The following is a 57,671-nucleotide window of genomic DNA, read 5'->3' on the forward strand; positions in this document are numbered from 1 at the left end:
AACGAGACTTTGCCATAGTCCTGCCTCAATCGCTTCTTCCAGTAGTAAAATTGGTGGAGTTTGAGACCGTGATTTTGGCAATAGGCTTTTTGTGTGAGACCGCTCTGGCGGCATTGGGCGAGGTGATGCTCCCAAAACCGGCGTTTGTCTTTGGGATCGGACAGGTCTTGGCTTGGTGCGGAAAAACGATCTTCTCGGCTCTTCGTCGGATAAATGGCTTCTTGTGACATGGAATCTCCTTTCAAAAGATGGAAATTCTTATGCCACATCCCGATTAACCCGTGAAGATGCGGTTGTTTAGACGGTTACGTTGCTGAAAGCGCTGCCAGCTCAGGAAAAAAATGGTTCCTGCATACATAAAAAAGAGCAGATACAGGCCCGACCCTATCACTCCTGCCAGCCTTAACGGAGGGTATTTGAAGGACGCATAGGTGATTTCAAAACGTTGCTCTCCACCGAATGGCGCTACCATTAAAAGTAAAGGAAGACTTAAAATAAATCCCCAAAACACCATAGGCCATTGGCTGATAAATCCTTCACCAAGAATAGGATATACCCATCCTCCCAATTTAAACAGCAAGCTGCTGAAACATATGCTTATTGCTGTACCGATGAGAGCCAGCAGAACAATGTCCATCCATCGAACAAAAGTTGGCGAGTCGAAATGGACCTTTATCCGGACGAGTAGACCTTTTATCCAGGCTGGCCAAACCTTTATCTGATCGAACACACCTTTTTTCCAGGCGGGCACAATTGACTCCTGACTCAATGAGGTTAAAAATAGCTATGAATTATGTTTTGTTTATCATAAAATTATGTATTTTAAAATGAAAATCATTGTCTATCCAGGGGGGTATATGGTGAAGGCCTTGTTCACAATCATAGCTTTTGTCCTAATGCACAATTCGTTCACGGCATTTTGGGTGGAATAGTTCAACCCAATATCTCTTTATTGACATTGCATGGCCCGACCATTACTATGTTAAAAACATATGATATTTCATTGATTTATGATCAGGAATCTCGAGGAAATGTCATGCGCTATCGCCGCGTGAAAATGGATGGCGGGACCTATTTTTTTACGCTTGTCACATACCAGCGCGCTCCGCTCTTCTCCTCGTTAGAAAACTGCGGCCTATTACGCGAGGCGTTCCGGCAGGTGATGGAAAAGCATCCTTTTTCCATAGACGCTTTTGTCCTTCTTCCGGATCATCTGCACTGTATTTGGACTCTTCCGGGCGGAGACCGGAACTATTCCATGCGCTGGAGGATGATCAAATCCCAATTTACAAGGGAATGTAAAAAACAAAAGGTCTTGTCGCAATCCAACGCCGCCAGGGCTCGGAAGCAGGAGCAAACCGTCTGGCAGCGAAGATTTTGGGAGCACACCATTCGAGACGCCCATGATTATAGGAAGCACGTTGAATACATTCATTTCAATCCGGTAAAGCACGGGCATGCGGAGCGACCGGCGGAATGGAAGTATTCAAGTTTTCATCGTTTTGTGCGTCAAGGGATATACCCAGAGTCTTGGGGAAGGCATCCGAAAGACTATGCCTTTGAAGAAGATATTCTTGAATGAGTGTCAACCGGGTTTGGTTTTGTTGGGTTTCGCAGGGAGGGATTGCCCATAACCGGCGCTTTCATCCGTACAATAATACAGGCGAAACTCACTCTGTTCTATGCTCTACCCAACCTACGTATCGTTATTGCTTCAATCCCAATAACTTTAGCATATATTCAATGTTTTATAAGTAGAGGTGTAGGTTGGGTAGAGCGTTGGAAAGCGCTTCCAAAAGTATGCGCGCGGGAGGTGTCAAAGAAGTCGGTCAAAATTGATTTTCTTTTCGCAAAACCCAACATCAGGAGCCCGCTTATCAAGGAGGGGAAAATAAAATCCGGGGAAGTTTCTCCATTTTAAAACAAGCATGCCGCCGGATTAATATAAAACCGGCGGCATGCCAGACTAATCCGCATTATTGTTCATCCCTCTTCGCCAGGGTCCAGGGCAAATTGAAATAATCATGCCGGACCTGGGCGGATTTGGTTTCGGCCCATTTGTCCACGCCCAGGCGTTTGATCAGGCACAGGTTGAAAACCTTGAAATTGTGGGGCAGCTCCGTGGACATATCCGCGTAGGGATGGAGATAGTCGCACGGAAAATCGTCGCAGTCCCCGCAGAATTCAAGCCCTTTCTCTTTGACGCATTCGTAGGACGCGCATCGGTGGCCCTCTCCGAACGCTTTCCGGTGCACGGGGATCTTTCCGTCGTGGGCCCGGCATCCCATACAAAGCAGGTCATCTATGGTCATGTTGTATTGTTCGGAAATTTTCTTCACTTCCTCCATGGCCGCGTCGTCTTCGTGGGCGAGGAAGTAGATGCAGTTAAAGCAATCCAGTCCGCAGGGGGCTGTCATAAAGGCGTAATCCATGGCGCTTTCTCCTTGGTTGGGGTGAAAGTTGCATACTGCGCCGTTTTTTAGATCAGGAGGGGAGGTGCGGGCATCCCCCAATTGGGGGAGCGGGGCTTTTTTTTAATGCGGCGGCCGATTTTTTTTATCAGCCGCCGTCTGAGTAATTCATTGCTTGAACTTTGCGCAAATCTCTTCCATGCGTTTTTTGTTCACCCCAAAATCCGAGTACCCCGTTCTGGAGGCGGAGCGGAAGTGAATCTGCCTGGCTTCTTCATCCACCAGGATTTCCACGTCGTCCTTGAACTTGAAAATTTTGGAGGAAAACACGGCGTGGATGTATTTGTCCGTTTGGGCGACGATTTCCGTCCTGGGCATGGCGCTTATAATCGCCGCCAGCTTTTCGATGGCCTGGGCGCCATCGCCCGAAAAATCAAGAGGGTCCATATAATGCTTGGCGTCGTCAGGCGCCGCTTTGGTGGAAACGCAATTGGGCGAATTAGGGCACGGATTGATATCAGGGTCTCCGGCCGACGCTCCGCCGGGACCGGCCAGCATGAGCATCCCGGCCAGGGGTATGATCCATGCGTCAAATTTCATGGTGGGCCTCCTTTAAATGCAAGATTAAGTGTGGACGGTCTATTATTAAATAATGGCGCCGAAACGGATTGTGTCAAATTTTTGAAGCCAAATTTCGAACAAAAAAAACGATCGCACGTTCTTTTATCCAAAAGCCGAACCCTAGAGGAATTCATTTTTTTGAATGGAATTTTATTTTCTGAATACTCCGGGAAGCCGCGCCCTTTCAGGGCTTCCGCCTTCTTACAATCTTGCCGCCGTTTTCAACGGGTTGCGCGGACGTGAAACAATGATCGTGAACAATTTCACTAGTCGTTGACAGAAGGGTATAGTCCATATTAAAGGGACGTATGGCAAAAAAGGTTCAAAAGAAAAAAGTCGCCTCTTACACCAAAGGCAAGGCGACCCGGAGCAAGATTATCGCCGCGGCAAGAAGGGTGTTCGCAAGCCGGCCCTACACCTCCGCCAGCATCCGGGCCATTGCCAAAGAGGGGGGATTCAACCATCCGCTGATTCATCATTACTTCCCTTCCAAGGCGGACCTGTTCATGACGGTCTCCAAGGAGCTTTATGATGAATACATGGAGCTTAGCTCCACCTGGATGGAAGGCGTCTGGGACATGGGCATGGACGAGAGCCTCCGGACCTCCGTGGAGCGGATTGTGGAGGACGTGTTCGACCACCCGGACGCTTTGCGCACGGTCATGCAGAACATGGCCCACGGCCTGAAGGTCGCGGACCTTCCCGGCCTGGATTTTTTCCCGGAGTTCTGGGCGGGCATTCAGGAGGTTTTCCGCAACGGGTTGTCGCCCTACGCCTGCCGGCGGGACATCGCCATGTGGATTTTGGGTTTTCATATGGTGATTTTCAACTGCGTGGGAGCGCCTCATTATCATGCCAAGGTCCTGGGCATGTCGCCCAAAAGCCCCGAATACAGGCAATGGGTCAAAGACGCTTTGATGTTCCTTTTTTACCCCTCCCTGAAAAAGCTGGTTTTTTCCCAGCCCGGGGACGAGCAGCCCATGACCTGGCCGCTTAACCCGCCCCGTCAAGGCAGCCGGGCATACGGCTCGTTGCACGCCCAGCCGATTGAAAGCCTGAAAAAGGGAGAGCAGACCCGGATAAAAATCCTGGAGGCCGCCCGCAAGGTGTTCACCGCCCATCCCTACAATACGGCGAGCATCCGCATGATCGGCAAGGAAGGCGGCTTTGACTTCACCCTGATTCACCATTATTTTCCGTCCAAGGCCGAGCTGTTCGAAGCCCTGGCCGCCCAGACCATGGAGGACCTGCTGCCCCAGGCCTATGTGTGGATGGAAGACCTTGCCCCCCTGAAGGTGGAGGACGGGCTGTCCATCTTCGCTGACCGTGCCATGGATTATTGCTTCCGGAATCCCGCAGCCCTCCACGGCCTCATGCAGAATATCGCCCAGCTGGATCAGTTGGAGGAGATTCCCGGCTTTGAACGCTTCGCCCAACTCAACTTGGCCACCCAGGAGGCTTTTCGTGAATCCACCGGCATCCGCCGGGCCACGGACAAGGAAATCCAGATGTTCTCCTTTGGCGTGTATCTGATTTTATACAATTGCCTGGGCGTCTCCCATTTCCCCACCCAGATCATGGGCCAGAACATGGAGGATCAGGAATACAGACAGTGGGTCAAGGATTTCATGATGATCATCCTCCTGCCGGTCCTGGAACGCATGATCAAGCCAAGAGCCCAAAAAGCAAGCTGAAAAAATTCCCAGAAATCAAATGCCTATTCTGCAATAGGAGAATTCGAATTTTTACAGCCTTTTGCTTCTATAGCCTTGCGAACGGCTTCCTTTTCCCCTCTGACGTTTGCTAGTTCAGAGGCCTCAACCCCATCTCCCTCTCCAACCCCCCACCAAAATGCTTGAACTTTGCTACTTTTAATCCGTTGTTCCTGAGCCGTAACCAATTGATTTTCTCGTCTGGCTAAAGAGGCCTCTTCTGCAGCCAGTTCTTCACACGAAAAATCTTTGTAATTAAGTCCAGATGTATAGGAACCGGTAATTTGTGAAGGCGGGGTTGGCATATTGAGGCATCCTATAAGAGAACCCGATAAGGCTATTCCTATAGCAAGGCAACGAATTTTGTTGTTCATACTCTGCCTCCTTGGATTGTGGACCATTAGCATGTGAACACATTTCATATCTGAAAGTGTTTTTTGTTTGATAGTAATTGTATCAGATAACATGAAACTCATGCAATATTGGTTGGTATCCAATCATTATTTTCACAGATTGACCTGACTGACCGCTTCCTCTATCCTTAAATGCGTGTATCTCCACAACTTCATCCAAGGAGCCGGGCATGCCTGACGACTACACTCTCCAAATCAAAGCCAAGGCCGCGCAACTGGGCGCCGATCTGGCCGGAATCGCCGATCTCGCCCCATTCAAGGACGAAAAGACCTATCCGGCCTCATTGCTGGCGCCTTTTACCCGCGCCCTTTCCATGGCCGTCCAGATACCGTCCATGGTTTTCGAAACTATCCACAAAAAGCCCAGCGACTTGTACAATCACGTGTACAAGACGGCCAACATGATGTTGGATCAGATCGCCCTAAAGGCGGCGGGCTCCCTGGAACAGGACGGATACCGGAGCCTGCCCATTCCCGCTTCCCAGATTATTGACGTGAAGGATTATCGCGGCGCCCTGAGCCATAAGGCGATTGCGCGCATGGCGGGCTTGGGGTGGCAGGGAAAGAGCCTGCTTTTGGTGACTCCCAAATTCGGCCCCAGAGTCAGATTGGTAACCGTGCTGACCAACGCCCCCCTGGAACCGGACGGCCCTGTTGCAAACCGATGCGGAAAATGCACCAACTGTAAGGACGCCTGCCCTGCGGGCGCCATCAAAGGGGTGCAAATTAAGGACCGGTATGCAGACCGGAATCAAGCCCTGGATTTTCAAAAATGCGTGGATAAAACCGCCGAGTTCGCCCGCATGGACAACATTGGCGCCAGGATTTGCGGATTCTGCATCAAGGCCTGCCCCTTCGGCCGAAAAAATCCCAAAAACCTGCCCTGGCTGCAGTAGCGGCCGGCGGCCATGCATCATACTGGTTGCATACGCGTCGCAACGGGGATGACGGAGAACGCCGGCGGCCTGTATAGGGTGGCCCAGGCAAGGCTTTTTTTGCCTGGGTTCGAGGAACAAAAGGTGCGCCCGGGAAAGAATGCAGAAAGAGGGTATGGTCGGCGGACGAATGGATTTGGTTGAATCCGTGCTTTTGTCTGGTTGTGGGTAGGGCTTTCGTCCGCAGGGAGCGATGGTTTCTATCACCCCCAAAGGCCGCTCCTGCTGCGCTGGCGCGCCCAGGCAGGATACTGCTCTGCCTGGGCCATCCATTATCGTCGCCGGAGGCGTAGGTCGACATCCCGCAAGGGCGATCCATTTTTCAGGATCGTCCGCAAGCGGAGACCCACGATCCTTTTTGCCTATCCGCTTACAGGACCTTTATTTCCCCTCAAACTTGGGCTCGCGCTTTTCCTTAAAAGCCTTGGGGCCTTCCTGGGCGTCCTTGCTCATGAACACGGGCAGGGCCAGCTCCAATTCCCTCTGCAGGCCTTCGGACAACGGCTTGCCGCGGTTTTCTATGACGGATTTCTTGATGGCTTCCACGGCCAGGGGGCCGTTCTTGCAGATGATACCGGCGTACCGTTCCGCCTCCTCCATCACTTTTTCCCGGGGAACGATCTTGTTGATAAAGCCAAGACGCAAGGCTTCCTCCGCCTCCATCAACTCTCCGGTCAGCAGGATTTCCATGGCCCGGGCGTAAGGCAGCTGCCTGGGCAGGCGGATGCTCGACCCTCCGGCCGGAAAAATGGCCCATTTGACTTCCTGCAGCCCGAACTTGACCCCTTCAGCGGCGATGCGGATGTCCGTGGCGTACAGGGCCTCCATGCCGCCTGCGATGGCGTGGCCGTTGATGGCGGCGATGACCGGCTTGTACAAGGGATATTCCCGCAGGATGGCTTTGTTCACGATCATGGGATCGCTCTGGCAGGCTTTTTCCGCGTCCGTTTCGGCCGGCTTGGCGCCCGTGAACAAGGGGATCAGCTTGCCCAGGTCCGCGCCCGAGCAAAACACCTTGTCCCCGGTCCCGGTCAGAATGGCGCAGCGCATTTCCTTGTCTTCGGCGTAATCCTTCCATGCGTCGATCAATTGCAGGATGGTTTCCGGGTCCATGGCGTTTCGGGCCTCGGGCCGGTTAAAAGTCAGGTACGCGATATTGTTTCTTTTTTCGTAGATCAAACCCATGGAATTCCTCCTTGTTGATTGGATAAAGGCCGTGAAGAGGGGGAGCTAATTTGAATATTAATATAAAATATTCATTTTTGCAAGGGGGAATCCGTCAGAAGGGGGAATCCCGTAACAATCCCAAATCGGTCCAGCCGCGCAGGCGGTAATACTCCGTGAGCATCTCCCGGAAAAAGTCCCGGGAGAGGACCTGGCCGGATTCAAGAGCCCGGGAGAAAAAGGCCTTGGGCAGGGTTTCGTGAATCGCGGGGTCCATGCCTTCCCGGAGGTTGAAGCGGCGGACGATGTTTGCGATGTTTTGGGCGATTTGCTGCAGGTTGGTTTTTTCCGGACTCAGGCCGCAGGTCATGGAGACGATGTCGCCCAGGGCGTCCCAGGGGTAAAGATCCCGGTAGAACCGGCACAGGATCAGGGCGTCAAACAGGGTGAGCCTGTCTTCAAAGTCGACGTACAACTCTACCTTGCCCTCCAATTCATCCGGTCGGGACATGCCGGAGAGCTCGGCCTTGTAAAAGGTGGACCGCAAATGGCAAGCGCCTCTTGGCGAAGTGGCGTAAGCCAACCCCATGCCTTTGAGCACGCGGGGATCGTACCCGGCGGGCTCCAGGCCTTTGACGTGGACGGCCTGGTCCTCCATGCCCCATTCCTTGGCGGCGTGAACGATTCCCTTGGCCAGGAAGTCGCCCGCTCCCTCACGCCGTGCAATTTTCCGCAGAAGGTCGGCCGCGCCCTGGGCGTCGCCGTAGCGGACGGGCAGTTTGGCGCGGCCTTGCTCCACGGCTTCCATGGTGAAGGCGCACAGGTTGCCGCTGGTGATGGTGTCCATGCCAAGGGAGTCGCACAAATGGTTCAAAAATGCGATTTCCTCAATGGAGTCGATGGCGCACAAGCCGCCGAAGGCGTAAATGGTTTCGTATTCCGGGCCTTCTACGGTCAGACCTTTATGGGGGCCGTCCAGCAAGGTTCCGCGCCGGCCGCAGGCCATGAAGCATTTGGCGCAGGCCGCGGGAGTCACCCGGCATTTTTCGTGCAAGGCTTCGGCGGAAATTTTCTCCCAGTTTTCAAAATAACCTTGCTTCCAGTATCGGGTGGGAAAGGCGCCGGCCTTGTTCAAGACCTGCACCATCATGGGCGTGCCTTTGGATTTATAGGCCTGGACCGAGGGGTTTTCCTTGGATTCCGCCGCGTAATCCCTGGAGAAATCCCGAAGCCGGGCCGGGTCCGCCATGGGCCTCTTGGCGCCGCCCCAAAAGACCATGGCCTTGACTTTCTTGGACCCCATGACCGCTCCGGGGCCTGTCCGGCCAGCGCTGCGCCACTTGTCGTTTTCAATGACCGCAAACGAAACCAGGTTTTCTCCGGCCGGGCCGATGGCGAGAGCGCCTTTTTTTCCGGCCTTGCCCGCGGCGATTTCAAGGGCTTTTTCCTCCGTTGAGATGGCGTCCAGGCCCCAGAGGTTCGAAGCATCGTGAAAATGTACGCCGCCCGGCTCGATTTCCAAAACCGTGGGCGCCGCGCACTGGCCTTGCAGAATGACGGCGTCGTATCCGGCGGCGTCCATGGCCTCGGGAGCGCGGCCGCCGGCATAGGATTCGCTGTAAAATCCGGTCTGGGGGCTTTTGGTGAAGACTCCGTACCGGCATCCTCCCCAGATCAGGGAGCCGGTCGCGGGTCCGCATGTGAAAATCAGGTTGTTTTCCGGCCCAAGCGGGTCGCAATGAGGCGGGTTATGCTCGTATAAGAGGTAAGAGCCCAGGCCCTTGCCGCCCAGGCAGGCGGCCAGGACGTCAGGATCGGGCTTTTCAATCCGGAAAGATCGGCTTTTCAGATCGATAAACAGAATTTTTCCGTGAAAACCGAACATGGCTACATCAGCACTTCTCCGGTGCGCTCGGTGTGGTAGCCTCCCAGGGCGTCCACCCGCTTTTTAAACGCATCGGAGCGAATGGTTTCCAGAAGAATGGTGATTTTTTCAGATTCAAAAATGCCTTCGGGAATGATCAAATCGTACTGCTCGGTGATAACCGGCACAAAATCCAGCTCCAGGGCTTTGGCGGCGGCGTAAATGCCCATGCCGGCGTCGGCCACTTGGTTCTGAACGGCGGCGGCCACGGCCATGTGGGTGAACTCGTCGTCTCCGTAGCCGTTAATGCTGGAGGGTTGGACGCCTAATTTGCTCAAGTAGTGGTCCAGAAGCACCCTTGTGCCGGAACCGGCTTGCCGGTTGATAAACCGCACCCCGTCCCGGCCGAGGTCTTCCACGGATTGGATGTTCTTGGGATTGCCTTTGGCCACCATCAGGCCTTGCTCCCGCATGACCAGGTGCACCAGCTTGACCGGAATGCCCGCCAGATAGGTTTTAATGTAGCTGATGTTGTATTCCCCGGTTTCCGTGTCCAACAGGTGGGAGCCTGCTATGTGGCACATGCCTTTTTTCATGGCCATGAGGCCGCCCATGCTTCCCACATGGCTGGAGGACAGGGACAAATACCCGCCCCGGCTGCGCAGGGCGTCGGCCAGGAGATCCAGGGTGTTGTCATGGCTGCCCACGGCCACCAGGGTGTTGTCTATGGTCCGGTTGAACCGGAGAAGTTCGGCCTCCACCGGCTGTCCGGGATGCAGGCCCTCGTTTTCGTTGGGGATGCGGATGATGCCGTCCGCCTCGGTAAAGCTGGTGATGGACCCGGCGCCCCGGGGCAGGGGGGTGGCGGCCACTCTGTCGCCCACGCGGCCCAGCTTCACCCGAACCATTTCCTCCAGGCCCAGCTTGGACGGAATCTTCCGGGTGGGCTCCACCATGATTTTTTTGCGTAAAGGTTCAGGCTGGCCGAGCATATGGCACAGCATGGGGCGGATGAACTCGTCGAACACCACAATGGCGGAAACCGGATACCCAGGCACTCCGACCACGGGCACGTTGTTGACGTCGCCCAGAACCACGGGCTTGCCCGGCATGATGGTCACGCCGTGAACCAGCACGTCGCCCAGGTTGTCCACAATATTGGCCGTATGGTCTTCGGACCCGGCCGAGGAACCCGCCAGCACCAGGACCATGTCGTAATCCTCGGTGGCGCCCCGCTCCACGGCCTGTCGAATGACGAAAAAGTCGTCGTCCAGGCTGGTGTTTCTAACCCACTTTCCTCCGGCCTGCTCGATCAGCTTGCCGATCACCCAGGAGTTGGTTTCCAGAACCCGGCCGGGCTGCAACTCTTCGGGATAGATTTTGCGCCAGTCAACCAACTCCGTGCCCGTGGGAATAACCAGCACCTTGGGCTGCTTTTTGACCTTGACTTCAAACACCCCGCCCGTGAGCAAAGCGCCCAGACAGGTGGGCGTCACCAGATGATTGGTGGGAAAAAGCATTTCCGTGGCTACAATATCCTCACCCACCTTGCGGACGTAATTCCAGGGAACGGCCGCCGCTTCGATGCGCACCGTGTCATCGTCGATAACCTGGACCTGCTCGATCATGATGACCGCATTGGTCTGGGGCGGAAGCTGATGGCCCGTGTTCACGTAAAAGGCCTGCTCCCCGACCTTGAGATCCATGGGATTGGTCTCGCTGGCGCCGAATGTGTCCTGGGCCAGAACCGCTATGCCGTCCATGGCCGCCAAATGCGCGTTGGGCGTGGAAATGCGGGCGAAGGCCGGCTCCGCCAAAACTCTCCCCACGGCGTCTACGGAGGAGATCGTCTCATGCGCCAGTTCGACTTTTTCTGCAAAATGGCTTAACCAGATGTTGCGAGCTTCTTCACGGGTTTTCATGTTCAGGTAAACATGGCGTTTGTTCATGAGCGCCTCCGGCCTTTGGGGCCAAAAAAATGATAGTGATTAAAAAGCCTTAATCTTATTTGTCGAACAGGTCCACGCGAACCATGGATCCCGGGTCCAGCCCTTCTTCGTTCAAATCCACCTGGATGAATCCGTCGGCCTCCACCATAGTGCGGATGACTCCGGATTTTCCGAAGATGGGCTCGGCGGTCAGTTCGCCGTCCTTCTCAACCAGGCGAACCCGCACATAATCGGTCCTGCCTTGCACGGACGGCACGTTCCGGGCGAGTTTGGCCAGAACGGACCTAACTCCGTCCTCGCCTTCATATCCGGCGATATGATGAATGAAAGGACGCACCATGGCGTGAAAAACCACCATGGCCGAGGTCACGTGCCCCGGCAGGCCCCAAACCTGTTTGTCTCCGACTTTCGCCAGAATAGTGGGTTTGCCCGGGCTGATGGACACCCCGTGCACCAGAATATCCGACTTTTCAAAACCTTCGATCACTTCGATGGTATGATCCCTGGCGCCCACGCTGCTGCCGCCCGAAACCAGCAGCATATCGCACTCGTTCAGGGCCTTTTCGCAGGCCTGACGCAAGGCCTGGGGGTCGTCCCCCACAATGCCGTAAGACCGGTATTCGGCCCCGGCCTGATGGCACAAGCCCCCCAGGGCGTAAGTGTTCATGTCGCGAATTTGCCCCGGCCCGGGCTCTTGATCCGCGGAAACCACCTCGTCTCCCGTGGAGACGATTCCCACCACAGGCTTTTTGTATACGGACAGGATCGGCTCCCCGACGGAGGCCGCAACAGCCAGGTCCTGGGGTCTCAAACGAACGCCTTTTTTCAGGACGACTTCGTCCTTTTTCACATCGTCGCCCACGTCCAGCACATTGCCCAGGGGGGCCACGCTTTTGTATACCTCGATGGTTTTGTCATCCAGAATTTCCGTGTGCTCCACCATAACCACGGAGTCCGTCCCTGCAGGGAGCATCCCTCCCGTGGGCATGAGAGCCGCCTGGCCCGGGCCCACGGAAAATTCCGGGGTCGTTCCCATTTCCACCCGGCCCGCCACTTCCAGCATGGCGGGAATGCCTTCCGAAGCCCCGAATGTGGAGGAGGCGGCCACCGCGTATCCGTCCATGGTGGAACGGGCGAAAGCCGGGACGTTATCCTTGCTGACAATGTCTTCGGCCAGAATTCTGCCGCAGGCTTGAAAGACTTCCACCTCTTCCGTCCCGGCCGGGGGGAAACTCCCCGCCATGTCCAGGACCTTCCGGATGGAAATTACCTGAAAAAACTCTTTCATAAGTGATTTGGGTCATCCTGTCTTAAGCGGATTAGCCGGGCATTAAACTCCAATGGCCGGAAATTCGCCTATTTTTTGTAATACCTTCGGGCCTCGGGCAAGATCTGTTTTATCTTGGCGATACGCGTGGCGTCCGAAGGGTGCGTGCTTAAAAACTCCAGGTTGTTGCTGTTTTTGCTGGAAGCGGACATGCGCTGCCAAAAGCCCACGGCCTGCGCGGGATCGTATCCGGCCATGGCCATGAAAATCAAGCCAAGGCGGTCCGCTTCGGACTCGTGCAGCCGGGAGTAGGGCAGGATCACGCCCACCTGGGATCCCAAGCCGTAGGCCTGCAGCCACAAAGCCCGGGTTTGAGCGGGTCTGTCATGCAGGGCAAGGTCCAGGGCCATGCCGCCCATCTGGGCCATGAGGGACTGGCTCATGCGCTCGGCGCCGTGATTCGCCACAACATGGGCGATTTCATGCCCCATGACCACGGCCAGCCCGGTTTCATTCTGCGCCACATCCAGGATGCCCTCATAAACCACCACCTTGCCGCCGGGCATGGCCCAGGCGTTCACCTGATCATCGGCGATGAGATTGAATTCCCACTGGAACCCGTTCAGCTGGCTGCTCATGTTCGCCGCCGCAAAATATCTTTCCACGGCCCTTTGGATCCGATAGCCGACCCTTTGGACCATTTCGGTTTTTTGCCTGTCCGTGCTGACTTTGTGTTCTTTCAAAAACGCATCGTACTGGGAATAGCTCATGGACTGCATTTGAGCCGGCGACACAAGGGAAAGCTGGGACCTGCCCGTAATGGGAACCGTGGAGCAGGCGGCCAAGGCCAAACTAAGGCAAAGGAGCAGGAAGTAGATCACCGATTTTTTCAGAGCTGGCATGAAATTTCTCCTTATTTTGCATTGATGCACAAATTATGCAAAAATCATATCACTGTAACCCGTTAGCATCAAATAATTTTAGGGGTGCAATTGACAAGCCGGAGCTGATCTGCAATTGAGAATTCTTGTCACAATTTAAGCCTTATGTCCACACATAGCAAACACGGAGTCCGACCATGAGAAATTTCGACTATCACAATCCCACCAAAGTGGTTTTCGGCAAAGGAACCATCAGCCGCTTGAAAAACCTGGTTCCGCCCCGGGGAAAGATCATGCTGGTCACCGGCGGAGAATCCATCCGCAAAAACGGGGTGCACGATCAGGTGATGGACGCGTTGAAAAAACGCGAGGTGGTGGAATTTTCGGGAATCTCCCCCAATCCGGAGTACGACGTCCTGATGCAAGCCGTGGACATGGTTAAAAAGGAAGAGCCTTCCTTTTTGCTGGCAGTGGGCGGAGGCTCCATCATGGACGGAACCAAGTTCATCGCCGCGGCCAGCAAATACACCGCCGGCGATCCCTGGGAGATTTGCTCCAAGCTGGCCAAGGTGACGGACGCACTGCCGCTGGGCGTGGTCGTGACCCTGCCCGCCACCGGCTCCGAAACCAATAATATCGGCGTGGTTTCCCGCAAGACCGAAGAAAAAAAGATCGTGTTTCACGCGGACAAGCTCTTTCCCAAATTTGCGGTCATGGACCCGGAGGTCACTTTTTCCCTGCCGGACAAGCAGGTGCGCAACGGCGTGGTGGACGCTTTCATCCACGTTTTGGAGCAATACCTCACCTATCCGGTCCAGGCCCCGCTCCAGGACAGGCAGGCCGAGGCCGTGCTCCTGACTCTTCTGGAAGTAGGCCCCAAAACCCTGGCCCAAAAGCAGGATTACAACGCCCGCGCCGGTTTTATGTGGTGCGCCAACCAAGCGTTGAACGGGCTCTTGAAGTGCGGCGTGCCCACGGATTTCGCCACGCATCGGATCGGGCACGAGTTGACCGTGCATTACGGCCTGGCCCATGGAGAGGCCATTGCGGTGGTCTTGTGCTGGCTTTTGCGGCATCAAAGGCAGAACAAGCAGGAAAAGCTCCTCCAATACGCCCGGAGAATATGGATGATAGAGGATAAGGACGAGGAATTGGCCGTAAACCGGGCTATTGCAGAAACCGAATGCTTTTTCAACGAAATGGGCATGCCCACCCGACTAACGGATTATGACATCGACCCCGCCGAGGCTGCGGAAACGGTCCGCAAAGGCCTGGAAAGGGATCAGGCGAAGCTGGGGGAGCGCGGGTTGATCGGTCCCGTTGAAGCTGCGGACATCGTGCGGGCCAGTGTTTGACTTTCATATTGATTTTGTTCAAAATTTCGCCGCCGACCGAAAAGGGTGGCTTTGTTCCGTCTGGTGATGGTATTCTAATAGGGAAATTAATCTAAAATCAGGAGGGAGATCCATTATGAATTGTATACGGGTTCTTGCGGCTTTGTTGCTGATTGGCGCGGCGGCCGGCTGTTCCGGGAACGATGATGAAAAAACGCCTCCTCCCGCCCCGGCGAAAGAGGTGAAAGCAGCACAGGACATGAAAACAGGCGCCATGAACAAGGCGAACTCCATTTCAAAAAGTTTTGGAGAGCACCAGCAAGCGCAAAAAGACAATATGGATATAATTCTTGAAGATTAGCCGGGTTCCGGAAGGCTTCGATCTTTTGCAAAATCGGTTCAATGCCTTCGTTTCTCATAAATATAAGGAGTTTTCAGGCTGTTAAGCCGAACTAAGCATGATAATAGTAAACGACCGAGTAAGCCTTAACGAAGAGGAGATTGACTACGAGTTCGTCAGGTCTTCAGGCCCCGGCGGACAAAACGTGAACAAGGTCAGCACCGCCGTCCAGTTGCGGTTTGACGTCGCCAACAGCCCGTCCCTTCCCGAGGACGTCAGGGCCAGGTTGGAAAAGATTGCATATAACAGGATTTCGGCGTCAGGCGTCTTGTTGATTGACTCCCGGGGAACCAGGAGCCAGCTGAAAAACAAGGAAGAAGCCCTGGAAAGGCTGGTCCGGCTCATTGATCTGGCCTGCCGCAAACCCAAGGTCCGGAAGAAAACCAGGCCGACCCTGGCCTCCAGGCAGCGCCGGCTGGACTCGAAAAAGAAGAGGTCCCGCAAAAAGCAGTTCCGGGGAAAGGTATCTTCCTGGGATTGATCCTTAATATTAACAGGAGTGTGTTGGAATGAAACGTTACATCATTATTCTGGTTCTCGCCGCATTGGCGGGCCTGGCCGCCTGTTCCGATCAGAAGTCCGCCGAGCAGGCCCCCCCGGCGCCCTTGGCGATTGACTTTGTTCACAATTATAAACAAGGGATGGCCATGGCCAAGGAACAGGGCAAGCCCATCATGCTTGTGTTCGAGGCGGATTGGTGCGGCGCATGCCAGGAGTTGAAAAAAAACGTGTTCGCGGACAAAAGCGTGGGCGAGGCATCCAAAAGGCTCGTCAATATTTCCGTTAACGTGGACAAGGACAAGGAAAGCCCCGGCGAGTATAAGGTGCGCTACATCCCCGCCGTTTTTTTTCTTAACCCGTCAGGCTCCAGCGCCATGCCCTATCAGGGGCCCCAGACTCCCGAGCATTTCATCAAAATGATGAACGCCTTCGGAGACCGCTTTTCCTCCTGACGGATTTTTATCCCATAACCCCTTTCCAACCTTCATGATTTCGCCAAGGGCTTTCCCCCAAACCGGGAAAGCCCTTTTTCATTCTCCAGGCTTGCAAGGTTTATTTCTACAAAACTTAAAAACGCGCTGGTTCCCCCAAGCTCTTTTCCGCCGCCGCTCTTTATTCGTGACAAATAAATGATAATGATTATTTTTACCTTGTACGACGGAGCAACATATAAGAAAACTCAGGCAGCCAAACAAAAAAAAGGAGCGGCCCATGAATACTTTAATGACCATCATATTAGCAGGGGCGATGCTCCTGGCGTTCGGCCCCGGCCCTACAGCGGCTAAGGGGCGCCTCCAAAAGGCCGCTTTCGCCGGGGGATGCTTTTGGTGCATGGAGAAGCCTTTCGAGCAAATAGAGGGCGTGGAAGCCGTCATCTCCGGCTACACCGGCGGAGACGTGACAAACCCCACGTATGAACAGGTGTCATCCGGAGTCACCGGGCATCTGGAGTCCGTGGAGATCCTTTTCGACCCGGACAAGGTGAGCTACGAGCAGTTGCTGGAGGTGTTCTGGCGGCAGGTCAACCCTACGGACGGAGGGGGCCAGTTTGTGGATCGGGGCCAACAATACGGCACGGCTATATTCTACCATTCGGAAGAACAGCGCCTTGCCGCGGAAAGATCCAGGAAAGCCCTGGATGAGTCCGGCCGCTACGACAAGCCTGTGATCACCCCAATCCGGGAGGCGGGCGTGTTTTACCCGGCCGAGGATTACCATCAGGACTATTTTAAAAAGAACCCCTTTCGCTACAAGATTTACCGTTCCAACTCAGGCCGGGACAAGTACCTGGAAAAGGTTTGGGATAAGGATGCAGCTCCCCCTGAAAACAAAACCTCCGGCAAGTATTCCAAACCCGGAGACGGCGTTTTGAAAAAGCGCCTGACTCCCCTGCAATACAAGGTCACCCAAAAGGAAGGCACCGAGCCGCCCTTTAAAAATGAATACTGGGACAACAAAAAGCCGGGAATTTACGTGGACATAGTATCCGGCGAGCCTTTGTTCAGCTCCGCGGAAAAATACGATTCGGGAACGGGCTGGCCCAGCTATTACAAGCCCCTGGAGCCGGATAATATTGTGGAGGTGGAAGACAAAAGCCTGTTCATGACCCGCACGGAGGTGCGGTCCAAACACGGGGACTCCCATTTGGGCCACGTGTTCGATGACGGCCCTCCGCCCACCGGACTGCGTTATTGCATCAACTCGGCGGCTTTGCGCTTCATCCCCGTCACGGACCTGAAAAAAGAGGGGTACGGAGAATACCTCAAGCATTTCGGAATTTCGGAGGAATAGAACTTCCTCGTTTTTTCAGCTCCTTACGCCTCCTTTTGACGCCCGGCTCCCCTAAGGGGCCGGGCGGAACCAAAAGGACCCGCAGCAGCCTCTGGGACAATTTGTCTCAACATTTCCGCCATATCTCCGCCTTTTTGAAGGGAAAAGCAATCTTGCTACTTGTTTTTCCCTTTTCTTTTGGATAAAATCCTGAAAAACTAAATGGAAGATCATGAGCCGCCGGTGAACGCCTGATAAATCGCAGGGAAAAAATCGGGAAGCATGGCGGCCAAAACATTATTTCCACCGTTTTTCAGGTCATTCGGCTCTAAGGCTGATTGGCGCCAGGAGGTAGGCAGTGAAAAATCTGAAGGGACAGTTGGTACTGATCACCGGAGCGGGAAGAGGAATCGGCCGGAAAATGGCCCACAGTTTCGCCAGGGAGGGCAGCCGCCTGGCCCTGTTGGCCACCACCAGGGAGGGGATAGAAAGAACCGCGGCCGAGGCCAGGGAGATGGGCGCCGAGGCCAAGGCCTACACCGTGGACGTGGCGGATCGGGATCAGGTTTACGAATTGGCGGAAACCGTGAAAAAGGAAATGGGAAAAGTGGACGTCCTGGTGAATAACGCGGGGGTCGTCTCGGGCAAGCCCTTCCTGGATTGCGAAGACGAGCAGTTGGAAAGAACCTTGTCCGTGAATGTCCTGGGGCATTTCTGGACCGTCAAAGCCTTTCTGCCCGACATGATAGAAGCCGACCACGGACACATCGTCACCATGTCCTCCTCGGCGGGCTGGATCGGCGTGAACTCCCTGGTGGATTACAGCGCCTCCAAGTTCGCCAACGTGGGCTTTGACGAGGCCATTCGCCTGGAATTGCGTAAAAACGGCGTCAAGGGCGTGGGAACCACCTGCGTATGCCCCTTTTTCACGGATACCGGCATGTTTGACGGCGTAAAAACCCGGTACAGCTTCCTGCTGCCCATCCTCAAGGAGGACGAGGTGGCCCAACGGGTCGTAACAGCCGTGAAAAAAGGCAAGACCATGCTTAAAATGCCTCCTTTCACCCATACCATTCCTCTTTTGCGCGTTCTCCCCACCGCCGTGATCGATTTTCTGGCGGTTCATCTGGGAGTCACCAGCTCCATGGACGAGTTTCGAGGCCGGGTCCATTAAGGTCCGGCGGACTAGAATACAAAAAGCCCGTTTCGCAAGAAAAAGCGAAACGGGCTTTTTGTCTTTATAGGCCGGCGCCATGTCCGGCATTTCCCAGCGTTTCTGTCGGAAAACCTGGAGCCTCCCGCCCGTCACTCCTGAACATTTCTATCAGGAATCCAGCATCGTAATTTTTTCTTTTTTTAACCACGGAACACACGGAAAACACGGATGGAATATTTCCGCAATATCCGTGCTTTCCATGCTTTGATGACTTCCAGCCCTGCGGATCAAATATAGCCGTCAATGAATAATGAGCAATGTAGCTCCAGGGCTTGCCCTGCTTTTTTAGGCGTCCCAGGCAGCGTTGTTAGCTGTTTATTCGGGGGTGGTTATGGGATGTCTGGGTCGTCCTGCAGTTCATAAACAAATGGCGCTTGATGCCCAATAAAGAAATTTTTTGCAGAAAATCGCCCAATAACAGCTTTAGGTACTGATTAAATTTTACGCTATTTCAGGTAGATAATGAGTTATTGAGTTAATGAGAGACGTCCCCAAAAACACGGAAAACAGGGAATGGAATATTTCCGCGCCTTCCGTGCTTTCCGTGATTTGATGTCTTTCATCCCTATGGATCAAATTTAGCCGTCCATGAATAATAAACAATGTAGCTCCAGGGCTTGCCCTGCTTTTTTAGGCGTCCCAGGCAGCGTTGTTAGCTGTTTATTCGGGGGGTGGTTATGGGATGTCTGGGTCGTCCTGCAGTTCATAAACAAATAGCGCTTGATGCCCAATAAAGAAATTTTTTGCAGAAAATCGCCCAATAACAGCTTTGGGTACTGATTAAATTTTACGCTATTTCAGGTAGATAATGAGTTATTGAGTTAATGAGAGATGTCCCCAAAAACACGGAAAACAGGGAATGGAATATTTCCGCGCCTTCCGTGCTTTCCGTGATTTGATGTCTTTCATCCCTATGGATCAAATTTAGCCGTCCATGAATAATAAACAATGTAGCTCCAGGGCTTGCCCTGCTTTTTTAGGCGTCCCAGGCAGCGTTGTTAGCTGTTTATTCGGGGGGTGGTTATGGGATGTCTGGGTCGTCCTGCAGTTCATAAACAAATAGCGCTTGATGCCCAATAAAGAAATTTTTTGCAGAAAATCGCCCAATAACAGCTTTGGGTAATGATTAAATTTTACGCTATTTCAGGTAGATAATGAGTTATTGAGTTAATGAGAGATGTCCCCTGAAATCAGAGACGTCCCCTAAAATCGTCCGTCCCCTGAAATCGTCCCCTGAAATGCGCCCGTCATTCCCGAATGTCTCTGCCGGGAATCCAGCGTCTCAATTTCTTTTAACCACGGAACCCACGGAATGGAATGTCATTCCAATTTTTTCAAATTTTATTCAAACTTAGCCTTCCACTCTGCGCGTTTTTCCTTGGACCATTGGGTGCAATAGGCCGGCTTGAAGCTCATGACAAGCTGCATGCAGGTGTCTCCGCAGGAGGGGCTGCATGGGATGATTTCGTCCTCCCTGTCTTCCCGGACCTTTTTCAGCCAGTCGGGATCCGCCCACAAGGGCCTGGCAAGGCCTATGAGGTCGGCCTTGCCTTCCAGCAAAATGCGTTCCGCGGCTGCGCCTTCCTGGATGCGGCCCGCCGCGATCACCGGGATCTCCACTTCCTTTTTCACGGCTGCGGCCAGATCCACCATAAAGCAGGGCTGGATGGATTTGATCAGCACATCGGGAACCATGAAGGATTCCCAGGAGCCTCCCGAAACCGACAGATAAGCTGCGCCCGCCTTTTCCAAAGCCCGGGCGTAGGGCAGGGAGTCCACCAGCTCCAGGCCTTCGGGCAGCCATTCGTGCGCCATAAAGCGAAAGCCCACGGGCATGTCGTCCACGGCGTCCTTGACCTTTTTCAGAACCTCCAGGCCGAAGCGCATGCGGTTATCCAGGGAGCCGCCGTATTCGTCGGTTCTCCGGTTGACCCAGGGGGATATGAACTGAGAAAGCAGATAGCCCGTGGCGCCGTGAAGCTCTACCACGTCGAATCCCGCTTTTTTCGCCCTGAGGGCCGCTTCGGCGAACTTGTCGCCCACGCGGGCGATGTCGTCCTTGTCCATTTCCTTGTAAATGCGGCCCAGGCCGAAGGTGTCTATATTGGTGGGCGACAAGGGATTGGTCGCCGCTGCAAACCGGCCCGCATGATTAAGCTGGATGGCGGCGACGGCGCCTTGGGATTTGATGGCCTCGGCCAGCTTTTCCAGGCCGTCCAGAAAGCAGTCGTCATCGGCCCGGAGGGTTCTGGCGCCTCCTCCGGCCATGGGGTGGTCTATGGAGGTGCTTTCCACCACGATCATAGCGGCCCCGCTTTGGGCCATGAGGGAGTAGTGGTCCAGGACCATCTGGGAAACCTCGCCGGTTTCCTTGGCGTATCCCACGTACATGGGGGGCATGACAACGCGGTTGTCCAGCTCCAGGCTTCCTATTTTTAATCCGGAGAACAAACGGGAGTGCATGGCTGCTCCTTTCGTTTTGTAGGCGTGATTTATCAGGTCCATGATAGCACGGGAATCGATTCGCCAACAAGTTTAAGCTCAATTGACCGCCGGGAATAAAATTTTTTCTTGTACACAAAAATGCATGATGTATAGTTTGAAAAAAATCACCCAACTGCATGCAGGAGGAGTCCGTGAAAGAAATAGTCCGGTTTGTCAGCTTATGCCTTATGTCAGCGGTTCTGGCGGCCTTGTGGGGCTGCGCAACGGTCCAGCAAACGGAATCCAACGCCGGGGCCCGGCTTGAAGAGCCCCAGGAGCAGGTCCAGGCGCCGGCGCCCAAGCCGGCTGAGCAAGCCCAAAAGCAGGCGGTCCAGCCCACGAAAAAGGCGGCTGCGTCCGCCGGCGCAGCCGATGCCAAGAAGCAAAAGACCCTGGCGGCGATCCGGTCCATGTCAACATTGGGCGATATGGCCATACAGCACCTGACCGAAATGAGCACCATGCGCGATCGGGACGTGCGGCTGGCGGCCATTGACGCTCTGGGCGGCATTGACAGCCCTTGCGCCCTGGACCCCATCATCACCGCCCTGTCCGACGACGAACGCATGGTCCGGGAAAAGGCCGTCACCTTCCTGATTTATCGCGGCCCGGAGTTGACCCGCGTCCACGTGGACAGGCTGACCAATATTATGCGCAACGCCCACAAATGCTGGCCCGACCCGGCCATGGAGGGCGGAACCATTTACGCCTCCCACTTTGCGGGCAAGGTTTTGTCCAAGGCCGAATCACCGTTCATCAGCCCGGAACTGGCCCGGGAAGGCTACGAGGCCATGGTGCATTATTAACCGGAACGGCCGCTATTTTTGGCTCGACTCCCACTTGTACAGTTTTTGGGCCTCGAACCAGGCAATGAACGGATACAAAAAGGGCAGGTATCCGTTGGCTATCCGTATGCTGTTGAACAAGGTCGATGGAAAAATCGAGTCCTTGTCTTTTTGAATGCCCCGGATGATGGCTGCTGAAACCTTTTCCGGCTCCTGGCTCGGCCAGGGCACGGGCGTGCCCGACCCCGCCTCCTTGAAAAAGCTGGTCCTGGTGGCAATGGGGAATACCAGCTGGAGCTTTTGATCCTTTGCAAGCTCAAACCGGTAGGCCGTTGCAAAGCCCCGGATAGCGGCCTTGGTGGAGGAGTACAAGGAATAGCCGGGCAGCGACAAAAAGCTCATGGCGCTGGCCGTCACCACCACCCTGAATGGGCGGTTCTTGTTGATTTCCTTCATCTTTTCCGCCGCGTAAAAGCTGGAAAACACATTGGTCTGGTATATTTTTTCTATGTGCTTCCAGTCGGGGTTGTTGATCCGTTCATAATAGGCGAAGCCGGCATTGGCTATGTAAATGTCAATGTCGCCCCATTGCGCGAGGGCGAAGTCAAACAGCTCGTCCATTTTTTTCGGATCGGAAATATCGCACGGAAATTTTACGACGTTGGGGTGGTCGAAATCCACGTTTTCGATGGTTCTCGCCACGGCTATGATTTTGCAGTCAAAGCGGGTGAGACGTTGAAGAAGATCCAGGCCAATGCCCGAGGAAGCCCCGGTCAAAATGATTTTTTTCCCATTGATGTCCACAGCGCACCTCTTCCTTTTTCTTTAATCCCGGACCGGCGGCGCCGGCCCCATGCACCCGGGCGAACCTGGCCCGGCGCAATGGAAATTACGTTGTGGGGGGTAAAGAATTGTCTGTTCAAACCCGAAAAAAACAAGGGATGGTTGAAGGCGGGCGCTGGCGCGGCTCCCCCAAGGCGGGGTTTTCGCCGGCGATCCTTCAGCGTTTAATGAAAAACTTACGAGCTATACCCCCTCCATACCTTGCAGTTTTTAGGATTCTATGATCTAACCCCCCAATCGGCGAAAAATCAAGGAAAAAGGAAGAAAAAATGGACGGGTTGCAGGATTTTACAGCCAGGGTTGAGGCCTTTAAGCAGCATATTCTGCCTGCCAGGTCTGTTCTTATTGCGGTGCATGACTATCCTGATCCGGATTGTCTGGCCTCCGGGTTCGGCCTGGGAAATCTCCTGACTTATTGGGGGGTTGACCGATGGGAAATCACCCATGGCGGCTTTGTAGGCAGGGCCGAAAACCGGATGATGATGCAGCTGCTGGACATCAAGACCACCCCCTTCGCCCTGATCGACCTGCAAGGCTTTGACAAGATCATTATGGTGGACTCCCTTCCGGGCGGGGGAAACATGTCGCTTCCGGAGGACGTCAAGGTCCACGCCGTGTTCGACCACCACGGCGAGGCGGATTTTTTGCCCGAATCCTGCTTCAAGGAAGTGCACACCCGGATAGGCGCCACCTCCACCCTGATCGCCCACTATCTCTTCGCCGCCAAATGCCCCCTTTCCCTTAAATTGGCCACCGCCCTGTTTTACGGCATTAAAACCGACACCCAGGACATGGCCATGGACGTCCTGCCCGAAGACCTGGTGGCCTACCGCAGGCTCTTTGAACTCATAGAGCACCGCTTATTGGCCCAGATCGAGCATCCTCCCAGGAACATCGACTTCTTCAAAACGCTTTACCGGGCTTCTGCGTCTTTTTCCGAAAGCGCCAAAGTGGGCCTGGTCTATCTGGGCAGGGTAAACACCCCGGACCACGTGGCGGAAATGGCGGACCTGTTTCACAGCCTGGAGGAATCGGAGTATACCGTTAGCTGCGCGTTTTACGAGGACGGCCTGTTTTTTTCCATCAGGTGCAAAAAAAACCGCAATGCGGGAACTCTGGCCAAAAAGATTGCAGGCGCTTTCGGTTGCAGCGGCGGCGGGCACGAAAGAGCAGGCGCGGGCCGCATTTCCGTGCCCAAGGAGCAGGAGGAGGAAAGGCTCGAGGCTTTTCGCAAGGTGGTGAGAAAAAACCTGGGCATTGAGGGTTCGCAGATAGTCCCTTTGGTGGATCGTAAATTGTAGGTGACGCGGTTATTCGGCCATAAGGCTTCTTATGGCTTGGGACAGGACATCCAGGTTGCGCAAGGGCTTGTAAAAAACATGCTCCGGCTTCATGCCTATGTCGATCAGGATGTTTTGGGGGTAATAATCGTCGGAGCCCGTGTAAATGATAAACTTCAAATGGCTTTGAATTTTCTTCGCCTCCAGCACCACCGTGTCCCCGTCTATCCCGGGCAAACGCATATCCACGATGGCCACGTCAAAATGTTCTTTGGCGGCAAGGTCCAACGCCTGCTCCCCGCTTTCGGCGGAAACCGGCTCAAAACCCTCGTCCTCCAAAAAATTGACAAGGCTGTTTCTTACTGGTTCATCATCGTCGACAACCAGCACCTTGATATCTATGGTCATCGTACATCCTTTCCGAAGAGAGTGGCTTGACAGGGCGGATCAAAAAAATTGCCGAAGCCGATTTTCGAATACATGCGGAAGCGCTGTTTCATTACATGTCCACGCTTGTAATCAGACTACGGCGCCGTTAGGGCTTTTGTCAACAAATCGGCGGCGCAGGGGCTCTCAAGAGGAAACTGGCGGCGCCGCCTTGCACGGGCCTGTAAGCGCGCCTTCGGACAGACCATGGATGGAGCCGCTTAAAAGCGTTAAAGAATAATGAAGATCGTTCCATCTCCGGTGTAATGCTTGTACTAAGGACGCCGATAAGGTACATTACAGCCATGATAAAAACCGAATACGATCACATAGCGCCTTATGTCACAAAGGACCAAACTTTGATCCGCGAACTGCTGCATCCGGCCGTTCACGGGGGGGGAAGGACCAGTCTGGCTGAGGCCGTTCTGGCGCCGGGGCTGGTAAGCGAGCTCCACCTGCATGAGGCGGTGGAAGAGATATATCATGTCACCCAGGGAAGCGGAGTCATGACCCTGGGCGCCGAAAAGCTGGAAGTTCGCAGGGGAAGCACGGCGCTCATTCCGCCCGGAACCCCTCATCAAGTGGAAAATACGGGAGACGGGGACATGCGCATTCTTTGCATATGCTCGCCGCCTTACTCCCATGAAGATACAAAATTGCTGTAGCGCTTTCCATGAAAGAGTTATCAGGAGGCGCGCCCCGCATGCCGGCTGTTTGAGGAACCTATGCAACAAATCAAGTCTGTTTTAGTCGTCTTTCTTCTGTCCATAACCTGGATTTTCCCGGCCGCATCGCAGGCGGCCAGCATGCCTAACGGCGCTGACGCCTCCTATAAATGGAAATTCGCCACCCTCGCCCCCAGAGGCGTAGGATGGGCGCGCCAAGTGGAGGAGATCCTTTTTCCCGTTATCCTGAAGGAATGCGAAGGCGAACTGTTCGTCAAAGTATACTGGGGCGGGGTGCTGGGGGAGGACGCGGACGTGGTCGCCATGATCAAGAGCGGGCGATTGTCCGGGGGAGGCTTCGCCGGTCAGGGCGCAACCCTGCTGTGCAAGGAGTTCGGCCTGTTTGAACTGCCGTTTTTGTTTAACGACTACGCCGAGGTGGATTTCATCAAGGAAAAAATGCAGCCCGTCCTGGATGAGGCTGCGGCCCGCAACGGGCTGAAGCTGTTTTTATGGAACGATCAGGATTTTGATCAGATATACTCCACCCGGCATCCCATTGCTTCTCTCGAAGATACGAGAAAGGCCTCCTTCATAGCCTGGTACGGCCCCATGGAAGAGATTCTTTTGCACCGGCTCGGCGCCAAAGCCGTCAGCGTGGAGGTCTCGCGGGCTGCATCCGTTTTGCGGCAAGGCGAGGCCGACGCAGGCATCGCTCCCGCCATATGGGTGGCCGGAACCCAACTTTACTCCATCCTCCGCTACGTCAACCCCATTAAAATCCGTTACTCTCCCGCCCCCATCGCCGCTTCCATGGAGGCCTGGAACGCCTTGCCCCAAAAGTACCAAAATCGCCTTTTAAGCCGTCAGATGGAATTGCAGGATAAATTCTGTCAAGGCGTGCGGGAGGACAATGAAAAAAGCATCCAAGCCATGCTGCAATACGGCCTTAAGGAAGTCCGGGCGACTCCCGGGAATCTGGAAAGCATGCGGCGGCAAGCCCTGCCCGTGTGGAAGGAAATGACCGGCGTCATGTTCTCCCAGGAGCTGTTGGATGAGGTCCAGGCTCACCTGGAGGCCTATCGGACCCCCACTCCTTAAGCAGCCCGCCCCGCGTCCGGGAGTCTTTCCGGTTCTTGGATGTTTTGTCATCTTTATACCCTTAAAAGCTGTTGGGTTAAGTGGTTTTTTATGGTTTTTTGTGAACTGTGTTAAAAACCTTGATTTAATCTATTTCACAGCCTATTATACTAGCCAATCAATAGAATATTTGGTATTTAATTCCAGAGGGCGGCATGCTAAGGACGGGCCAGGAAACAGCCGGGGCGTCATCCCGGACAATGGACTTCAACCCCGTTACCTTGCGCTTTACAGGCAAGGATAAAGCACTGGAGTCGCTTTTCCTGGACGAGTATTTTGAAAAGTCCCTGAGCCAGGCCCGGGGATCGCTCTACCTGATTTTATTTTATTACCTCTTTTTCGGCTTGCTGGATTCCCGGCTTCTGGCCGATTCAACGGTCAATGCCGTATTCACCATCCGTTTTCTGATCGTCGGCCCTATCATCACCCTGGCTCTTTTCCTCACCTATGCAAGGTTTTTTAAGGTGGTGATGCAGCCGGTGCTGGCCGCCGTCATGTTCATCACCGGGGCGGGCATTGTCATGGTTTTGATCATCGCTCCGCCGCCTCTTAACTTCGCCTATTATGTGGGGCTGATCCTTGTTTTCATCCATGCCTATACCTTCACGAAAATCCGTTTCATCTGGGCCTCCCTGGCCGGATGGGGGCTTGTCATCCTTTACGAAGTAGTGACCGTGTGGGTGATTTACACGCCTGCTGCGATTCTAATCGGCAACAATTTTCTTTTGATCTGCGCCAGCGTGGTGGGCATGCTCACCTGCTATTCCATGGAATATTTTGAGCGCAAGAGCTTCTGGCTGAATCATCAACTGCTTACGGAGCACGAAAAGGTTAACCGGGCCAATCAGGAGTTGGAGCAGGAAGTGGCCCGGCGCACCCGGGAAATCACCCGCGCCAATCAGGATTTAAGCCTGAAGATCGAGCAGAATCTCCGCATCATGGAGAAATTGAAGGAGTCCAGGGATTTCGCCGAAAGCCTCATCAAGTCCCTTCAGGACGGATTGGCCGTATTCAGCCCCGAGGGAAGGCATTTGGAAGTGAATCCGGCCTTTTGTCATATGACCGGGTTTTCCCGGGAGGAAATCCTGGACATGTCTCCCCCCCATGCATACTGGGCGCCTGAGGATAAGGCCATGCTGACCCGGGCTTTCGCCAATTCGTCGGCCGTCAGCAGGCCTTCGGGAATGGAAACCGCCCTGGTGCGCAGGGATGGAACCCGGATTCAGATTCTCATAAGCCTGTCCCCCATCCGCCATGAGGGCGAAGACCTGACCGGTTACGTGGTCACCTTCAAGGACATTAACGCCAGAAAAATGGCCGAGCAGGCTTTGGCTCACAGCGAGGCCCGGTATCGGGCCATTCTGGCCAGCATGGAAGAGCTTTATTTTGAGCTGGACTTGTTCGGGCGCTTCACCTTCGTGAATGACGCGGTCATGCGCTTTACCGGATATTCCAGGGAGGAATTGCTGGACCTGGAAAAAGGATGGTACAACCTGACCATGGATGGGGACCGCATGTTCGGGGCATTTTCCACCATTTACGCTTCCGGCCAGGCGGCGCTGCTGGAGGATTTTCCCGTCCTGGCCAAGGGCGGAGCCGAAAAAATCGCCCAAATCTCCGCGTATCTTATGCGGGACAAGGAGGGCAACCCTATCGGCTTCAAAGGCCTGGGCCGGGACATCACCGAATCCATGGCCGTGGCCCGGGAGAAAAAGCTCCTGGAATCCCAATTGCGCCAATCCCAGAAAATGGAGGCCGTGGGCACGCTGGCCGGCGGCATCGCCCACGATTTCAACAATATCCTGTCAGCCATCATGGCCTACACCGAGGCCATGCTCATGGAGCCCGACGACCGGACAAAAAACGTGACCCGCCTGGAAAACGTAAAAAAGGCCAGCCTGCGGGCCCGGGAGCTGATTCGCCAGATTCTGACCTTCTCCCGCAATACGGAGCACAAAAAAACGCCCGTCTCCCTGCCTTTTATCACCCGGGAAGCCCTTAAGCTGCTTCGCGCCTCCCTCCCTTCCACCATCAAGATTCAATACCGCGCCGAAGAGAACATGGGCCGCGTCATGGCGGACCCCACCCAGATTCATCAGGTGCTCATGAACCTTTGCGGCAATGCGGAGCACGCCATGCGGAAAAACGGCGGCGTTCTGGATATTTCGCTGGATACGGTTTATCTGCCGCCGGGGGAGGCCGCGCCCCATATGAACCTGTCGCCCGGGAGATATATCCGGCTCTCCGTGGCCGACACGGGCCAGGGCATGTCTCCTGACGTCATAAAACGCATTTTCGACCCTTACTACACCACCAAGGAAAAAGGAGAGGGCACCGGCCTGGGGCTGGCTGTAGTCCACGGCATTGTGGAGGCAGGGCAGGGCGCCGTCACCGTGGAAAGCGAAGCGGGAAAAGGGGCGTGCTTCAGAGTCTATCTGCCCGAAACCCTGGAAAAAGAGGAAATTCAGGAGTCCGCGGCAGGAGATGTGGCCGGCGACGAAACCATCTTGCTGGTGGACGACGAATCCGATCTCCTGGAGTCTTACACGGCCTTGTTTCGCCATTACGGGTACCATGTCTCGGCCCATCAAAGCAGCGCCCAGGCCTTTGCCCGGTTTATGAGCGGCCCGGAACAATTTGACCTGGTGGTCACCGATCAGACCATGCCGGAATTGACCGGCCTGGAGCTGGCAACCAAGATCATGAAGGTGCGCCCCGGCCTGCCCGTAATCTTATGCACCGGGTACAGCAGCGACGCCGGAGACGAACGGTCCTTTGAAAACGCCGGCATTCGCAAAATGATCATGAAGCCTTTCGCCTTTGACGAATTCATAAAGGACGTCCGCAAGATCCTGGACGGGGAAAAAACGGCGTCCGCCTCAAAATTCAAAAAGCCGTCCTCCGCCTCGAAGCTTCAGGGGGCACGAGTTTCAGGCGGTAAAGATCCCCGGCCTTCCTGATCCTGCGCGCATCTCAGTTTGGCATCCGTTCGTTTGTTTTTTTTGGGGAGGGGTAAGAAAAAAAACTTGACGGCATGGGGCTGCATGCATTAAGTCACCGTTTAGTGACTTGATGGCGGATGCGAAAGAAAAAGGATCACCATGAAAAACCCCACCCGAAATAGAGAAGCCACCAGGCTCAAGCTCATCAACGCCGTGGGCCAGGTGCTGGCGGAAAAAGGCTTCACCCATTTGGGCGTCAACGCCGTCGCCAGGCAGGCAGGCGTGGATAAGGTGTTGATTTACCGCTATTTCGGCGGGATGCCCGGGCTCATCAAAGCCTTTGGGCAGGAGGGGGACTTCTGGCCGTCCATGGAGGAGCTGGCCGGGGGGAACATAGACGCCTACCGGGTTCTTCCGTTGGAGGAAAAGCTCAAAATCATGGGCCGGAACTATCTGAAGGGCATCCGCAAGCGGCCTTTGACCCAGGAGATCATGGCCTGGGAGATGGTGGAGCGCAACAACCTCACGGAAGAGCTGGAGATCATCCGGGAAACCCGGATGCTGCGCTTCGCCGAGCTGTTTCTCCAAGTGGGCGAGGAGACCGTGGACGTCATGGCGGTGGTGGGGCTGATGGGCGCCGGTCTAAGCTATCTGATCTGCCGGAGCCGCAGGATTCGCTGGTATAACGGGATTGATCTGGAAAACCAGGAAGGCTGGAAGCGCTTGGAAAACGGGATCGATCTTGTGGTGGAGGGGGTTGCAAGGCTGATGCAGGCGCGGGACTAGTCAGGAGCTTGTAAAATCCGGGCTAGGGAGCGCGCGTTTTTTTTATCTATAATGTCACCAAATAGTGACAAAAGGAGAGAACGATGAACAGTCGACGAAACTTCATGAAAGGCGCCATGGCCGCTGGCCTGGCTTTCGCCGCCGGGCCTTTGCTTGCCGCCTGCGCCTCCCATCCCCAGGCCTTACGCCGGGAGGCGCTTCCGGACAATTCCCTGTCTTTTCTCGAGGGCCCTGAACAGGAAATGCTTCATCTGGCCAGCCTGGCGCCCAGCGGCCATAACAGCCAGCCATGGAAAGTGCGGGTTGCAGGCCCGGGGCGTTGGATGGTGGAGGCTGATTCCGCCCGCCGGCTGCCTGCGGTGGATCCCGAAAACCGGGAACTGCTTTTGTCTTTGGGCGCTTTTGTGGAGAATTTATCCCTGGCGGCCGGCTCTTTGGGCTTCCGGGCGGAAGCGGAAACCATGGCGGAAGGCCGGGGGGACGGGGATATTGTGCGGATTTCCCTATTCCCAGACAGGCGCCGGCCCTTTCCGGTGGAGTTGATGCGCCTGCGCCGCACCGTCAAAAAGGGGCAGGCGTCCAGGGAAATCTCTTCTAAGGACTTAAAGGCCCTTTTTCGGCATATGGAAGGGTTCGCCCATTATTTTCCCCGCGGTTCCCGGCACGCCTCCTGCATTCGGGATGCGACTGCGGAGGCGTTTCGCACCCAATCCTTTCGGGACGACGCTCAAAAGGAGTTGGTCAGGTGGCTGCGTTTGTCCAACCGCTCCGTAATAGAACACAGGGATGGATTAACCGTCGCAGGCATGGAAATCAGCGGCGCGCCGGGCTGGTATTTACGGAACTTCGGAAAGCCGGAGGATTTTTTAAAGCACTCTTTCAGGGAGCAGGGCGCGGACCTCGCGGCCAAAACGGCCGCCGAAGGCGGAGGCTGGATCGTCGTCACAAGCCGCGGGGATTCGGTCAGCGACCTCATAGAAACGGGACGGCGCTTCGAGCGCATGGCCCTGGAGGCCAGGGCTCTCGGCATTGGAATTCATCCCATGACCCAGGTTCTGGAAGAGGCGACCGGCCAGGATGTTATCGCCGCCAGCCACGGCCGGCCCATGCATCTGCAGTTTGTGCTGCGGGCGGGGTATGTGGAAAAATATCCCAAGCCGGTTAGTCCACGCCGTCCATTGCCGAGTTTTGTGCGCGGCCCCGCGGCGGTCTAATCCGTCAGGAAAGGGGCGTTTTCAGTCGGCGGCTGCGCCGGGGGCGTCTTCTCCGTACACGACAGCGAACACCTCTGCATCTTCCGTCTCAAACGAGGGTGTCGGGTTTGGACCTAGCTTGTTTTCGGGAAAAAAACCCTTTTTGGTTACGTAAAAAATAGTCGCCCCTTTTTTTAGATCGTGCTCATTTTCGACGTTGGGGAGCCCCGCCCTATACATATAGTATTCGGTGGTTGCATCCGAATTGTGGCCGTGAGGGACCATCATGTCTCCCTTTTTCATGTGGGTCGACAGGTAGTTCACGACTTTCTGCGCATCCGGGAAATACCCCGTCGCCGGATTAATGGTTACGGGATCCTGGACGGCGGTCACAAAGGCGGCCGCCAGGGAAAGGGCCAGCAAAACGCCTTTCCCTTTTTCTTTGAATTTGGCAGCCAACAGGCAATAGCCCGCGTCCATGGCAACAAGGGCGAAGAGCGGCAGGTATATCCATGTTCTAGGGAAAGGTATGGACCGTTTGGCCAACAGAATAATAAAGCTGCATACAAAAATGATGGGCGCCAGCCAGAATCCCTGTTGGTTTTTTAGGCGGGATAAATGAAGCAGGCCCAAAGCCAGTATAATAAAAAGCAGAATCAGGACGACCGGCGGCAGCCCCAGGGCCATCTGATTTCCCGTTTGGGCGAAATGCTCCGGCAGTTTTTCCAGAAAGAATCCCCAGGGTTTGGCCTTGACGAACTTGTTGCTGATTATGTGGCTCACCCCGTCGCTTGCGATGATCACGGGAGTGTATAAGAACAGGGCGCCTGCAAGACTAAAGGCGGCGCAGGGCGCAACAAAACCGGCTGCGATGTCTTTCAGACGGACCCCGTTAATTTGCATGCAGGCCGCCGTCCAGAGGGTTATTCCCGCGGCCGGAAAAAGAAATGTGGGGACGTCGAACATGCCCAGGCTGATAATCAGAGAATATAGAAAGCATGAGGGGAGGTTGGGCTTTTCCGCCAGCCTGAGCCCTGCAATAGCAAGGCAAATGCTTAGCAGGCAAAGGATGGTGTATCCCCGGGCCATGGAACTGTACAATATGAAATACGGAAGGACGGCCGTCAAGGCCGCAGCAAAAAAGCCGGATTCTTTGGATTTGAGGATTAGCCGCGTCAGCAGAAAAACGGCTGGAATGCACAATACTCCGGCGGCGATGGACGGCAGCCGGATGGCGAAAGGACCGGTTCCAAACAGCGTCACGGATAGTTTGACGAACAAAGTATGAAGAACATGATTGTTCGGCGCGGGATAGGAGAACAGATATAGAGCGCCGTTATTGACAAATTGGAGGAATGTGTGGGCCTCGTCAAATCGCATGGGCTGAAAAGCAAAATACACCCTGATGCCCGCGCCGATCAGCATAAAAGCGCCGATCCAGGCCCATTCCCGCCGGAATTGGGTCCGGCTGTCCGTCCATTTCAGCAAGTCCACGGCTTCCGAAAAAAGCAGCCTGCTCCAATCCGTAATTTTTGCCGCCAGGGTTCCTGATTTTCTCCTATGAGAAAAAAAAGCCGACAAGGCCAATGCGATGAAAATCGTCCCCCAGACCGAGAAAAAAAGATCGCACATCGGGCCGCGCGCCGTCCAGAGGGGATGGGGGGCTATTTTTCCAAAAAACGCGGCTGAGAAGTGAAGGCGTCCAAAAATATAAAGAATGCAGCCGATTACGGCAAGGCCGCTGATTTCGATCAGAGGGTAGTGTTTTTTCATCCCAGTAAAACGTCCAATTCCGGCAAAGCTGTTATCAGAGAGAGTGGGAAACGGAGCATGATAATTCTGTGGGCTTACTTAATGCACCGGAGCCCTATACACAACCCAAAATAACAAGCTGTCCGCCAAAATGGAGTAACGAGAATACAACAGGGGCCGTTTATCCTTCCCTGCTTTGGAATGCGCCCCAGTTGCGCAAATCCCTGCCCGTGGGGTTTTGAAAGACTCCCAGGTCGAATTCCGGCAGAATCGCCAGCAGATGGTCGAATATATCGGATTGGGCGGCTTCGTAATTGGCCCAAGCCTTGTCTTTGCAAAACACGTAGATTTCAAGCGGCAGGCCGTTTTCTCCGGGCGGAAGCTGCCGAACGAGAAAAGTCATGTCCGGATGAACCAGGGGGTGGTTTTTCAGGTAAGCGATGACGTAGGCCCGGAAGGTGCCGATGTTGGTCAACCGGCGGCAATTGATCTTGTTTTCTCCGTCCGATCCCAGGGCGGCGTTGTGTTCGGCCAGTTCAACGCCTTTGTCTTCCATGTACTTGGCGATGTAGCGGATGCGGGAGAACCGCTGCAGCATTTCGTCCGTGCAGAATTTGATGGTGTTCATGTCAATGTGTATGGCCCGTTTGATCCGTCTGCCGCCGGACTCCTGCATGCCTCGCCAGTTCTTGAAGGAATCGCTGATGAGCGCGTAAGTGGGCACCGTGCTGATGGTCTTGTCGAAATTGCGCACCTTGACCGTGGTCAGGGTGATTTCCTCCACGTCTCCGTCGGCCCCGTATTTGGGCATTTCAATCCAGTCTCCGTGCTTGAGCATTTTGTTGTAGATCAACTGAATGCCCGCCACAAAGCCCAAAAGGGGATCTTTAAACACCAAGAGGAGAACCGCGGTCATGGCGCCAAGACCGCTGATGAAGTATACCGGGGTTTTGTTGAAGACCACGGAAATGCCCAAAATAAGGGCGATGAAGTAAACCGCAATCTTGACGACCTGGACGATGCTGGTCAGGGGGATTTCCCTGGAAACGGCCAGGTTTTGATACATGGCGTGCAAAGCGTTGACCAGCGCCGTGATCACCAGCATGCCCGCAATGATGAAATACAGCCTGAGCCCGCCTTGCAGGGCCAGCCGGGCCTGGGGGTATCCCGCGGCCAGCAGGGGCAGGGCGAAATGCACCACCAGGGCGGGCGCCAATAGGGAAAGCCGGCTGAACACCTTATGCTCAACCAGAAGGTCGTCCAAGGTGGTTTTGGTGGCCGCCTTCAATTTGGGGATGACGGTGTCGGCCACCCGGCGGGCCGCGTAAAGGGCGGCGGCGCTGAGAATGACCGTCGCCAGGACAACGATGATCCTGGCCAGGAATTCGGCGGCCGCCTGCGATAACTCCGCCTTCATCAGCATTTGTTCCATCCATTGAAGCTGGGCCATCAAGCAATCCTCGCAAAAAAGCAAAGCGCGGCCGTAATTGGGAACGGCCGCGCTTTGGTATCAGTTGTTATTGAGTTTTAGATCCATAATGGCGGATCTTACAAATTATCACCCGCAGGCGTCAATCCTGTTTTTAATCAGGGCCTCCACCACCGCCGGGTCCGCCAGGGTGGAGGTGTCGCCCAGATTGTCCAGTTCGTTGCACGCCACCTTACGCAAGATGCGCCGCATGATCTTGCCCGACCGGGTTTTGGGCAGACTGTCGGTGAACTGCAGCACCTCGGGCGTGGCGATGGGGCCGATGTCTTTCCGGACGAACAGGGAAAGCTCCTTTCTGAGTTCTTCCGACGGCTCAAAACCGGAGGACAGGGTTACGTAGGCGTATATGGCCTGGCCCTTGATGTCGTGGGGAAAGCCCACCACGGCCGCTTCAGACACCGCCGGGTGCGCCACCAGGGAGCTTTCGATCTCCGCAGTCCCCAAACGGTGGCCTGACACGTTGATGACGTCGTCGATGCGCCCGGTGATCCAGTAATACCCGTCCTCGTCCCTGCGTGCGCCGTCGCCGCTGAAATAGGTTCCGGGACACTGGATGAAATAGGTGGACTTGAACCGCCGATGGTCGCCGTATACGGTTCTGGCCAGGGCCGGCCACGAGTCCAGCATGACCAGATATCCTTCCCCCGGTCCATCCAGTTGATTGCCCTCCTTATCTATCAGGGCCGGTTGAATCCCGAAAAAAGGCCGTGTGGCCGAACCTGGCTTTAAGTCCGTTGCGCCGGGTAAAGGGGTAATCATAATGCCGCCCGTCTCGGTTTGCCACCAGGTGTCCACAATGGGGCAGCGCTCTTCGCCCACCACCCTGTAATACCACAGCCAGGCTTCCGGGTTGATGGGCTCGCCCACCGTGCCCAGCAGCCTCACGGATTTGCGGGAAGTCGCCTTGACCGGCTCGTCCCCCTGCTGCATGAGCGCCCGGACCACCGTAGGCGCGGTGTAGAAAATGTTCACCTGATGCTTGTCGCAGATTTGCCAGAACCTGGAAAAATCCGGATAATTGGGAATGCCTTCAAACATGATGGTGACGGCCCCGTTGGCCAGGGGGCCGTATATGATGTAGCTATGGCCCGTCACCCAGCCGATATCGGCCGTGCACCAGTATATGTCGCCGTCGTGATAATCGAAAACGTACTGGTGGGTGAGGGATGTATACACAATATAACCGCCGGTGGTGTGCAGCACCCCCTTAGGCGTGCCCGTGGACCCGGAAGTGTACAGGATGAACAAAGGGTCCTCCGAATCCATATGCTCAGGCGGGCACTCCGTGCTTTCCTTGGCAGTCAAATCATGCCACCAGACGTCCCGCCCCGCCTTCATGGGAACGTCCGCGCCGGTGTGCTTGACCACAATGCATTTTTTGACCATGCCGGCTTTGTCCATGGCCTCGTCCGCGGCTTCTTTCAGGCCAATCGCCTTGGGGCCGCGCAGGCCCTCATCCGCGGTAATGAGAATGGTGCACTCCGCGTCCGTGATTCGGTTCGCCAAAGCGTCGGGCGAAAATCCCGCAAACACGATGGAGTGGATGGCGCCGATGCGGGCGCAGGCCAGCATGGCGACCGCCAGCTGGGGAATCATGGGAAGGTAGATGGAAACCCGGTCCCCCTTTTTGACCCCGCAGGATTTCAAGACGTTGGAGAAACGGCACACCCTCTCGTAAAGCTGGCGATAGGTGATTTTCTCCTCCACCCCGGGCTCGTTGCCCTCAAAAATAATAGCTGTCTGATCCCCCCGATTCTCCAGATGCCTGTCCAAACAATTGTAGGCCACGTTCAGTTTGCCGTCCAAAAACCATTTGATGTCTACGTCCCCGTTAAAACTGGAATTCTTGACTTTGCTAAAGGGCTCGAACCAGTCAATGCGCTGCGCTTCCCGAGTCCAGAATGCATCGGGATCGTTGACGGACTCTTCATACATTTTTTGGTAGCGCGCGTCGTCGCACCATGCGTTCTTTCGCCAATCTTCAGGGACGGTGAAAAGGTCGTTTGACATACTTGCTTCTCCTTTGCTGAAACGTTTCCTGTTACAAACAGCGAACAGCTTCCAAACACGAAACCCACTACAGGCGGGGGCTTGATTTTAAAAGAGACGAAATAAAACGTCGAAAAAGGATATTTACTAGCCAGAGGCAACTTGGAGATTACGGCTGAACTGCTTGGATAAAGCCGGGGAACATCCCGCCGGCCGACAGGATGATTTCCGGTAAGGTTGAGTCAAAGGTATCACATCCAAAGGTTTTATGACCACAAAAAAATTGGCTGAAAATTTCACTCGAAAACACTTTTCTTGTGTGAGCGGCGTTCAGGCCCGTAAGAAGGGAGAGTTGCTGGATAAAACCCGTTCCCCCCTGGAACTGCGCTTCGACCGGGAGTCAAATTGCACTATGGTTTGACTAAACCTTGGGGCGCGGGCTTAAGTCCTGGAAATGGCGCCGCTCTCCCCATTATGCGCCGCCGCCGTCCTTATGCATTGCGGCTGAAATACTCCCGGACCTTTTCAGGATGGTTGGTCGTGATGGAATGCAGCCCCATGCCCCGGTACCACCACGCCTGCTGGGGAGCGTCCACGGTCCACACATGAACCTCCAGGCCCTGGTTGTTCAAATACTGCACCAGGGTTTTGTCCAGGGACTCCTGCTGCTCGATGCTGATGCCGTCCGCGTTGGCCGCCCGGGCCTTTTTCAATAGGCCGGAAGGCGTGTTGGCCTGGTAGGGCAGGTAGGTTTCCCTTAAATAGCTGGAAATCCAAAAGCCCTTCACCTCCGGGACGGCCTCCTTCCAATCGCGGACGACCTCCGGGTTAAAGCAGATGACGGCGACGTCCTCCAGGGGCGCGGGAGACTCTTCCAGAGTCTGTTTCAAAACCGGAACGATTTCAGGGCCGCATTTGACTTCTATGAACAAACGCTTTCCTTCAGGCAAAGTCTCCAAAACCTCAGAGAGCAAAGGCAGGTGCTCCCCTTCCCGGATTCCCTTGCCAAAGGCGCGTTTGGCCTTTTTGTAGGACGCCTTGGCGATTTCAAGATCGCCGAACAAAGTGCGGGATATCACCGGGTCGTGGTGGCAGACGATCCGGCCGTCGCGGGTAAGGTGCACGTCGGTTTCTATCCCGTCCGCATTCTGGCTCCACGCTTCCTCAAAGGACGCCAGGGTGTTTTCCCTGGCCGCTTCAGGGACGCCGCGGTGGGCGATGATCAGAGACTGATAGGTAGGTTGCGAATCCAAATGATTGGTCCTGACGGGCGCTGAATTTGGCATATAATTTGGAAGCCTTGGTAAATAGTTAAAGAGCGCGAATAAATTCTATTATACTAATATAAACACACGGGAAGATTTAATAAAGTCCATAATGGAAAAAAATTGGAAAGAAAAAGTCCGGTGGAGAAGCGTAAAGGCCCTACAGCCCCGCCCTCCGCGGGTTCCGGCGCCATAATCGCCCATGGGGGAAGCCCCGGAATCCCGGGGCTAGGCCAGCAAGGCCTTGACCGCGCTTTTCAGGTCCCCCATTCCAAAAGGCTTGGGAAAGGTCCTGTGCGCCCCCTTGTTCCGGGCCGAGGCCAGATCCACCCCGCAGCCCCCGGAGGCATTGGCTGACATGGCGATGATTTTGACGTTGGGAAAGCTCCTGGTCACTTCATCGATCACTTCCAGGCCGTTTCGCTCCGGCATGGAAAGATCCGTGATGATCATGTCCATGGGCTCTTCTCTGTAAATGCTTTGGGCCGCCATTCCATCCGAGGCCTCATAGACCTCATACCCGTCCGATTCAAGAACCTGGCGCAGCATGTCGCGAATCATGGATTCATCGTCAACAACAAGAATACGGGATTTCATGGCTTTCATGTCCTGTGTCCGGGTTATCCGGCCGGGCCGGAAAAGGGGCGGGCCATGAGCCCCGCCCGATGTTTTGTATGTAGACACTGATAAACAGCATACCATGCATTGAATGGAAGCAATTAGTATGCCATAGTAATCCATAACTCCCTTTAAATGCGGGATTTACTAACTTTGTACGAATAAAATACCTTTTATTAAGGCTTTTAAATGATGTATTTTTGCGGATTTCAAGGCCTGGACGGAAAATGAAAAATCAGTTCACATATTTTCAGCGTCAAAAATCCTGGGTAACAATTTGAAAAAACGTCAATTTTCCTGCATGGCGGGAATAAATGATCCAAGGCCGGTCAAATACATTCCCATTCTAGAAGTGAGCCGCAATGCGCTTACGGCTACAGACCCGGCAAGGGAAAGCCCGCCTTTATGAGATTTTGCAGGGACAAAAAACGAGGTTCTGGCAAAGCGTCCGGGGAGAACCATTTCCATTGGGAGCACTTGTGGGGCTCCCGCAGGGTCAAGTCCCCGGAAGCATACTCGCAGACCATGAACAGGGTGATGTAATGCTTGCCCTCGTTTTCAAACAGGTCGTTGGTGTAGGGGCCGGGCCGCGCGTTTTTCACGGCCATGCCGGTTTCCTCCATGACTTCGCGGACGGCGCACTGCTCCGGGCTTTCCCCAAACTCCAGGTGGCCGCCGGGCAAGGCCCAGGTTCCCTCTCCGTGGGCGTTTTTCCTTAAGCCCAGCAAAATCTCGCCCTCTTTATAGACAATTACCGCCACCCCAATGCGGGGGATTTTTTCCATGGCCTCGGCTCCTTCTTAAAAATCCGGACTTCTCAATGTCAACTCCTATGCTCTTTTTTGATTGTATGCTATTTTACAAATAATTTCATCCAAGGAGAGAAAACGCACCATGATTCCCAATGACTTGGAAAAGACCGTAAAAGAATACAAAAGGGTCTGGCCCATATTGACCCAACTGCAAATGGAAATTATTGGGCTGGCGAAAAAGGACGCATTTTTGGCCTGCGCCAAACGCCTGGGAATGTTAGCCAGGCAGGACGGCAAAAAGGTCGTGGTTTTTGAACATGAGTTGGAAAGCGATGTTTATCATGATTATCTGATTTACATGCACCGCCCCCGGGGAATAAGCCTTGTCCGGCAAATGCTGAATCGCAACCGCCATTCCCAGGGGAGTGACGAAAGACGCCTGCTGGAGGCCATGGTCCAGGCCCGGTTCTCCATGTTTTGGGTCAAGGAGCTTGTCCGCCCTGCCGGTTTTGTCGGCCGGGATCTCCTAAACGGCGGAGAGCATTTTATCCTTGACCGTTCCATCGCGAAACAAAAAGCCCAGGGACTGGTGATTGGGCTGAGGACCTTTCCCTACCTGGACGTTCGAATGCACACAGGGGCGAATCTTGTTGTCGGGCGGCTTGAAGAACCAAGCGATTTTGGGCCGGAAGAAAAAAACATCGGCGAAAAGCAGGAGCGAGCATATAATGAGGAGGTAATTTTCAAATGGCGGGAAGTGCTCCGTTCGTCCTTTTAGTCAGGCGGAGGAAGGGCAAAGGGAATGGACGAAGGTCTGAGAACAACCATAGCGGAGCAATTCAAGAACACCCAATTGGGGTTTATGAGGATCAGGAAAAATCTTGGGATAACGCATTTTACCGATATGGAAACGGAAACACTTTTACGAAGGATAATTTTGGCAACGCCCATTGCTGCAATAGACCGCAAGGGTAAAAATCACTATTTCGCGTGTCCGGAGTTTAACGCCGTCTTAACCATTAATGCCAATTCGCTCACCATTATTACAGCGAAAAAAATAACAAATGATTAAAAGATGTTGGGGACGGCGAGCGCAGCCCGAAGCCGGACGTCTCTAATGGAGGCGGCAGCCAAAGCCCCTCAAATCGTTCGGCGGCAGGCGCCCCTGGCGTCATCCATGGGCGCCCATGGAAAACATCCGTTCAGTATTGGAACTTCAATTTTACTAGTTCAGTCAATTATTACTAAATAATATCGCGTTTATTCAATTATATATCCAAAACTAATTAGCTCCTTGATTTTTTGTTAAATCAAAAAAAGCACTAGTTTTCCTTTTAGTTTTACTTGCAAAAAAAGTGACCATATGTTCAAAAAAAGATTGACTAAGCGAAAAAAATCTTTATGATGGCCGAAAGACTGACACGTCAGTCTAAATAAAGCGCCTGCTCAGACCGGGCCGTCCCAAAAACAGGCCGGATCGCTCTTCCAAACCGGCCCCCTTAAGGACGCACGATGCGCCAGCCCGGTATTTTCCCAATCGATAGCAAAACGAACACAGATGGAGGGTACTATGTTTGATTTGTCGTTGTCCAAAGAACAAAAAATGGTGAAGGACTCCTTTTCCAAATTGGTGAAGGATCTCATCGCCGACAACGCACACGAAATGGACGAAGCCGGGGAGATTCCCGTGAGCGCCGTCCAAAAGGCCTGGGAGTTGGGATGCTCCGTGTCCGGAGTGCCCGAGGAGTTCGGGGGGTACGGCATGGAGGATTCCCCCATTTTATCCGCCCTGGTTTTGGAGGAGCTGGCCTACGGAGACATGGCCTATGCGGTGGCCGTGACTGCGCCCTCCCTGTTCATCACGCCCATCAACGACATGGGAACGGAAGATCAGAAAAAAGCTCTTTTGCCCAATGCCTGCACCGACGACTACCACGTCTACACCATGGCCATGTGCGAGCCCCATTTCGGAGCGGACGCGGTGAGCCTCAAGACCACGGCCGAAAAGAAAAACGGCTCCTATATTTTGAACGGCGTCAAATGCTTTGCGCCTTGCGCTTCTCAGGCGGAAAAGATGCTGGTCTCCGCCAGCCTGGACGGCGAGAACAACCTCTTTGTGGTGGAAAAGGGCGCCGCAGGTCTGACCATAAGCGAAAAGGAAAAAAACCTGGGCCTTTACAGCCTGGAAACCAATACCGTCACTCTGGAAAACTGCGAGGTTCCCGCAGACGCCCGCATCGGCGGCGACAAAGGCGTGGATTACGACCGCGTCCTGGCCCGCTCCCGGGTCGCCATGGCCTCCATGGCCGCCGGCATGTGCCGTTGCTCGTTGGACATCGTCAAGCAATACGCCGTGGAAAGGGAGCAGTTCGGCGAGCCCATCGCCCACAGGCAGTCCATCGCCTTTATGATCGCGGAAATGGCCTACGAGACCGACGCCATCCGGCTCATGGCCTGGCAGGCCGCCTCCCGCCTGGAAGCCGGCAAGAGCGCCAAGCGGGAAGCCTACCTGGCCAAGCTGTACGCCGGTGAAATGGCCATGAAAATTTGCGACTACGGCGTCCAGATTCTCGGCGGACACGGGTACATCCGGGAAATGAACGTGGAGCGCCTGTACCGGAACGCCCGGAGCATCGCCTGCGTGGAAGCCTTGTCCATGGCCTAAGCGCCGTTAAGCCGTCGCTGCAAGCGGAGGCGTGTTTACTAAATCCGCCGCCGCGTTTCAAATATGCAATGAATCATCCCTAAGATGAACAGGAGGATGTGATGATAAATCTGGAACTGCCTGATTACCTGGATAACCTGAAAACCCAGATGAAGGGTTTCGCCGAAGGGCTTTTGCGCCCCATCGCCCGGAAATACGACGAAGCGGAGCACACCTACCCCGTGGAGCTGGACGTGCTCAAGGGCATGCCCGTCATGAGCCGCCCCAAGAAAAAAGCAGGGGAGGAGAAACCCAAAAAGGGTGCGGAAAGAAAAAACGGCTCCAATATGAGCCAGGCCGTCACCGTGGAATCCATATGCTGGGGCGACGTGGGCCTCATGCTCAGCATCCCCGGCGCCGGCCTTGGCAATGCAGCCATCGTCGCCGTGGCCACGGACGAGCAAATGGAGCGCTTCGGCTCCAAATGGGCCGCCATGGCCATCACCGAACCCGGCTCCGGCTCCGACGCCGGCTCCATCCAGACAACGGCCGTTCTGGACGGGGACGAATGGGTGCTGAACGGCGAAAAGATCTTCGTCACCTGCGCGGACCGCTGCGACGCCGTGGTTGTCTGGGCCAACGTGGACCCCAGCGCCGGCAAGGCGGGCATCAAGTCCTTTATCGTGGAAAAAGGGACCCCCGGCTTCACCCTGGAAAAGCTGGAGCACAAACTGGGCATCCGGGCTTCCGACACCGGCACCTTCTTCCTCAAAGACTGCCGCATTCCCAAGGACAACATCCTGGGCAGCGCCGAAGTCAAGAAATCCACCGAGGGCTTCAAGGGCGTCATGAAGACTTTTGACAACACCCGCCCCATGGTGGCCTCCATGTCCAACGGCGTGGCCGGCGCCTCCCTGGAGTTCCTCAAGCAAAAAATGGAAGAAGCAGGCATAGCCCTGGACTATAACGAAAACACCAACAACGTCAGCGCCATGCAAAAAGAATATTACATGATGGAAGCCAACCTGGAAGCCATGCGCCTCCTGACCTACAAGGCCTCCTGGATGGCTGACGAAAAGATTTTCAACAACGTGGAAGCCTCCATGTCCAAAGCCAAGGCCGGCCGCGCAGGAACCCTCATCACCCAAAAGGTGTGCGAGCTCCTGGGCTCCATGGGCTTCACCCGCGAGCACCTGGCCGAAAAATGGATGCGCGACAGCAAGATCCTGGACATCTTCGAGGGCACCGGCCAGATCCAGCACCTGATCGTGGCCCGGAACATCCTGAAACTCTCCAGGAACGAGTTGAAGTAACCATGTAGAACTTTGCGTTTGAGGGACCATGTTCGAAGATTTTACAAAAAAGCAGACCGCCCGCGCAGGGCGTTTGAGAAAAGGCCTGTTAAAAACGCCGGTGGCCGGCTCCGCTTATAAAAAGGCCGAAAGCCTGGGCCTGCAAATGGGCTTTGCCAATCTCATGTACAGTTACACCTGGCTGTTCAGGATGACGGCCTTCCGCCACGATTCCTTTAAGGAGCGTCTGGCGGAAAAGGAGTTCACCCTGCTTATGAAGGACAAGGAGGGGGCCTCCCAAAGGTGGTTTTGCTTTTCCGGCGGAAAAATCAGGACCATGGCCCAAAAGGGCCCGGACCCGGATTTCTCCCTGATCTGGAAAACCATTCCGGCCGGATGCAAAATCATGGCCGACATGGCCATGGGCAAGCCAAAGGTTCTTAAAAATGCAATCATAGACGGAAACTTACTCTTAGCAGGGGATGCGGCCATGGTGGCTTGGTTTTTGGAAACAAACAACCAAATGGCCAAGCTGAATCGAAAGAGGGCGAAACTAAAAAGCCGCATGGTGTAGGGGGGTGGGGCGCCGGCCGGAAGCCTGCCGGCCGGCGTCCCCGACTATCTCACATCCTCTGGATGCACCTCTTTTGACTATTGCCGGGGATGCTTGACTCCCATGATCCCGCCCCCCGGCGCCCAACCCGCCGCAAGACTCCGATTGCCTGTCCTCCCAAAAGATATAGCCATCCGGAAAGGCCATTACGGGCGCCGCCTTTTTTAGAAGGACGCCGCATGCGCCGACGGCCCTGCTTGGCAGGGCGATCCCTTCGCTCCCTTTTTGCCGTGACGTCTGTTGGTTAATTCTGGTATGACCTCCGTGTGAGGTACATTCATTTTCCCCAAAGACGCACGCCATTTCCGGATCCGATTTGGGAATCGCCAACGAGGAAGGTCGCTTAATGAAATCCAGATTCGCGTTGATTTATATTGTGGCAGTTCTGTTTTTTATCTGGGGCGTGCTCTTCGCAAGGTATGAGTGCTTCCCATGGAATCTGGCGGGGGATTATCTTGTCCAGCTTGAAGACTTTGTAAAAGGGGATCCTTTTGACGACACCCCGTTTTTAAAAAGACTTCAAGGGGTGTTTTCCCAGAGCACCATCCAGTTTGAGGGGGGGAAATATAACGTCATAGGGGCGGATCAATCGCTTGCGCCCGATTTCTTTTATGCCGGCCAGAAGAATCTGCCGATTTTGCTCACGGCGAAAGAAGACGGGGCCTATCTTGTTTACGGCGTTTTTCACGACGCCTCGGGCGACATTTCCCCTTACGCCCTGCTGATGGGCGTGGATGGCCGCACCGTCAAACGATCATGGAAAATCCCCTTCCTGGAGCAAAGCAAGCACGTAAGGCGCATGCTCATAACCGCAGAGGGCGACCTAATCACGAACAATTCGGACGCCCTCAGGTGCTATTCCTGGTGCGGCGATTTGAAATGGGAAATCCCGCCCAGCGGCTTCCACCACGAAATGGACGAGTACGAAGGCAAGGTGTACCTCTGGAGGGGTGACGCTGTGGCGGCCGTGGATCTGCATGATCAAAGCGTGAAAACCGTTTTGAAAATGAGCGATCTTATCCTGAACAATCCGGACATTAGCCTTTTAAGGGTTCCCTTGAATGACGCCTTCCGTTATTCCGATGACTATAGGGAAAATACGGCTTATGACGAGAAGGATCCGGATTTGGAAAACAAGACAAAGGCCTACCGATGCGATGACCCGTATCATCAGAATTCGGTGATGCTGAATAAAGGCGTCTGTTCCAGGTTTCCCAAAGACGCCCTGCTGCTCAGCTTCAGGCATCTGGACGCCGTCATGGTGGTGGATCCCCGCACCGCCAAGATTTTGTGGATGGAGCGCTTTGACCGTCAACACTCTCCAAGATGGCACGCCGACGGCATATCCGTATTCAACAACCGCACCCATTTTGACGCCACCCTCATAGAATATGTGGGCTTTGACGGCGGCCGGGAAACGATTGTTGACGGGGAACAGTATAATATCCACCGCAGGATAACGGGAAACCATCGTTTTTTAAAGGACGGGTCCATGATGTTTCTCGCCAATCCGCCTGAGTTTTATCATTTGGACGCCCAAGGAAGAAAAATCACCCATTTCATCAATCTCTATGACGACAGGTCGCTCATCGTCACCAATGCCTATTATGTCGAGCAAGCAGACCTGGATCGGTACGAATCCCGTTGCAAGGGCGAGTAATCTTAGGCATAGCAAGAACGGCGTCTAACCTGGGCGCCGCGTTAGGTCGCGCGTAAACAGCAGGAATTATTCGCCTGCCCCAAAACAAAATTGCAAGTTTTCCAGTTTAATGGTAATCATATACGAATCGGCGTGAGATTTTTTCATGCCAAACGGCCTTGGAACCCCCTGAAAACCACTATGGCGCCCCCAACGCCTCTGAGCGTTAAGGCGGAGTTCGCGTTGCAGGCGCCGGACAAGGCAGGGGCTCGCCTTTCTTTTTAAAATCGCCCGCGGGCGTCTCATCCAGATATCATTTTACAAAAGAGTCTTATGAACGGCAATGCTTTGACCCGGGAACGGAACGCAGGCTACGACTTTTTAAGGTTTATCGGAATTTCCGCCATCATTGGAGCGCACGTCAATCTTCCTCCGCTCTTTTTCCAGCTTAGAAATTTTGACGTCCCCTTGATGGTTTTTCTGGCGGGCATATCCTTTTCTGAGTTTTCATCCGCACGCTATACTTCGTATTTTAAATACGCCTTATCCCGCTTCAATAGAATCATCCTTCCCACCTGGATATTCCTGGCGCTGCATAATTTCGTCTATTACTTGCTTTACGACAAAGCGCCGGACTTAAATATTATAATATCGCAAATCACCCTCATTGGCGGGACCAAAGTCGGTATTTGGATAATCAGGACCCTGGCGATTGTCGCGCTCATTGCGCCGCTTTTGAATTATTTCAATAAGATCTCCAAGAAGGATATCGTCTTTTATATCGTAATCTTTCTGATATACTTCTCCTACGAGATTTTAATCAGAGTTTGCTTTCTGAACCGGGAGAAAATCAACATAACCCTGATTTTTAGCGTAATGGCCCCGGCAATGGCTTACGGCAGCATTTTTCTGTACGGGCTGCGGGCTCGGTTTTTCGGGAAAATATCCTTGCTAGTTCATATGGTAATCGCCCTATCCATTTACATTATATATACTTGGCTGATCTATCAATACGCAGGCAAATTCGTTCAAACGCAACTGTTTAAAAATCCTCCCCAGATATATTATTTTTCCTACGCAATGCTCATGACGATTATTCTTTATTACATAGTGCGTTTCCGAAATCCAAAAATCATGAATTTTCGCCTGTTCCGCTTCATAGGCCGGTCAACGCTTTGGATTTATTTATGGCATTGGATGTTTATTTTGATATTTCAGTACATCAAGCTGTATTCAAGCATCATAACCAGATACTTTTTGGTTTACGCCTTGGCGGTTGTAACCGTTTACATGCAAACCATGATTGTCGAATGGGCCGTCAAAAAGATTCCCATGAAAAAGGGCCGCCAAAAATTCATTAGAACGGTTTTTACAGGATGATCAGTGCGGACTGGCGAGGAAAAAATCTTCGCCGCGGAAGGATTGATCCCGGATTTCCACGGGAGTTCCTTTGAGATAAGGAAAAGGCCCGTTTTACTTCAACCCTTCGTATTCCGCTAAAAAGCGGGCGAAAAAAGCCGTCATAAAGGCATGGCGCCTGCCGGCGATGCGCTTCCCTTCCCGGGTTTGCATGCGATCCTTCACCTTTTTCAACTTCACCTCAAATTCCCGAAAACCCGTGTCGTCCTCCGTATAAGGCTTGGACTTAAAAGGATCCTTGCCCGGACTGTGCAGCCTTGCTCCAACTTCTCCGGCAAAGGCGAAGGCCCTGGCCACTCCGATTGCGCCGATGGAATCCAGCTTATCGGCGTCGAACAAAACCTTGGCTTCCAGGGTTTCGGGCGCCTCTCCTATGCGAAATCGGTGGGCGCGGATGCAATGGAGAACGTTTTCCGCCTTGTTGGCCGGCAATCCCAGTTCCTGAAGCAAAGGCGCAGCCATCTCCGCCCCTTTTTGCGCGTGGCAGATGGATCCGTTGGAAGCGTCCTGCCTGGCCCTGCCTATGTCGTGCAGACAGGCGGCCATGACAACCACCTCCTGGTCAGCGCCTTCCGCTTCTCCGATTCGGCGCGCCAAAGCAATGACTCGCTGGGTGTGGTCCCAATCGTGACTGGTGCGCGCCTGGGCGAAAAGGGCGCGGGCCGCCGCCTCCACCTGACCGGCTAATGGCTCCCCTTGATTTTTATCTTTTTCCATGCTTATGTACTCCGGCGGGTCCACAATGCCTATCTTTTTGGAAAAGTTCAATAATATGAATTCCTTTCCCAATTTGCGAATATTTACAAAATTTTGGATTAAAAAACAACATGTAAGGGTGTATTTTTATGGCGAATTAAGGTGTGAATGACATCACATTTTTATTGTGAAACCCTTCATTGAGAACTGCCGCTAATACAGATACTAATAACACACTAAAAATTTGGGCGGTACGCTTTTTTAAAAAAGGCGGCCGCTTTTTTTTGTCATCGGATTCCCCATTCTCTCCTCTGCGAGTCCGCCGGCTTCCATCCATCAGGCCGATGAACCCTGTAAAGTCATGTTCAAGAAATTTCCCTTTGCTTCCGATAAAGGCTTAAAAGAACGTTTTTGCCATAAGAAAGGGACTTCGAAATGGGATGCAACACAGAAAAAGGCTTTACCCGCAACAACCGCATATTATTTGTCGATGACGAGGAAAACGTAACATCCATAATGAACATGATGCTGGAAGGCCTGGGTTATGAGGTGACCAGCCATGCGGACGGCGCCAAGGCATACGATGATTTCACCCAACGCCCTGACGGGTACAGCCTGGTTATTTGCGATCAGGTTATGCCAGGCATGTCGGGCATGGATTTGCTGGAAAAAGTGAAAGGCGTCAGCCCGGAGACGCCGGTGATTTTATGTACAGGCTATACAAACGATGAGTTGCAGGAGCAAATTAAGAAGAAATCCGTTTCCGCCGTACTCACCAAGCCGTTCGCCATGCAGAAGCTGGCCCGCGTAATCAGCACCGTTTTGGACAACGCCTACGAAAAACAGGAGTATGACCGCGCGTCTTAGCGCCGAACTCGGCTCTTTTATCAAAATGCAACGGGAGCCAACCCCTCGCAAAAATGCATTGCAAGCCCCTTCGCTTCCCAATCGGCAGGCATATCCTGCAGGCGGAAAACGGCGGGGCTTTGTCATTTAATTCCAGAATATTAAAGACCTTTCTTGCCAATTGATTCAAACATGCTATAGTAAACGGGTTATGAAATATCAATCAACCGGGCTCGGAGGCCTGCCTAAACCCTATGCTTGGCGTAAAAGCCGCCCGTCCGGCGCTTATTGATGAGATATTGGTTGGAAGCCAGCCGCCCGTCCGGCGCTTATTGATGAGATATTGGTTGGAAGCCAGCCGCCGGGCCGCCCTGATTAGGGCGTACACCTGCTTCCGGCTGGCCGAATATACGAAAGTCCCGGAGCAGCCGGGCGGGAAAGGATAGAATGACCCAGGATTCTGAAATCGATCAGACTGAAGAAAGGGCGGCGGGACCGCGCTTCCTCACAAACACCAAATTTGCGGACTTTGACCTTCCGGAAACATTGCTGGAAGGCCTGAAGGACGCCGGCTTTGAGCGTTGTACGCCTATCCAGGCCCAGGTCCTGCCTGTGGCTCTCACCGGCAAAGACATCGCCGGACAGGCGCAGACCGGCACAGGAAAGACGGCCGCTTTTCTCGTGCCCATGTTTTCCAAACTGTTAAGGCTGGAAAAACGGAGTAAAACCCTGCCCTCCGCCCTGATTGTGGCCCCAACCCGGGAGTTGGCCCTGCAGATATATGAAGAGGCCGTTGTTTTAGGCGGGCACACGGATTTCACCATCGCCCAGGCCATCGGCGGCATGGATTACCGCAAGCAAATGGACATCCTCAAGCAGGGCGCCGACGTTCTCATTGGCACGCCGGGCCGCATTATCGACTATTACAAACAAGGCATTTTCAAGACCCACGCCATTAAATCCGTGGTGATCGACGAGGCGGACAGGCTTTTGGATTTGGGCTTTGCCAAGGACATGCGCTACATCCTGCGCAAAATGCCCCATTACGAAAAACGCCAGTCCATGCTTTTTTCCGCCACCCTGTCCTACAGGGTTTTGGAGCTCACCTACGACTACATGAACCTTCCTGAGTTCATATCGGTCACGCCGGAAGAAGTGACGGTCAAGGGGATCGACCAGGTTTTATACCATGTGGGCCAGGATCAGAAGCTCCCCTTGCTTCTTGGCGTTTTTAAAAACGAGGATTGGACCCGGGCCCTGGTTTTTGTGAACACCAAATCCGGCGTGGAGTTTGTGGCCCATAAATTGAGGGGAAACGGGTTCCCGGCCGGCGGCATTACCGGAGACCTCCCCCAGCGCAAACGATTGCAATTGATGGAGCGCTTCAAAAACGGAGAGCTTTCCATTCTGGTGGCCACGGACGTGGCGTCCCGGGGCATCCACGTGGAGGACGTCAGCCATGTCATTAATTACGACCTGCCCCAGGACCCGGAAAACTACGTCCACAGAATAGGCCGTACGGCCAGGGCGGGCAAGACGGGAAAGGCAATCTCCCTGGCATGCGAGCATTACGTGTTTCACCTGGAGCCCATGGAGGAATTGATCGGCTTCTCCCTGCCCGTGGAATGGCCGGAGGAAGAGTACTTTCAGGAAGACAAAGCCGGACCCATGCCGGCCAGAAAACGCGGCCCCAAGGCGGATCAAGGCCGAGGCAGGGGCAAAGGCCGGGGAGGTAAGCGCGGGGGAAAGCCAGGGGGAGGACCCCGGCGGCGGAAGCCCCGCAAGGAAGGCGGAGACCCAAGCCCGGAAAAAAGCGCCGCCCAGGCCGATGGAGAAGCTCCGAAAAAGAAACGCAGGAGAAGGCGCCGCAAGAAAAAAAAGCCCGCCGCCTCCAGTCCGCCTGAAAACCAGTCCTGAATCCATCCGCCCGGCCGCAAAACCGGGCGGTAAACCCAACAACAATCCATGACCAAACCCGTCCACCCAGCCTGTTACCCCATCCTGCTCCTGGCCGCTCTGGGCTGCCGGCTTATTTTTTTTTACAATCACGGGACGGCCGAAGTCTTTGGAAAATACCCCTATTTCGCCCAACAATTGCTTCTGGGCCGCGACCTGGGAGAGCGCCTCCTGGACCTGAGCCCCCTGTACCTTTACTCCATGGCTTTTTGCATGGGCCGCCTGGGCCTTTCCATCCACGCCCTGGAGGCCGTGCAGCTTATTCTGGGCGCCCTGAACGTCCTGCTGATATTCGCCGCAGGCCGGCGCCTCATGGGACCCCTTGCAGGGTTCTCCGGCGCCTTGCTGTACGCCCTTCACGGCAATATCATGGCCTTGGAATCCACCTTCGAACCCCTGGTCCTGCTTCTTTTCCTAAGCCTTTTATGCATTCTTTATTTGGTCAGGGCGCAGGACGAAACGGAAAATTTTTCAAAGCGCCTGGGATTCCTCGGTACGGCCGGCCTTTTCGCCGGATTGGCCTTGATAACCAAGCCCAACTTTGGGCTGTTCTGCCTGGGGACGGCGTTCTGGCTTTTTGCGGCTTTCGACCCAAGCCTCAGCTTAAAAAGGCGCACAGCCCTGGCAGCCGTCTTTTGCGTTCTGGCCGGCCTGATCGTTCTGCCCATATCGGTTCGGAATTACATTAAGTTCGACGATTTTATCGCAGTGTCGGACTCGTACGGCAGGCTTTTCTATAACGGAAACGGGGGCGCGGCCACGGCGTTCTTCCCGCAAAACCTGGAAGGCCAGGACAAAGTTCCGGACGGAGAGACGGACCCGGATCACAGCCACGTGTTTTTCCGGGAAAGGGCTTCCGCCATGGCCGGGCGGGATTTAAAGCCGTCGGAAAGCGCCCGATTCTGGTTTCTGACGGGTTTGCGGGATTTGAAAGCAGACCCCAAAAGGGCGGCGGCGCTCTGGAGCCAAAAGACGGCGCTTTTTTTTCACGGATACGAAAATCACCTGATCGACGGCGCTTATTTTAAATGGCAATGGACCCGGAACAAGCCGTTCATCCCCTATATTCTGATTTCGGCCCTGGCTTTGGTCGGCATGATTTTGAACCAAAAGCATTGGCGGCGGCTTTTCCCCTTGTATTGCCTGGTTTTCACTTTTTTGTTTTCCTGCACAATCTTTTTGGCGGGCTCCAGATACAGGGCCCCGGCCCTTCCTGCTTTATGCCTGTTCGCCGGGTCCGTCATGGCTTATATGCAGGATTGGGTTGGCCAACGGGATTGGAAAAAGGCGGCGGCGACGGCTTTGGCTGTTGCGCTTTTAATCGCAGGGGATTCTTTGCTCTTTAAAGAGCCCGCCGCGGCCCATGACCGGGCGTTCCGGCCGGAGCTGCGCAGGCAATATGAAAAAGAGCATCCGGAATCCTATTCCCCGGAAACCGCTCCTTTGCCCCGGAGCGCTGCAAGCACGGCGCCCGCCAAAGCTGCAATTCCGCCGCACATCATGGCTTGATGGAACGCCGCCATAAATCCTTCCACATGTTCCGCGCTGTACGCGTCCAGAGTCGCCCCCGGATATATGGAGACGTACACGGCTGTAAAAACCGTACTGGCCATGGCGATGCCCATGACCATGCCCATGTTTCTCGCCGTTGCAATAAGGGCGGAAGCAATGCCTCTGCGATTGACCGGCACGGCGGTTATGGCGGCGGCGTTATTGGGGGATGTGAACAAAGACGTTCCCAAGCCCGCCAGGGCCAGCCTCCAGAAGATGGGAAAAACCTTTGTGGTGGGCTCCATAAACATGAACGAGAAAAACGAAGCCGAAAGCATGAGCATGCCTAATGTGCATAAAAGCCTGGATCCCAGCCGGTCGGACATGGCGCCGAAAATGGGCGCGCCAACCAGCATGAATAAAAAGGGAACCACCAGCATTCCGCCGGCCCCGGCGTCGGAAAAGCCTCCGGGATATTTGAGATAAAAGGGCATGAGAAAAATCAGGCAAAACAGGCTGATAAACAGGGTGACTGCAGCGCAGAGCGCGCAAGCAAACAGCCTGATTCTAAAAAGCTCCAGATCCACCAATGGGTGGGACGCTTTCACCTCCACAAAAATAAACAAGGCCGCGCCTCCGGCAAAGACCGCTATCAGGCTGATTATGGGAACGGACGTCCAGCCCATTTCCTTGCCCATGGATATGGCCAGGGTGAACGATCCGAACACCAGGGCCAAAAGCAACGCGCCCGTCCAGTCGAAACTTTCCCTGGGTCCTGAAGCCTGGCTTTCCTTTAAAACGCGGTTGGCGGCGATTATGGCGCCCAATCCCACCGGGAGGTTGATGAAAAAGATCCAGTGCCACGAAAAATGCTCCAGAATCAGCCCGCCCAGAGCAGGACCTACGGTCAGGCCAGAGGCCACCACGGCCCCGATCATGCCCATGGCCATGCCCCGTTCTTCCGGCGGAAAGTTGTCCGCAATCAAAGCCGGAGTGCACGACATGATCATGGCAGCCCCCATGCCCTGGAGAGAACGGGCCGCAATCAATACGCCCGCCGACCCCGCCAGGCCGCAAAAAAGGGACCCCAGGGAAAACACGAACAGCCCCCGGGTGTACACGCGCCTTCTGCCAATCATGTCCGAAAATCGGCCGAAGGATAGAAGCATGCACGATATGGTTAAAAGGTAAATAAGAGGCACCCAGCGAATGGTTGACAGGTTTACGCCGTAGCTTTTGAGAATGGAGGGCAGGGCGATGTTCACGATGCTGCCGTCCAGGGTGGACATGAAAATCCCAACGCCTACAATGCCGAATACAAACCATTTTCCTATTGCAGAATCCGTTTTCATGGAGAAACACTTGTGCACAATTTCTATTAAAAGGCAAATCTTCGCGCTTGCAAAATAAAAAAAATCCGGGTATTCTAAGTTAAATTGTCCGAACGTTCAAATCTCGCACTCTGCACTTCAGCCTTAATTTCATTTTCAAACCGATCTACCATAACTAGCCACACCAATTTATTGAAAAGGAGTAGCCCCATGGCAAAAAATTTCAAGTATTGGCCGGATGGTTGGCCCCAGTCCCTCAATTATCCCAATGTCCCTGTTTTTAAACTTTTGGACCAGACGGCGGAAAGATCCCCCAACAGGCTCGCCATGATTTTCGGCGGCATGGAACTGACCTTTTCCGAGTTGAAAAATCTGACGGAGCGCTTTGCGAACGCATTGAAATCATTAGGCGTGGGCAAAGGCGATAAAGTGGCCATTCACCTGCCCAACTGCCCCCAGTTCGCCATTGCCTATTATGGCGCATTAAGGACCGGCGCCGCGTTTACGCCGGTTTCTCCATTACTGTCTCCTAAGGAGATCGAGCATCAACTTAACGACTCCCAGTCAAAGGCGCTTGTGTCTTTAGACCTCTTGTATCCCGGGGCGGCCGAGGCCGTGGCCAGGACCACGGTTTCCAAGGTCATCACAACCAGCATCGCAGACTGCTTCAGCGCGGTCATCCAGCCCCTCAAGCCATTGGGCAAGTTTCCCGTGGAAGGAACCCTGGACATGGCCCAGCTTCTGGCCGAACATCAGCCGGATCCCCTGGACGTGGAAATCGACGTGGAAAAGGACCTGGCGCATTTGGCGTACACCGGCGGCACCACCGGGGTTTCCAAAGGAGTCATGCTGACGCACAAGAACGTGATTTGCAACGTGCTGCAGTACTCCTGCTGGTTTGCAGGCGCCCAACTCGAACTCCGGGAGGACGGAACCTTTGGCCCTGACTATCCCCCGGATGTGGATCCCCACGTGGACCGCATGGCCGTTACGGACGAGGAAACCGCCCTGGTGGTCGTGCCCTGGTTCCACGCTATGGGAACCATCGCCTACCTCAATAACCCGGTTTACGCAGGCTCCACCATGGTGGTCTTTCCCAGGTTCGATCCCGTGGAGTACATCACCGCCATCGGGAAATACGGCGCAACCACCCTGGGCGGCGCGCCCCAGCTTTTCGTGCCTCTGGTCAACCTGCCCAATTTCAAGGATTACGACCTCTCAAGCATTAAAATGGCCGGGTCCGGCGCAGCGCCCCTTCCGGTATCCGTGCTCAAGCAACTGGAGGAGTCCTTCACCGGCATCGTCCTGGAAGCCTACGGACTCACCGAGGTCTCCATGGGCGCCACCTGCAACCCGCCCATCAAAGGCCAGACCCGGGCCGGCTCCGTGGGGCTGCCCATTTTCGACACGGAAATCATCATCACAGATCCCGCCTCCGGCGATGAACTTCCCATCGGCGAGGAAGGCGAGATTTGCATCAAAGGCCCCCAGGTCATGCAAGGGTATTGGGGCCGCCCGGAAGCCACAGCCGAAGTGCTTAAAGACGGCTGGCTCCGCACCGGCGACATCGGCCGCATGGACGACGACGGATTCCTGTTCATCACGGACCGCATCAAAGACCTCATTCTATATAAAGGATATAACGTCTATCCCCGCCAGCTGGAGGAAGTCCTGTACGACCACCCCGCCGTGGAAAACGCGGCAGTGGTGGGAAAAAAGGATCCGGACGCGGGCGAAAAGCCCATCGCCTTTGTGCAGCTCAGGTCCGGCATGGACGCTACGGAAGAGGACGTCATGGAGTTCGTCAATTCCAGGGTGGCGGCCTATAAAAAAATCCGCGGCGTGATTTTCGTCAGCGAAATCCCCGTCAGCGGCGCCGGCAAAATCCTCAAACGCGAGCTGAGAAAGCAACTGGAATAGAAGGCGGAATCCACAAGATATTGTAGAGGGCGTTGGAGGCCGCCACAAGCTTCAACGCCCTTTTCTTTTGCCGCCCCTTTACCTTTTTAAAATTTTTTTTCCCCGATTCCACTATTATCCAAGCCTGATTTTAACGCTCTGCGTCATCAAACCAGCCCCCTTTAAAACGGCCTTCATCAGCAAAATTTCCCCCGTTCTTCATGACGCAAACAAAGGGCGCTAAAAACCCGCGATCCCGCCTTGGACCCCAATATGTCTGAAAAATAATCTTGACAGGCACAATATGTAGTGGTAATCATGTTCCCACACAGCGGGAAAAAATCGCAGTAATTACAAACCTTCAACACTATTCCAGTTCCGTGGGAATTCCGGATTTTTTTCTTTTATCGGGTAGGACGTGACACAAATCTCAAGGAAAAAACGAGGGCGGAGCTGGCGCCTGATCAATGACTTCAAATGGCTTAACTGCTGAGAGAATCCAAAATACTGCCCTGTAGCGAGCGAGGTGCCCATGTTTGAACAGATAAAAAAGCGCGACGGCCGGATTGTTCCGTTTGATGCCGCCAAGATTACCAACGCCATAGCCCAGGCCGGCAAGGCAACCGACGAGTTTACGGAGCGGGAGGCGAGAAAGCTCACCCTGCGGGTGGTCACCCTGGCTCATGATATGCGGCTCGGGGCCATTCCCGAAGTGGAGGAAGTGCAGGACATCGTAGAGCATGTTCTGCTGGATTCTCCCTATTTTATGAGCGCCAAGGCCTACATTCTGTATCGGGAGCAGCACGCCCAGATTCGCCGGATCACCCGGGAGGACCGGATCGACCTGGTGGACCATTACATCAACCGCCTGGACTGGAAGGTGAAGGAAAACAGCAATATGTGCTATTCCCTCCAGGGGTTGAACAATTACATCTCCTCGGACATCACCTCAGAGTACTGGCTGGGAAAAATATATCCGCCTGAAATCCGCCGCGCCCATAAGTCCGGCGACATTCACGTGCACGACCTCAGCCTGTTGTCCGTATACTGCGTGGGATGGGACTTGCAGGACTTGCTTTTGGAGGGATTCAAGGGCGTGGCCGGCAAGGTGGAAAGCGGCCCCCCGCGCCACTTGCGCTCCGCTCTGGGCCAGATCGTCAACTTTTTCTACACCCTGCAAGGCGAGGCCGCCGGCGCCCAGGCCCTGTCCAATTTCGACACCTTGCTGGCGCCCTTCGTCCGTTTTGACGAACTGGATCAAAAAGAGGTCAAACAGGCCCTTCAGGAATTTGTATTCAACATCAACATCCCCACCCGCGTGGGATTCCAGACGCCATTCACCAATATCACCATGGATCTCCAACCCGCCGCAACCCTGAAGAACGACCGGGTGATCGTGGGCGGAGAGTACCTGGACGAAACCTACGGCGAGTTCCAGCATGAAATGGACATGATCAACAAGGCCTTCGCCGAGGTCATGATGGAAGGCGACGCCAAGGGCCGGGTTTTTACGTTCCCCATCCCGACGTACAACATTACGCCGGATTTCGACTGGGACAACCCCAATCTGGAGCCCGTGTGGAAGATGACCGGAAAATACGGCATTCCTTATTTTTCCAACTTCGTGAACTCCGACATGTCTCCCGAAGACGCCCGCTCCATGTGCTGCCGCTTGCGCCTGGACAACCGCGAGCTGCAAAAGCGGGGCGGCGGCCTTTTCGGCGCTAATCCGCTCACCGGCTCCATTGGCGTGGTGACCATCAACCTGCCCAGACTGGGCTTTCTGGCTGCGGACGAAAAGGATTTTATGGAGCTCTTGGACGGCCGCATCGAGCTGGCCCGCCAAAGCCTGGAAATCAAGCGCAAGGTGCTGGAAAAGTTTACGGAAAGGGATCTGTATCCCTATTCCCAGTTCTATCTGCGCAAGGTCAAGGAAGGCACGGAAAAATTCTGGACCAATCATTTTTCCACCGTGGGCGTCATCGGCATGAACGAAGCCTGCCTGAACCTCCTGGGTAAAGACATCGGTACGCCCGAAGGCCAGGAATTCTCAGGCAGGGTTATGGACCATATCCGCGGCGTCCTTTCCGCCATCCAGGAGGAAACCGGCGAGATGTTCAACCTGGAAGCCACTCCGGGCGAGGGCACCTCTTATCGCCTGGCCATGGCCGACAAGAAGATGTATCCGGAAATCATTTGCGCCAATGAACCCCAGGTGCAGTCCGGGGCCTCTCCGTTCTATACCAACTCCACCCAGCTGCCCGTGGATTACACGGACGACCTGTTCCAGACCCTCAAGCTGCAGGACGACCTTCAGGCCAGGTACACCGGCGGAACCGTGCTGCACATCTTCCTGGGAGAACAGGTGACCGACTGCGATTCGGTCAAGAACGTTTTGCGGAAAATCACGTCGGGCTATAAACTGCCCTACATGACCCTCACCCCCACCTTTTCCGTGTGCCCCTCCCACGGATACCTGGCCGGCGAATTGCACGAATGCCCCCGCTGCCAGTCGCCCACGGAGGTGTACTCCCGGGTGGTGGGTTACCTCCGTCCCGTCCGTCAGTGGAACGACGGCAAACAGGCGGAGTTTTCGTTGAGAAAAACCTTTAGCGTTGCTTCCTGATCGGAGCGCCCGGCCCGGCCGGGAGTTTCGATGTTTATAAGAGGGAAGAGAGGAGGACGGCCCGGGGGGAGCCGCGCATGTTGATCTCCTAAGGAATTCGTGCACGACTCCAACAGTTGACAGGCTCTGACGCGGCTTTGCACCCCATCTCCACCTTTGCTCCCCCCGGCGCTTCTTTCCACTCCCTCAATCCGGGCGCTCAAGCGCCCGGATTGAGGACCGCCGCCGAGCCGTGTAAGCCCGAACATGCAGCGTCCGGCTGAATCAAGGCCTCCTCAACCTGAAAGGCCAATAAGCATTCCCACGCACACCATGGGAACGAGAAATAAACAACTTGTTCAGGTTATGCATTCTTCCAGCAAACAGCATGGA

General features: G+C 54.5%; 49 protein-coding genes. 28 read left to right on the forward strand and 21 right to left on the reverse strand.

Annotated elements, in window-relative coordinates; all coding sequences use genetic code 11:
* Both tnpA and BUE18_RS19245 read right to left on the reverse strand, forming a co-directional pair.
* A partial coding sequence (tnpA, locus tag BUE18_RS19240) for an IS66 family insertion sequence element accessory protein TnpA (protein WP_425290529.1) occupies positions 1-230 on the reverse strand: 230 nt, incomplete at its 3' end.
* A 44-nt stretch (positions 231-274) separates the two neighbouring features.
* Entirely contained in the window at positions 275-751 is a 477-nt protein-coding gene (locus BUE18_RS19245; protein WP_073477813.1) for a hypothetical protein, read from the reverse strand.
* Positions 752-1,036: 285 nt separating this feature from the next.
* Here BUE18_RS19245 and BUE18_RS19250 point away from each other — a divergent pair, with 285 nt between their 5' ends.
* Entirely contained in the window at positions 1,037-1,582 is a 546-nt protein-coding gene (locus BUE18_RS19250; RefSeq protein WP_073477814.1) for an REP-associated tyrosine transposase, read from the forward strand.
* A gap of 394 nt (positions 1,583-1,976) precedes the next feature.
* On the opposite strand, the gene BUE18_RS19260 is transcribed toward BUE18_RS19250, so the two are convergent.
* A complete protein-coding gene (locus BUE18_RS19260; RefSeq protein WP_073477816.1) occupies positions 1,977-2,432 on the reverse strand; it encodes a DUF3795 domain-containing protein in 456 nt (151 codons plus the stop codon).
* A 147-nt stretch (positions 2,433-2,579) separates the two neighbouring features.
* On the reverse strand, positions 2,580-3,011 hold the full coding sequence (locus BUE18_RS19265; protein WP_083611155.1) for a DUF1499 domain-containing protein: 432 nt from the start codon (positions 3,009-3,011) through the stop codon (positions 2,580-2,582).
* A gap of 329 nt (positions 3,012-3,340) precedes the next feature.
* On the opposite strand from BUE18_RS19265, the gene BUE18_RS19270 reads away from it, so the two are divergent.
* Positions 3,341-4,726 (forward strand): TetR/AcrR family transcriptional regulator, encoded by a 1,386-nt coding sequence (locus BUE18_RS19270; protein WP_073477817.1) that lies wholly within the window; start codon positions 3,341-3,343, stop codon positions 4,724-4,726.
* 23 nt (positions 4,727-4,749) lie between these two features.
* Here the strand turns inward: BUE18_RS19270 and BUE18_RS19275 are convergent, their stop codons facing one another.
* Positions 4,750-5,118: a hypothetical protein gene (locus BUE18_RS19275; RefSeq protein ID WP_073477818.1), complete on the reverse strand. Its 369-nt coding sequence runs from the start codon at positions 5,116-5,118 to the stop codon at positions 4,750-4,752.
* Positions 5,119-5,327: 209 nt separating this feature from the next.
* Here BUE18_RS19275 and BUE18_RS19280 point away from each other — a divergent pair, with 209 nt between their 5' ends.
* Positions 5,328-6,053, forward strand: a complete 726-nt coding sequence (locus tag BUE18_RS19280) for a 4Fe-4S double cluster binding domain-containing protein (protein ID WP_073477819.1) — start codon at positions 5,328-5,330, stop codon at positions 6,051-6,053.
* Between the two features lie 420 nt (positions 6,054-6,473).
* On the opposite strand, the gene BUE18_RS19285 is transcribed toward BUE18_RS19280, so the two are convergent.
* From BUE18_RS19285 to BUE18_RS19305, 5 genes are all read right to left on the reverse strand, one after another.
* Positions 6,474-7,277: an enoyl-CoA hydratase-related protein gene (locus BUE18_RS19285; RefSeq protein WP_015949410.1), complete on the reverse strand. Its 804-nt coding sequence runs from the start codon at positions 7,275-7,277 to the stop codon at positions 6,474-6,476.
* 94 nt (positions 7,278-7,371) lie between these two features.
* Entirely contained in the window at positions 7,372-9,141 is a 1,770-nt protein-coding gene (locus BUE18_RS19290; protein ID WP_073477820.1) for an aldehyde ferredoxin oxidoreductase family protein, read from the reverse strand.
* Positions 9,142-9,143: 2 nt separating this feature from the next.
* Positions 9,144-11,069, reverse strand: a complete 1,926-nt coding sequence (locus BUE18_RS19295; protein WP_073477821.1) for a molybdopterin biosynthesis protein — start codon at positions 11,067-11,069, stop codon at positions 9,144-9,146.
* Between the two features lie 55 nt (positions 11,070-11,124).
* On the reverse strand, positions 11,125-12,357 hold the full coding sequence (locus BUE18_RS19300; RefSeq protein ID WP_073477822.1) for a molybdopterin molybdotransferase MoeA: 1,233 nt from the start codon (positions 12,355-12,357) through the stop codon (positions 11,125-11,127).
* Between the two features lie 68 nt (positions 12,358-12,425).
* Positions 12,426-13,238, reverse strand: a complete 813-nt coding sequence (locus BUE18_RS19305; RefSeq protein WP_073477823.1) for a M48 family metallopeptidase — start codon at positions 13,236-13,238, stop codon at positions 12,426-12,428.
* 176 nt (positions 13,239-13,414) lie between these two features.
* Here BUE18_RS19305 and BUE18_RS19310 point away from each other — a divergent pair, with 176 nt between their 5' ends.
* The 6 genes from BUE18_RS19310 (at position 13,415) to BUE18_RS19335 (ending at position 18,396) form a co-directional block, all read left to right on the forward strand.
* On the forward strand, positions 13,415-14,572 hold the full coding sequence (locus BUE18_RS19310; protein WP_073477824.1) for an iron-containing alcohol dehydrogenase: 1,158 nt from the start codon (positions 13,415-13,417) through the stop codon (positions 14,570-14,572).
* Positions 14,573-14,687: 115 nt separating this feature from the next.
* Complete coding sequence (locus BUE18_RS19315) at positions 14,688-14,912, forward strand: hypothetical protein (protein ID WP_073477825.1); 225 nt, start codon at positions 14,688-14,690, stop codon at positions 14,910-14,912.
* 97 nt (positions 14,913-15,009) lie between these two features.
* Positions 15,010-15,432: an alternative ribosome rescue aminoacyl-tRNA hydrolase ArfB gene (gene arfB / locus BUE18_RS19320; protein ID WP_073477826.1), complete on the forward strand. Its 423-nt coding sequence runs from the start codon at positions 15,010-15,012 to the stop codon at positions 15,430-15,432.
* 28 nt (positions 15,433-15,460) lie between these two features.
* The gene (locus BUE18_RS19325) at positions 15,461-15,904 is read left to right on the forward strand and encodes a thioredoxin family protein (protein WP_073477827.1); all 444 of its coding nucleotides are present in this window, start codon (positions 15,461-15,463) and stop codon (positions 15,902-15,904) included.
* A gap of 259 nt (positions 15,905-16,163) precedes the next feature.
* Positions 16,164-17,243, forward strand: coding sequence for a peptide-methionine (R)-S-oxide reductase MsrB (msrB, locus tag BUE18_RS19330; protein ID WP_083611156.1), 1,080 nt, complete (start codon positions 16,164-16,166; stop codon positions 17,241-17,243).
* Positions 17,244-17,580: 337 nt separating this feature from the next.
* A complete protein-coding gene (locus tag BUE18_RS19335) occupies positions 17,581-18,396 on the forward strand; it encodes an SDR family oxidoreductase (protein ID WP_073477828.1) in 816 nt (271 codons plus the stop codon).
* A 1,383-nt stretch (positions 18,397-19,779) separates the two neighbouring features.
* Here BUE18_RS19335 and BUE18_RS19340 read toward each other — a convergent pair.
* Positions 19,780-20,901 carry an oxidoreductase gene (locus BUE18_RS19340; protein ID WP_073477873.1) on the reverse strand — a complete coding sequence of 374 codons (1,122 nt, stop codon included), beginning with the start codon at positions 20,899-20,901 and terminating at the stop codon, positions 19,780-19,782.
* Positions 20,902-21,074: 173 nt separating this feature from the next.
* On the opposite strand from BUE18_RS19340, the gene BUE18_RS19345 reads away from it, so the two are divergent.
* The gene (locus BUE18_RS19345; protein WP_073477829.1) at positions 21,075-21,728 is read left to right on the forward strand and encodes a HEAT repeat domain-containing protein; all 654 of its coding nucleotides are present in this window, start codon (positions 21,075-21,077) and stop codon (positions 21,726-21,728) included.
* 12 nt (positions 21,729-21,740) lie between these two features.
* On the opposite strand, the gene BUE18_RS19350 is transcribed toward BUE18_RS19345, so the two are convergent.
* Complete coding sequence (locus tag BUE18_RS19350; RefSeq protein WP_073477830.1) at positions 21,741-22,511, reverse strand: SDR family NAD(P)-dependent oxidoreductase; 771 nt, start codon at positions 22,509-22,511, stop codon at positions 21,741-21,743.
* A 308-nt stretch (positions 22,512-22,819) separates the two neighbouring features.
* Here BUE18_RS19350 and BUE18_RS19355 point away from each other — a divergent pair, with 308 nt between their 5' ends.
* Entirely contained in the window at positions 22,820-23,851 is a 1,032-nt protein-coding gene (locus BUE18_RS19355) for a DHH family phosphoesterase (protein WP_073477831.1), read from the forward strand.
* 9 nt (positions 23,852-23,860) lie between these two features.
* On the opposite strand, the gene BUE18_RS19360 is transcribed toward BUE18_RS19355, so the two are convergent.
* Positions 23,861-24,238, reverse strand: coding sequence for a response regulator (locus tag BUE18_RS19360; RefSeq protein WP_083611158.1), 378 nt, complete (start codon positions 24,236-24,238; stop codon positions 23,861-23,863).
* Positions 24,239-24,561: 323 nt separating this feature from the next.
* Between BUE18_RS19360 and BUE18_RS19365 the strand changes: the two genes are divergently transcribed.
* The 5 genes from BUE18_RS19365 to BUE18_RS19385 all read left to right on the forward strand — a co-directional run bounded on the left by BUE18_RS19365 (position 24,562) and on the right by BUE18_RS19385 (position 31,003).
* A complete protein-coding gene (locus BUE18_RS19365) occupies positions 24,562-24,921 on the forward strand; it encodes a cupin domain-containing protein (protein WP_073477832.1) in 360 nt (119 codons plus the stop codon).
* Between the two features lie 141 nt (positions 24,922-25,062).
* Positions 25,063-26,022, forward strand: coding sequence for a TRAP transporter substrate-binding protein (locus BUE18_RS19370; RefSeq protein WP_244549346.1), 960 nt, complete (start codon positions 25,063-25,065; stop codon positions 26,020-26,022).
* A gap of 194 nt (positions 26,023-26,216) precedes the next feature.
* The gene (locus BUE18_RS19375) at positions 26,217-29,021 is read left to right on the forward strand and encodes a PAS domain S-box protein (protein ID WP_083611159.1); all 2,805 of its coding nucleotides are present in this window, start codon (positions 26,217-26,219) and stop codon (positions 29,019-29,021) included.
* A gap of 141 nt (positions 29,022-29,162) precedes the next feature.
* Positions 29,163-29,789 carry a TetR/AcrR family transcriptional regulator gene (locus tag BUE18_RS19380; protein ID WP_073477835.1) on the forward strand — a complete coding sequence of 209 codons (627 nt, stop codon included), beginning with the start codon at positions 29,163-29,165 and terminating at the stop codon, positions 29,787-29,789.
* An 83-nt stretch (positions 29,790-29,872) separates the two neighbouring features.
* Positions 29,873-31,003, forward strand: a complete 1,131-nt coding sequence (locus BUE18_RS19385) for an Acg family FMN-binding oxidoreductase (RefSeq protein ID WP_073477836.1) — start codon at positions 29,873-29,875, stop codon at positions 31,001-31,003.
* 21 nt (positions 31,004-31,024) lie between these two features.
* On the opposite strand, the gene BUE18_RS19390 is transcribed toward BUE18_RS19385, so the two are convergent.
* The 6 genes from BUE18_RS19390 to BUE18_RS19415 form a co-directional block, all read right to left on the reverse strand.
* The gene (locus BUE18_RS19390; RefSeq protein WP_073477837.1) at positions 31,025-32,755 is read right to left on the reverse strand and encodes a glycosyltransferase family 39 protein; all 1,731 of its coding nucleotides are present in this window, start codon (positions 32,753-32,755) and stop codon (positions 31,025-31,027) included.
* 160 nt (positions 32,756-32,915) lie between these two features.
* Positions 32,916-34,184, reverse strand: a complete 1,269-nt coding sequence (locus BUE18_RS19395; protein ID WP_073477838.1) for a mechanosensitive ion channel family protein — start codon at positions 34,182-34,184, stop codon at positions 32,916-32,918.
* Between the two features lie 108 nt (positions 34,185-34,292).
* Positions 34,293-36,233 (reverse strand): acetate--CoA ligase, encoded by a 1,941-nt coding sequence (gene acs / locus BUE18_RS19400; protein ID WP_073477839.1) that lies wholly within the window; start codon positions 36,231-36,233, stop codon positions 34,293-34,295.
* Positions 36,234-36,703: 470 nt separating this feature from the next.
* Positions 36,704-37,465, reverse strand: a complete 762-nt coding sequence (locus tag BUE18_RS19405) for a glycerophosphodiester phosphodiesterase family protein (protein ID WP_170868413.1) — start codon at positions 37,463-37,465, stop codon at positions 36,704-36,706.
* Between the two features lie 240 nt (positions 37,466-37,705).
* Complete coding sequence (locus tag BUE18_RS19410; protein WP_170868414.1) at positions 37,706-38,074, reverse strand: response regulator; 369 nt, start codon at positions 38,072-38,074, stop codon at positions 37,706-37,708.
* 395 nt (positions 38,075-38,469) lie between these two features.
* Complete coding sequence (locus BUE18_RS19415) at positions 38,470-38,880, reverse strand: nucleotide triphosphate diphosphatase NUDT15 (RefSeq protein WP_073477842.1); 411 nt, start codon at positions 38,878-38,880, stop codon at positions 38,470-38,472.
* A 109-nt stretch (positions 38,881-38,989) separates the two neighbouring features.
* Between BUE18_RS19415 and BUE18_RS19420 the strand changes: the two genes are divergently transcribed.
* The 7 genes from BUE18_RS19420 to BUE18_RS19450 all read left to right on the forward strand — a co-directional run bounded on the left by BUE18_RS19420 (position 38,990) and on the right by BUE18_RS19450 (position 46,415).
* Positions 38,990-39,625, forward strand: coding sequence for a DUF7986 domain-containing protein (locus BUE18_RS19420; RefSeq protein ID WP_073477843.1), 636 nt, complete (start codon positions 38,990-38,992; stop codon positions 39,623-39,625).
* Positions 39,626-39,649: 24 nt separating this feature from the next.
* Positions 39,650-39,919, forward strand: coding sequence for a DUF3781 domain-containing protein (locus BUE18_RS19425; RefSeq protein WP_073477844.1), 270 nt, complete (start codon positions 39,650-39,652; stop codon positions 39,917-39,919).
* Positions 39,920-40,417: 498 nt separating this feature from the next.
* Entirely contained in the window at positions 40,418-41,512 is a 1,095-nt protein-coding gene (locus BUE18_RS19430; RefSeq protein ID WP_073477845.1) for an acyl-CoA dehydrogenase family protein, read from the forward strand.
* Positions 41,513-41,613: 101 nt separating this feature from the next.
* On the forward strand, positions 41,614-42,804 hold the full coding sequence (locus BUE18_RS19435) for an acyl-CoA dehydrogenase family protein (protein WP_073477846.1): 1,191 nt from the start codon (positions 41,614-41,616) through the stop codon (positions 42,802-42,804).
* Between the two features lie 28 nt (positions 42,805-42,832).
* Positions 42,833-43,357, forward strand: a complete 525-nt coding sequence (locus BUE18_RS19440; protein ID WP_073477847.1) for a hypothetical protein — start codon at positions 42,833-42,835, stop codon at positions 43,355-43,357.
* Between the two features lie 385 nt (positions 43,358-43,742).
* Positions 43,743-45,056 (forward strand): arylsulfotransferase family protein, encoded by a 1,314-nt coding sequence (locus tag BUE18_RS19445; protein WP_073477848.1) that lies wholly within the window; start codon positions 43,743-43,745, stop codon positions 45,054-45,056.
* A 312-nt stretch (positions 45,057-45,368) separates the two neighbouring features.
* Positions 45,369-46,415: an acyltransferase family protein gene (locus BUE18_RS19450; protein WP_073477849.1), complete on the forward strand. Its 1,047-nt coding sequence runs from the start codon at positions 45,369-45,371 to the stop codon at positions 46,413-46,415.
* 93 nt (positions 46,416-46,508) lie between these two features.
* Here BUE18_RS19450 and BUE18_RS19455 read toward each other — a convergent pair whose 3' ends face one another.
* The gene (locus BUE18_RS19455; protein WP_083611162.1) at positions 46,509-47,222 is read right to left on the reverse strand and encodes an HD domain-containing protein; all 714 of its coding nucleotides are present in this window, start codon (positions 47,220-47,222) and stop codon (positions 46,509-46,511) included.
* Positions 47,223-47,585: 363 nt separating this feature from the next.
* Between BUE18_RS19455 and BUE18_RS19460 the strand changes: the two genes are divergently transcribed.
* From BUE18_RS19460 to BUE18_RS19475, 3 genes are all read left to right on the forward strand, one after another.
* Positions 47,586-48,017 (forward strand): response regulator, encoded by a 432-nt coding sequence (locus tag BUE18_RS19460; RefSeq protein ID WP_073477850.1) that lies wholly within the window; start codon positions 47,586-47,588, stop codon positions 48,015-48,017.
* Between the two features lie 426 nt (positions 48,018-48,443).
* The gene (locus tag BUE18_RS19470; RefSeq protein ID WP_139264805.1) at positions 48,444-49,913 is read left to right on the forward strand and encodes a DEAD/DEAH box helicase; all 1,470 of its coding nucleotides are present in this window, start codon (positions 48,444-48,446) and stop codon (positions 49,911-49,913) included.
* A 48-nt stretch (positions 49,914-49,961) separates the two neighbouring features.
* Positions 49,962-51,461, forward strand: a complete 1,500-nt coding sequence (locus BUE18_RS19475; protein ID WP_073477852.1) for an ArnT family glycosyltransferase — start codon at positions 49,962-49,964, stop codon at positions 51,459-51,461.
* Here BUE18_RS19475 and BUE18_RS19480 read toward each other — a convergent pair.
* On the reverse strand, positions 51,374-52,795 hold the full coding sequence (locus tag BUE18_RS19480) for an MFS transporter (protein WP_073477853.1): 1,422 nt from the start codon (positions 52,793-52,795) through the stop codon (positions 51,374-51,376). The two genes, BUE18_RS19475 and BUE18_RS19480, sit on opposite strands and share 88 nt — an antisense overlap.
* 189 nt (positions 52,796-52,984) lie before the next feature.
* Here BUE18_RS19480 and BUE18_RS19485 point away from each other — a divergent pair, with 189 nt between their 5' ends.
* Together BUE18_RS19485 and BUE18_RS19490 are read left to right on the forward strand one after the other, a co-directional pair.
* Positions 52,985-54,694 (forward strand): long-chain-fatty-acid--CoA ligase, encoded by a 1,710-nt coding sequence (locus tag BUE18_RS19485; protein WP_073477854.1) that lies wholly within the window; start codon positions 52,985-52,987, stop codon positions 54,692-54,694.
* A 511-nt stretch (positions 54,695-55,205) separates the two neighbouring features.
* Entirely contained in the window at positions 55,206-57,299 is a 2,094-nt protein-coding gene (locus BUE18_RS19490; protein WP_073477855.1) for a ribonucleoside triphosphate reductase, read from the forward strand.
* Positions 57,300-57,671: the final 372 nt, after the last annotated feature.

The sequence above is a fragment of the Desulfatibacillum alkenivorans DSM 16219 genome (genome assembly GCF_900142135.1).
Taxonomy (GTDB): Bacteria; Desulfobacterota; Desulfobacteria; order Desulfobacterales; family Desulfatibacillaceae; genus Desulfatibacillum; species Desulfatibacillum alkenivorans.

What these genes read in the sequence shown, in the direction of transcription:
- BUE18_RS19250 (WP_073477814.1), top strand. Translation starts at nt 1,037, where the DNA reads ATGCGCTATCGCCGCGTGAAAATGGATGGCGGGACCTATTTTTTTACG.
- BUE18_RS19260 (WP_073477816.1), bottom strand. Translation starts at nt 2,432, where the DNA reads ATGGATTACGCCTTTATGACAGCCCCCTGCGGACTGGATTGCTTTAAC.
- BUE18_RS19265 (WP_083611155.1), bottom strand. Translation starts at nt 3,011, where the DNA reads ATGAAATTTGACGCATGGATCATACCCCTGGCCGGGATGCTCATGCTG.
- BUE18_RS19270 (WP_073477817.1), top strand. Translation starts at nt 3,341, where the DNA reads ATGGCAAAAAAGGTTCAAAAGAAAAAAGTCGCCTCTTACACCAAAGGC.
- BUE18_RS19275 (WP_073477818.1), bottom strand. Translation starts at nt 5,118, where the DNA reads ATGAACAACAAAATTCGTTGCCTTGCTATAGGAATAGCCTTATCGGGT.
- BUE18_RS19280 (WP_073477819.1), top strand. Translation starts at nt 5,328, where the DNA reads ATGCCTGACGACTACACTCTCCAAATCAAAGCCAAGGCCGCGCAACTG.
- BUE18_RS19285 (WP_015949410.1), bottom strand. Translation starts at nt 7,277, where the DNA reads ATGGGTTTGATCTACGAAAAAAGAAACAATATCGCGTACCTGACTTTT.
- BUE18_RS19290 (WP_073477820.1), bottom strand. Translation starts at nt 9,141, where the DNA reads ATGTTCGGTTTTCACGGAAAAATTCTGTTTATCGATCTGAAAAGCCGA.
- BUE18_RS19295 (WP_073477821.1), bottom strand. Translation starts at nt 11,069, where the DNA reads ATGAACAAACGCCATGTTTACCTGAACATGAAAACCCGTGAAGAAGCT.
- BUE18_RS19300 (WP_073477822.1), bottom strand. Translation starts at nt 12,357, where the DNA reads ATGAAAGAGTTTTTTCAGGTAATTTCCATCCGGAAGGTCCTGGACATG.
- BUE18_RS19305 (WP_073477823.1), bottom strand. Translation starts at nt 13,238, where the DNA reads ATGCCAGCTCTGAAAAAATCGGTGATCTACTTCCTGCTCCTTTGCCTT.
- BUE18_RS19310 (WP_073477824.1), top strand. Translation starts at nt 13,415, where the DNA reads ATGAGAAATTTCGACTATCACAATCCCACCAAAGTGGTTTTCGGCAAA.
- BUE18_RS19315 (WP_073477825.1), top strand. Translation starts at nt 14,688, where the DNA reads ATGAATTGTATACGGGTTCTTGCGGCTTTGTTGCTGATTGGCGCGGCG.
- arfB (WP_073477826.1), top strand. Translation starts at nt 15,010, where the DNA reads ATGATAATAGTAAACGACCGAGTAAGCCTTAACGAAGAGGAGATTGAC.
- BUE18_RS19325 (WP_073477827.1), top strand. Translation starts at nt 15,461, where the DNA reads ATGAAACGTTACATCATTATTCTGGTTCTCGCCGCATTGGCGGGCCTG.
- msrB (WP_083611156.1), top strand. Translation starts at nt 16,164, where the DNA reads ATGAATACTTTAATGACCATCATATTAGCAGGGGCGATGCTCCTGGCG.
- BUE18_RS19340 (WP_073477873.1), bottom strand. Translation starts at nt 20,901, where the DNA reads ATGCACTCCCGTTTGTTCTCCGGATTAAAAATAGGAAGCCTGGAGCTG.
- BUE18_RS19355 (WP_073477831.1), top strand. Translation starts at nt 22,820, where the DNA reads ATGGACGGGTTGCAGGATTTTACAGCCAGGGTTGAGGCCTTTAAGCAG.
- BUE18_RS19360 (WP_083611158.1), bottom strand. Translation starts at nt 24,238, where the DNA reads ATGACCATAGATATCAAGGTGCTGGTTGTCGACGATGATGAACCAGTA.
- BUE18_RS19365 (WP_073477832.1), top strand. Translation starts at nt 24,562, where the DNA reads ATGATAAAAACCGAATACGATCACATAGCGCCTTATGTCACAAAGGAC.
- BUE18_RS19370 (WP_244549346.1), top strand. Translation starts at nt 25,063, where the DNA reads ATGCCTAACGGCGCTGACGCCTCCTATAAATGGAAATTCGCCACCCTC.
- BUE18_RS19375 (WP_083611159.1), top strand. Translation starts at nt 26,217, where the DNA reads ATGCTAAGGACGGGCCAGGAAACAGCCGGGGCGTCATCCCGGACAATG.
- BUE18_RS19380 (WP_073477835.1), top strand. Translation starts at nt 29,163, where the DNA reads ATGAAAAACCCCACCCGAAATAGAGAAGCCACCAGGCTCAAGCTCATC.
- BUE18_RS19385 (WP_073477836.1), top strand. Translation starts at nt 29,873, where the DNA reads ATGAACAGTCGACGAAACTTCATGAAAGGCGCCATGGCCGCTGGCCTG.
- BUE18_RS19390 (WP_073477837.1), bottom strand. Translation starts at nt 32,755, where the DNA reads ATGAAAAAACACTACCCTCTGATCGAAATCAGCGGCCTTGCCGTAATC.
- BUE18_RS19395 (WP_073477838.1), bottom strand. Translation starts at nt 34,184, where the DNA reads ATGGCCCAGCTTCAATGGATGGAACAAATGCTGATGAAGGCGGAGTTA.
- acs (WP_073477839.1), bottom strand. Translation starts at nt 36,233, where the DNA reads ATGTCAAACGACCTTTTCACCGTCCCTGAAGATTGGCGAAAGAACGCA.
- BUE18_RS19410 (WP_170868414.1), bottom strand. Translation starts at nt 38,074, where the DNA reads ATGAAATCCCGTATTCTTGTTGTTGACGATGAATCCATGATTCGCGAC.
- BUE18_RS19415 (WP_073477842.1), bottom strand. Translation starts at nt 38,880, where the DNA reads ATGGAAAAAATCCCCCGCATTGGGGTGGCGGTAATTGTCTATAAAGAG.
- BUE18_RS19420 (WP_073477843.1), top strand. Translation starts at nt 38,990, where the DNA reads ATGATTCCCAATGACTTGGAAAAGACCGTAAAAGAATACAAAAGGGTC.
- BUE18_RS19425 (WP_073477844.1), top strand. Translation starts at nt 39,650, where the DNA reads ATGGACGAAGGTCTGAGAACAACCATAGCGGAGCAATTCAAGAACACC.
- BUE18_RS19430 (WP_073477845.1), top strand. Translation starts at nt 40,418, where the DNA reads ATGTTTGATTTGTCGTTGTCCAAAGAACAAAAAATGGTGAAGGACTCC.
- BUE18_RS19435 (WP_073477846.1), top strand. Translation starts at nt 41,614, where the DNA reads ATGATAAATCTGGAACTGCCTGATTACCTGGATAACCTGAAAACCCAG.
- BUE18_RS19440 (WP_073477847.1), top strand. Translation starts at nt 42,833, where the DNA reads ATGTTCGAAGATTTTACAAAAAAGCAGACCGCCCGCGCAGGGCGTTTG.
- BUE18_RS19445 (WP_073477848.1), top strand. Translation starts at nt 43,743, where the DNA reads ATGAAATCCAGATTCGCGTTGATTTATATTGTGGCAGTTCTGTTTTTT.
- BUE18_RS19450 (WP_073477849.1), top strand. Translation starts at nt 45,369, where the DNA reads ATGAACGGCAATGCTTTGACCCGGGAACGGAACGCAGGCTACGACTTT.
- BUE18_RS19460 (WP_073477850.1), top strand. Translation starts at nt 47,586, where the DNA reads ATGGGATGCAACACAGAAAAAGGCTTTACCCGCAACAACCGCATATTA.
- BUE18_RS19470 (WP_139264805.1), top strand. Translation starts at nt 48,444, where the DNA reads ATGACCCAGGATTCTGAAATCGATCAGACTGAAGAAAGGGCGGCGGGA.
- BUE18_RS19475 (WP_073477852.1), top strand. Translation starts at nt 49,962, where the DNA reads ATGACCAAACCCGTCCACCCAGCCTGTTACCCCATCCTGCTCCTGGCC.
- BUE18_RS19480 (WP_073477853.1), bottom strand. Translation starts at nt 52,795, where the DNA reads ATGAAAACGGATTCTGCAATAGGAAAATGGTTTGTATTCGGCATTGTA.
- BUE18_RS19485 (WP_073477854.1), top strand. Translation starts at nt 52,985, where the DNA reads ATGGCAAAAAATTTCAAGTATTGGCCGGATGGTTGGCCCCAGTCCCTC.
- BUE18_RS19490 (WP_073477855.1), top strand. Translation starts at nt 55,206, where the DNA reads ATGTTTGAACAGATAAAAAAGCGCGACGGCCGGATTGTTCCGTTTGAT.